42 protein-coding genes are annotated in these 45,485 nt (G+C 69.3%); 22 read left to right on the plus strand and 20 right to left on the minus strand.

Annotation, left to right across the window (positions count from 1 at the left end):
- Positions 1 to 83: 83 nt before the first annotated feature.
- Together B0F77_RS34500 and B0F77_RS34505 are read right to left on the minus strand one after the other, a co-directional pair.
- Entirely contained in the window at positions 84 to 731 is a 648-nt protein-coding gene (locus tag B0F77_RS34500; protein WP_245849024.1) for a PP2C family protein-serine/threonine phosphatase, read from the minus strand.
- Positions 732 to 800: 69 nt separating this feature from the next.
- Positions 801 to 1,739 carry a helix-turn-helix transcriptional regulator gene (locus B0F77_RS34505; protein WP_086667228.1) on the minus strand — a complete coding sequence of 313 codons (939 nt, stop codon included), beginning with the start codon at positions 1,737 to 1,739 and terminating at the stop codon, positions 801 to 803.
- Positions 1,740 to 1,782: 43 nt separating this feature from the next.
- Here B0F77_RS34505 and B0F77_RS34510 point away from each other — a divergent pair, with 43 nt between their 5' ends.
- Entirely contained in the window at positions 1,783 to 2,862 is a 1,080-nt protein-coding gene (locus B0F77_RS34510) for an epoxide hydrolase family protein (protein ID WP_086667229.1), read from the plus strand.
- A 16-nt stretch (positions 2,863 to 2,878) separates the two neighbouring features.
- Positions 2,879 to 5,485: an AfsR/SARP family transcriptional regulator gene (locus tag B0F77_RS34515; RefSeq protein WP_143467039.1), complete on the plus strand. Its 2,607-nt coding sequence runs from the start codon at positions 2,879 to 2,881 to the stop codon at positions 5,483 to 5,485.
- On the opposite strand, the gene B0F77_RS34520 is transcribed toward B0F77_RS34515, so the two are convergent.
- The 4 genes from B0F77_RS34520 to B0F77_RS34535 all read right to left on the minus strand — a co-directional run bounded on the left by B0F77_RS34520 (position 5,465) and on the right by B0F77_RS34535 (position 9,371).
- Positions 5,465 to 7,012 carry an outer membrane protein assembly factor BamB family protein gene (locus B0F77_RS34520; protein WP_086667231.1) on the minus strand — a complete coding sequence of 516 codons (1,548 nt, stop codon included), beginning with the start codon at positions 7,010 to 7,012 and terminating at the stop codon, positions 5,465 to 5,467. The two genes, B0F77_RS34515 and B0F77_RS34520, sit on opposite strands and share 21 nt — an antisense overlap.
- Positions 7,013 to 7,087: 75 nt before the next feature.
- Positions 7,088 to 8,134 carry an alpha/beta hydrolase family protein gene (locus tag B0F77_RS34525; RefSeq protein ID WP_086667232.1) on the minus strand — a complete coding sequence of 349 codons (1,047 nt, stop codon included), beginning with the start codon at positions 8,132 to 8,134 and terminating at the stop codon, positions 7,088 to 7,090.
- Positions 8,135 to 8,179: 45 nt separating this feature from the next.
- A complete protein-coding gene (locus B0F77_RS34530) occupies positions 8,180 to 8,551 on the minus strand; it encodes a hypothetical protein (RefSeq protein ID WP_143467040.1) in 372 nt (123 codons plus the stop codon).
- A 46-nt stretch (positions 8,552 to 8,597) separates the two neighbouring features.
- Complete coding sequence (locus B0F77_RS34535; protein WP_086667234.1) at positions 8,598 to 9,371, minus strand: TetR/AcrR family transcriptional regulator C-terminal domain-containing protein; 774 nt, start codon at positions 9,369 to 9,371, stop codon at positions 8,598 to 8,600.
- A gap of 79 nt (positions 9,372 to 9,450) precedes the next feature.
- Between B0F77_RS34535 and B0F77_RS34540 the strand changes: the two genes are divergently transcribed.
- Both B0F77_RS34540 and B0F77_RS34545 read left to right on the plus strand, forming a co-directional pair.
- Positions 9,451 to 11,709, plus strand: coding sequence for an ATP-binding cassette domain-containing protein (locus B0F77_RS34540; protein ID WP_086667235.1), 2,259 nt, complete (start codon positions 9,451 to 9,453; stop codon positions 11,707 to 11,709).
- The gene (locus B0F77_RS34545; protein WP_086667236.1) at positions 11,706 to 12,500 is read left to right on the plus strand and encodes a siderophore-interacting protein; all 795 of its coding nucleotides are present in this window, start codon (positions 11,706 to 11,708) and stop codon (positions 12,498 to 12,500) included. The genes B0F77_RS34540 and B0F77_RS34545 overlap by 4 nt, the downstream gene beginning before the upstream one ends.
- On the opposite strand, the gene B0F77_RS34550 is transcribed toward B0F77_RS34545, so the two are convergent.
- From B0F77_RS34550 to B0F77_RS34560, 3 genes are read right to left on the minus strand one after another with little or no spacing between them, the layout of a single operon-like run.
- Positions 12,490 to 12,849 (minus strand): glycosyl hydrolase family protein, encoded by a 360-nt coding sequence (locus B0F77_RS34550; protein ID WP_086667237.1) that lies wholly within the window; start codon positions 12,847 to 12,849, stop codon positions 12,490 to 12,492. The genes B0F77_RS34545 and B0F77_RS34550 overlap by 11 nt on opposite strands.
- Complete coding sequence (locus B0F77_RS34555; RefSeq protein WP_086667238.1) at positions 12,827 to 13,825, minus strand: hypothetical protein; 999 nt, start codon at positions 13,823 to 13,825, stop codon at positions 12,827 to 12,829. The genes B0F77_RS34550 and B0F77_RS34555 overlap by 23 nt, the downstream gene beginning before the upstream one ends.
- Positions 13,826 to 13,861: 36 nt before the next feature.
- Positions 13,862 to 14,848 carry a methyltransferase gene (locus B0F77_RS34560; RefSeq protein WP_086667239.1) on the minus strand — a complete coding sequence of 329 codons (987 nt, stop codon included), beginning with the start codon at positions 14,846 to 14,848 and terminating at the stop codon, positions 13,862 to 13,864.
- Between the two features lie 96 nt (positions 14,849 to 14,944).
- Here B0F77_RS34560 and B0F77_RS34565 point away from each other — a divergent pair, with 96 nt between their 5' ends.
- Positions 14,945 to 16,147 (plus strand): FAD-binding protein, encoded by a 1,203-nt coding sequence (locus B0F77_RS34565; RefSeq protein ID WP_086667240.1) that lies wholly within the window; start codon positions 14,945 to 14,947, stop codon positions 16,145 to 16,147.
- Here B0F77_RS34565 and B0F77_RS34570 read toward each other — a convergent pair.
- Genes B0F77_RS34570 through B0F77_RS34585 form a run of 4 tightly spaced genes read right to left on the minus strand, consistent with a single transcriptional unit; the run spans position 16,120 to position 20,123 of the window.
- Positions 16,120 to 18,429, minus strand: coding sequence for a KGGVGR-motif variant AAA ATPase (locus B0F77_RS34570; protein ID WP_143467041.1), 2,310 nt, complete (start codon positions 18,427 to 18,429; stop codon positions 16,120 to 16,122). The genes B0F77_RS34565 and B0F77_RS34570 overlap by 28 nt on opposite strands.
- 7 nt (positions 18,430 to 18,436) lie before the next feature.
- Positions 18,437 to 19,033: a toll/interleukin-1 receptor domain-containing protein gene (locus B0F77_RS34575; RefSeq protein WP_086667242.1), complete on the minus strand. Its 597-nt coding sequence runs from the start codon at positions 19,031 to 19,033 to the stop codon at positions 18,437 to 18,439.
- Positions 19,034 to 19,063: 30 nt separating this feature from the next.
- Positions 19,064 to 19,633 (minus strand): SRPBCC family protein, encoded by a 570-nt coding sequence (locus B0F77_RS34580; RefSeq protein ID WP_086667243.1) that lies wholly within the window; start codon positions 19,631 to 19,633, stop codon positions 19,064 to 19,066.
- Positions 19,626 to 20,123: an ArsR/SmtB family transcription factor gene (locus B0F77_RS34585; RefSeq protein ID WP_211294193.1), complete on the minus strand. Its 498-nt coding sequence runs from the start codon at positions 20,121 to 20,123 to the stop codon at positions 19,626 to 19,628. The genes B0F77_RS34580 and B0F77_RS34585 overlap by 8 nt, the downstream gene beginning before the upstream one ends.
- Positions 20,124 to 20,229: 106 nt before the next feature.
- On the opposite strand from B0F77_RS34585, the gene B0F77_RS34590 reads away from it, so the two are divergent.
- Together B0F77_RS34590 and B0F77_RS34595 are read left to right on the plus strand one after the other, a co-directional pair.
- Positions 20,230 to 22,362 (plus strand): RICIN domain-containing protein, encoded by a 2,133-nt coding sequence (locus tag B0F77_RS34590; RefSeq protein WP_425435762.1) that lies wholly within the window; start codon positions 20,230 to 20,232, stop codon positions 22,360 to 22,362.
- Positions 22,363 to 22,446: 84 nt separating this feature from the next.
- Entirely contained in the window at positions 22,447 to 23,691 is a 1,245-nt protein-coding gene (locus B0F77_RS34595; RefSeq protein WP_245849026.1) for an amidase family protein, read from the plus strand.
- Here B0F77_RS34595 and B0F77_RS34600 read toward each other — a convergent pair.
- Complete coding sequence (locus B0F77_RS34600) at positions 23,666 to 23,992, minus strand: DUF6204 family protein (protein ID WP_086667247.1); 327 nt, start codon at positions 23,990 to 23,992, stop codon at positions 23,666 to 23,668. The genes B0F77_RS34595 and B0F77_RS34600 overlap by 26 nt on opposite strands.
- A gap of 70 nt (positions 23,993 to 24,062) precedes the next feature.
- Here B0F77_RS34600 and B0F77_RS34605 point away from each other — a divergent pair, with 70 nt between their 5' ends.
- Positions 24,063 to 24,704, plus strand: coding sequence for a thiaminase II/PqqC family protein (locus B0F77_RS34605; protein WP_086667248.1), 642 nt, complete (start codon positions 24,063 to 24,065; stop codon positions 24,702 to 24,704).
- 68 nt (positions 24,705 to 24,772) lie between these two features.
- On the opposite strand, the gene B0F77_RS50620 is transcribed toward B0F77_RS34605, so the two are convergent.
- Positions 24,773 to 24,907, minus strand: a complete 135-nt coding sequence (locus B0F77_RS50620; protein ID WP_281252574.1) for a hypothetical protein — start codon at positions 24,905 to 24,907, stop codon at positions 24,773 to 24,775.
- A gap of 94 nt (positions 24,908 to 25,001) precedes the next feature.
- On the opposite strand from B0F77_RS50620, the gene B0F77_RS34610 reads away from it, so the two are divergent.
- Positions 25,002 to 25,766 carry an alpha/beta fold hydrolase gene (locus tag B0F77_RS34610; protein WP_086667249.1) on the plus strand — a complete coding sequence of 255 codons (765 nt, stop codon included), beginning with the start codon at positions 25,002 to 25,004 and terminating at the stop codon, positions 25,764 to 25,766.
- Positions 25,767 to 25,785: 19 nt separating this feature from the next.
- Positions 25,786 to 26,838, plus strand: coding sequence for a hypothetical protein (locus tag B0F77_RS34615; RefSeq protein WP_086667250.1), 1,053 nt, complete (start codon positions 25,786 to 25,788; stop codon positions 26,836 to 26,838).
- 3 nt (positions 26,839 to 26,841) lie between these two features.
- On the opposite strand, the gene B0F77_RS34620 is transcribed toward B0F77_RS34615, so the two are convergent.
- The 4 genes from B0F77_RS34620 to B0F77_RS34635 form a co-directional block, all read right to left on the minus strand.
- The gene (locus B0F77_RS34620) at positions 26,842 to 27,672 is read right to left on the minus strand and encodes an oxygenase MpaB family protein (protein WP_086667251.1); all 831 of its coding nucleotides are present in this window, start codon (positions 27,670 to 27,672) and stop codon (positions 26,842 to 26,844) included.
- Positions 27,673 to 27,742: 70 nt separating this feature from the next.
- Entirely contained in the window at positions 27,743 to 30,625 is a 2,883-nt protein-coding gene (locus B0F77_RS34625) for an alpha-L-fucosidase (protein WP_086667252.1), read from the minus strand.
- A 108-nt stretch (positions 30,626 to 30,733) separates the two neighbouring features.
- A complete protein-coding gene (locus B0F77_RS34630) occupies positions 30,734 to 31,387 on the minus strand; it encodes a hypothetical protein (RefSeq protein ID WP_143467042.1) in 654 nt (217 codons plus the stop codon).
- Between the two features lie 11 nt (positions 31,388 to 31,398).
- A complete protein-coding gene (locus B0F77_RS34635; RefSeq protein WP_086667254.1) occupies positions 31,399 to 34,068 on the minus strand; it encodes a TIR domain-containing protein in 2,670 nt (889 codons plus the stop codon).
- A 135-nt stretch (positions 34,069 to 34,203) separates the two neighbouring features.
- On the opposite strand from B0F77_RS34635, the gene B0F77_RS34640 reads away from it, so the two are divergent.
- On the plus strand, positions 34,204 to 35,070 hold the full coding sequence (locus tag B0F77_RS34640; protein ID WP_158102900.1) for a DUF4231 domain-containing protein: 867 nt from the start codon (positions 34,204 to 34,206) through the stop codon (positions 35,068 to 35,070).
- 75 nt (positions 35,071 to 35,145) lie between these two features.
- Here B0F77_RS34640 and B0F77_RS34645 read toward each other — a convergent pair whose 3' ends face one another.
- Positions 35,146 to 35,532 (minus strand): hypothetical protein, encoded by a 387-nt coding sequence (locus B0F77_RS34645; protein WP_086667256.1) that lies wholly within the window; start codon positions 35,530 to 35,532, stop codon positions 35,146 to 35,148.
- Positions 35,533 to 35,562: 30 nt separating this feature from the next.
- Here B0F77_RS34645 and B0F77_RS34650 point away from each other — a divergent pair, with 30 nt between their 5' ends.
- The 11 genes from B0F77_RS34650 to B0F77_RS34700 form a co-directional block, all read left to right on the plus strand.
- Positions 35,563 to 36,108, plus strand: coding sequence for a helix-turn-helix domain-containing protein (locus B0F77_RS34650; RefSeq protein WP_086667257.1), 546 nt, complete (start codon positions 35,563 to 35,565; stop codon positions 36,106 to 36,108).
- Positions 36,109 to 36,135: 27 nt separating this feature from the next.
- Positions 36,136 to 37,233 carry an NAD(P)/FAD-dependent oxidoreductase gene (locus B0F77_RS34655; RefSeq protein ID WP_086667265.1) on the plus strand — a complete coding sequence of 366 codons (1,098 nt, stop codon included), beginning with the start codon at positions 36,136 to 36,138 and terminating at the stop codon, positions 37,231 to 37,233.
- Entirely contained in the window at positions 37,230 to 37,412 is a 183-nt protein-coding gene (locus tag B0F77_RS50740; protein ID WP_342746867.1) for a 2Fe-2S iron-sulfur cluster-binding protein, read from the plus strand. Before B0F77_RS34655 ends, B0F77_RS50740 begins: the two co-directional genes overlap by 4 nt.
- Positions 37,409 to 38,626 carry an FAD-dependent oxidoreductase gene (locus B0F77_RS34665; protein ID WP_086667258.1) on the plus strand — a complete coding sequence of 406 codons (1,218 nt, stop codon included), beginning with the start codon at positions 37,409 to 37,411 and terminating at the stop codon, positions 38,624 to 38,626. The genes B0F77_RS50740 and B0F77_RS34665 overlap by 4 nt, the downstream gene beginning before the upstream one ends.
- The gene (locus tag B0F77_RS34670) at positions 38,623 to 39,531 is read left to right on the plus strand and encodes a dihydrodipicolinate synthase family protein (RefSeq protein ID WP_086667259.1); all 909 of its coding nucleotides are present in this window, start codon (positions 38,623 to 38,625) and stop codon (positions 39,529 to 39,531) included. Before B0F77_RS34665 ends, B0F77_RS34670 begins: the two co-directional genes overlap by 4 nt.
- Positions 39,528 to 40,520, plus strand: coding sequence for a proline racemase family protein (locus B0F77_RS34675; protein ID WP_086667260.1), 993 nt, complete (start codon positions 39,528 to 39,530; stop codon positions 40,518 to 40,520). Before B0F77_RS34670 ends, B0F77_RS34675 begins: the two co-directional genes overlap by 4 nt.
- A gap of 17 nt (positions 40,521 to 40,537) precedes the next feature.
- On the plus strand, positions 40,538 to 41,401 hold the full coding sequence (locus B0F77_RS34680; protein WP_086667261.1) for a hypothetical protein: 864 nt from the start codon (positions 40,538 to 40,540) through the stop codon (positions 41,399 to 41,401).
- 104 nt (positions 41,402 to 41,505) lie between these two features.
- Complete coding sequence (locus B0F77_RS34685) at positions 41,506 to 42,048, plus strand: VOC family protein (protein WP_211294194.1); 543 nt, start codon at positions 41,506 to 41,508, stop codon at positions 42,046 to 42,048.
- Positions 42,049 to 42,087: 39 nt separating this feature from the next.
- Positions 42,088 to 44,532 (plus strand): ABC transporter permease, encoded by a 2,445-nt coding sequence (locus B0F77_RS34690; RefSeq protein ID WP_143467043.1) that lies wholly within the window; start codon positions 42,088 to 42,090, stop codon positions 44,530 to 44,532.
- Positions 44,529 to 45,128, plus strand: a complete 600-nt coding sequence (locus tag B0F77_RS34695; protein WP_086667263.1) for an ABC transporter ATP-binding protein — start codon at positions 44,529 to 44,531, stop codon at positions 45,126 to 45,128. Before B0F77_RS34690 ends, B0F77_RS34695 begins: the two co-directional genes overlap by 4 nt.
- Positions 45,125 to 45,485: ATP-binding cassette domain-containing protein (locus B0F77_RS34700; RefSeq protein ID WP_143467044.1), on the plus strand; the 361-nt coding region annotated here is incomplete at its 3' end. The genes B0F77_RS34695 and B0F77_RS34700, both read left to right, overlap by 4 nt.

A 45,485-nucleotide genomic window follows, 5' to 3' on the forward strand; every position in this document is an offset into this window, starting at 1 on the left:
GAAGGGACCCTTCATCCACCTCTGGTCGATGAAGGGTCCCTTCATCGACTGGGCAAGCGGCTGAACTGAGCCGCGACGCGCCACTAGCTGACGACGAGCGCCGTGGCGTTGTCCGTCCCACCCGCGTAGAGAGCCGCTCTCACCAATCGCTCCGCCGACGCGCGCCCAGCCAGGATCGCCTCGATGCCGTTGTGCCCCAACGGTCCGTACACCCCGTCGGACGCGAGCACGAGCCGGGACGCCTGCGTCGCCGCCCGCCCGATGTTCTCCGGCGTGGCGTGCCGGACCGTGTTCGTCACGATGTGCTCCAACCGCGGTTGTGGCACGACACCGCGTTCGCGGAAGTACTCGGCCACGGTGTGGTCGGTCGTGAGCTGCACGAGTTCCACACCGTTGGATGCGTACGCACGGGCGTCGCCGGCCCACGCCACGTCGAAGCCCCCATCCGGACGGGCGACGGCGACCACGATCACCGCGTCGCCCGAGTGCACCTGGACGGCGTCACGGGCGGCGAGAACGGCGGCGACCGGGTCGGTGAGCAGAGCGGCGGCCTGCGCGGCGGCGTGCGCGGCTTCGACGGCCGAAGCGGAGTCACCCACGCCGTCGGCGATGACGAACGTGCGGCGGCCGTTGGTGGCGTACGCGTCGGCATTGTGCGTGCGCGGTCCACGGTCCGACGCGTAGGTCACGGTTAACGCGGTGCCCAGTGGCATGGTGCGATCGATCAGCATGGCGGACCTCCCTGACTCCACTAAGCCGCGCGTGCCTAGGAGTCTGCTGTCAGCACCCTGAGAAAACCTCTAGAGTTTCGCCGCCCGACGAAACCGGTCCGCCGCCCGGATCAGCGCATCGGACAATTCCGGCGGCGAGACGACCTCGAAGTCGACGGTGATGCTCGCGAGCATGAACACCACGTCGTCCATCGTCTCGCCACCGACCCGAACGTGGCACGAGGTTTCGTCCACAGCCAAAACCTCGCCGTAGCTGTGCCACTCCACGGCCTCCTCCGCAGGCACGCTCAGTCGCACGACGCCCTGCACCGGCCACCGATCGGCGACCCGCGCGGCCACGAACGCCCCCGCATCACCGCCGGGAATCTCACGAGGCGTGAACCGCGCACCGAACGGGGTCCGCACGCTCATCCGATCGAGCCGAAATGTCCGCCAGTCGTCCCGCAACACGTCCCACGCGACCAAATACCACCGCCTGCCCCACGTGACCAACCGGTGCGGCTCGGCCTCGCGCTGAGATTCCTCCCCCGAGTGGCCGGTGTAGGCGAACCGGATCCGTTGCCGGTCGCGGCAGGCCGTGCCGACCAGGGTCAGCAACGACGCGTCCACCAGCGCGGCCGGCCCGGTGTGCGGCACGGTCGCGATCTCCAAGGCGGCCACCTGGTGCCGCAACGCCGACGGCAGCACCTGCTCGACCTTCAGCAACGCGCGCACGGCCGTCTCGCCGATGTTCTCGATGCCGCTCGCGGTCCGCAGCCCGACCGCCACGGCCACCGCCTCGTCGTCGTCCAGCAGCAACGGTGGCAACCGCGCGCCCGAACCGAGCCGGTAGCCGCCGCCGGACGTGCCCATCGACGCGTGCACCGGGTAGTCGAGCGCCCGGAGCTTGTCGATGTCCCGCCGGACGGTGCGCGTGGTGACGCCCAGCCGGTCCGCGAGCTCGCTTCCCGACCACTCGCGCCGCGACTGCAACAACCCGAGCAACTTCAGCAATCGAGCAGAAGGCACTGTAGGACCATATCTGTCCTACAGTACTCCTAGCGTCACGATCATGAAGCCGTTCGAGATCAACATCCCCCAGTCCGACGTCGACGACCTGCACCGCCGCCTCGACCAGACCCGCTGGCCGGACTCGCCCGCCGGAGCGTCCTGGGCACAGGGCACGCCACTGGCACACCTGCGAGAGCTGGCGAGCCAGTGGCGAAACTTCGACTGGCGTGAGCAGGAGCGGCGGCTCAACAAGATCCCGCAGTTCCTCACCGAGATCGACGGGACGCCACTGCACTTCATCCACGTCCGCAGTGCCAAGGAAAACGCTGAACCGCTGTTGCTCACGCACGGCTGGCCGACGACGTGCTTCGCGTTCGCGGAGATGATCGAGCCGCTGAGCCGCGACTTCCACCTGGTGATCCCGTCAGTGCCCGGCTTCGGGTTCTCCGGTCCGACGCGCGAACTCGGCTGGACCATCCCCCGCGTCGCCGGCGTGGTCGCCGAGCTGATGCGGCGCCTCGGCTACGACCGGTACGTCGCGCACGGCTTCGACTTCGGCGCCAAGCTCACCCGCGAACTCGGGATGCGCGAGGAGGTCCGGGCGATCCACGTCAACCAGATCTTCTCCGCCGGTGTCACCCAGGAGACGGCGGACCTGACCGTCGAGGCCGAGCGGAGGTCGGTGGAGAAGGCGTACAAGTACGAGTTCGAACAGTTCGGGTACGCGTCGATGCAGGGCACCCGGCCGCAGTCGGTCGCCTACGCGCTCACCGACTCAGCCGTCGCGCAGCTCGAGTGGATCGAATGGACGTTCCGCACGTGGAGCGACCCGGAGATCGGGGTACCCCTCGACGCGGTGCTGACGAACGCGTCGATCTTCTGGTTCACCCGGACCGCGGGCTCGTCGGCGCGCTACTACCAGGAGGGGGACGAGACGTGGGGTGAGCTCGAGCCCGATTCGCCGACGCCGACGTCGGTGGCGGTGTTCCCGTACGACGTGGGTGTGCCGATCCGGCGGATGGCCGAGCGCAACCACAACGTCGTGCGGTGGACCGACATGCAACGGGGTGGGCACTTCGCGGCATTGGAGGTGCCGGAGCTGATGGTGAGCGAACTGCGAAAGGTTTTTCTTTTTGAATGACGCTACGGTGATCACCGTGCGGTTCAGGGTGTTCGGCGGGGTGACGGCTCAAGTGGACGGCCGCACGACCGAGTTCGGTCCGACGCGGCTCGGAACACTGCTGGGCGTGCTGCTCGTCGACGCCGGGCGGGTGGTCGGCGCCGACGAGCTGGTCGAGCGCGTGCTGGGGGACGCGCCGCCGCCCCGTGCCCGCGCGATGATGCAGACCTGGCTGGCCCGGTTGCGGCAGACGTTGCCGGGCCTGATCCAGCGCGAGGGCAACGGATACGCGGTGCGGGTCGATCCACTGGAGATCGATCTGCACCTGTTCCGGCACCTCGTGCGCACCGGGCGAACCGCGCAGGCGCTGGAGCTCGCCGAGGCCGAACTGTTGTCCACACTGGACACCCCGTGGGCCAGGCACGTCCGCGCGGAGTTCGCGGACGAGCTGCTCGCCGCCCGGCTCGACCACATCGGCGCGCGGCTGCACTCCGGTGAGCACACCGAGCTGGTGCCGGAGCTGCAGGCGCTGGCCGCGGACCGGCCGTTGGACGAGCGGATCGCCGCCCAGCTGATCGAGGCGTTGCACGGCAGCGGGCGCGCGGCGGAAGCGTTGCGGCACTTCGAGATCGTGCGGGCCCGGCTGGCCGACGAGCTGGGCGCCGAACCGTCGCGGCCCCTGCTGACGTTGCACCGGCGTCTGCAGGCCGCCTCCGCGCCTCGGCAGCTGCCCGCGCCGCCCAAGTCGTTCACGGGCCGGGCGCTGGAGCTGGCGGAACTGGACCAGGCGCCGAACGGCGTCGTGGTGATCACCGGCACGGGCGGGGTCGGCAAGACCTCGCTCGCCGTGCACTGGGCGCACCGGGCGGCGGAACGGTTCCCGGACGGGCAGCTCTACGTGAACCTGCACGGGTTCGGGCCGAGCGGCGCGGCGGTGAGTCCCGGCGACGCCCTGCTGCGGTTCCTCTCGGCGCTCGACGTGCCGCGCACGCAGGTGCCGCACGACCTGGCCGGGCAGGCCGCGTTGCTGCGGGACGCGCTCGCCGGCAAGCGGGTGCTCATGGTGCTGGACAACGCGACCGACGCGGACCAGGTCGAACCGTTGCTGCCGCGCACGCCGGACACGCACGTGGTGATCACCAGCCGGACCGCGTTGAAGCCCGCGCACGCGCATTCGTTGCCGCTGGGTCTGCTGCCACCCGACGACGCCCGCGAACTGCTGGCCGCCCGGATCGGCCACGACCGCGCGCACGCCGAGCCGGACGCGGTCGACACCGTAATCCGCCGCTGCGCCCGGCTTCCGCTGGCGCTCGCGGTGGCCGGGGCGCGGGCGGCCACGCAGCCGCAGTTCCCGCTGGCCACGCTCGCGGACGAACTGGCCGACCTGGACGCGTTCGCCGACGACGATGACGTGACCGCGGACCTGCGTTCGGTGTTCTCCCACTCCTGCAAGGCGTTGAGCCCGGCGGGGCTGCGGTTGTTCCGGCTGCTGGGGCTCATGCCGGGCCCGGACATCAGCCTGGCGGGCGCGGCGTCGCTGGCGGGGCTTTCGATGCCGGAGACCTCGACGTTGCTGGAGGAACTGGCCAGGGCGAACCTGATCGACGAGCCGGAACCGGGCCGGTTCACGTGCCACGACCTGCTGCGCGACTACGCGGCCGAGCTGGCGCTGCCCACTGAACGCGACGAAGCGCTGCACCGGTTGCTCGACCACCTCGCGCTGACCGGCGTCGAGGCGGGCGCCGTGTTCACCCCCAGCCGCCACCGCCCGGCCGTCCCAGCACCGGCGGCCGGCGTGGTCGTCACGTCGTTCCACACGCTCGAAGAAGCCTTCACCTGGCTGCTGGCAGAGCATCCGACGTTGATGGCGGCCATGCCGCACGGCACCCCGACGCAGACGTGGCTCATGGGCTGGTCGCTCTCCGACGTGCTCTCGCGCCAGGCCCACTACCGCGATCTGCTGACCTCCCAGCAGCTCGCGGTCGCCGCGCTGGAACAGCTCGACGACCCCGCCGGCCTGGGCGCCATGCTGATCAACCTCGGCCGCGGGTTCGGCAGGCTGAAACGGCTCGACGAGGCCACGGTGGCGCTGGAGCGGGCGTTCGACGTCTACGAGGGCAACCCGGCGGGCCAGGCCGCGGTGCTGTTGAACATCGCGATGCTGTGCCCGGACGACAAGATGGCCGAGGCGATGGAGTACACACGGCGCGGGCTCGCGTTGTTCGAGGAGTGCGGCGACCAGTACGGGCAGGCCAACGCGCTGACCGGCCTCGCGTGGGGGCACAGCAAGCTCGGCGAACATGCCAGCGCCGTCGAGTACTCGGAGCGCGTCATGCCGATGTGGCAGGCGATGAACCACATCATCGGCCAGGCCGAGACGTGGGACAACCTGGGCGTGGCACACCTCGGTCTGGGCGATCACCAACGCGCGGCGCACGCCTTCACGCGGTCCGCCGAGTACTTCCGGCTCGGTGGCGACCGTCCGAACGAAGCGACGGCCTGCGACCGGCTCGGCGACACCCACGCGGTGGCGGGTGACGCCGAGCAGGCTCGCCTTGCCTGGCAACGATCTCTCGAACTGCGCGCGGAAGCCGGCCTGCCGACGGACGGCGTCCGCGCCAAACTACAGGCCGAACGCGAGTAGCACGGAACCGTTGGGGTTCACCCAGTCCGAGTAGTAGCCGGACTGGACGTAGACCATGCCGTCCGACACCACCGCACCCGTGCCCGGCCCGGCCATGACACCGCCGCGCCCGGTGAGTCCGTTGACCCCGCGCACGTCCTGCACGGTGTCGTAGGACCACAGGATCTTGCCGGTCTTGGCGTTGTACGCGCGGAACTTGCCGTCCTGCGCACCCAGCCACACCACCCCGGGCGAGCTGGACACCGGAACGCCGTGTGCCGGCCCGCACCCGGGCTGGCCGGCCGCGCCACCCGTGGAGCAACCGTCCTCAGGTGCCGGGGTCTCCCACAAAACGTTGCCGGTGGCGGGATCCACCGCGAACAGCTTGCCGGGATCGGCGGCGTAGGTGGCGATGTAGAGCCGCTTGCCGTCGTAGCTCGAACCCCACTGGATGCCGCCGATGCCGGCGCTGGGCCACGGTGAACCGAGCTGCCGGCGCCACACGACCTGCCCCGTCGCGGCGTCGAACACGTGGTAGACACCGGACTTCTGGCCTACGCCGACGAGTTGCCTGCCGCCCACCTCGAACAGGTTCGGTGTGGCACCGATGTCGTAGTCGAGGTTGGTGTTGTCCTTCAGGCCAGGGCAGTAGCCCTCGGGATCGGGCTCGTTGCAGGCCCCGCGCCACGTGTCGGCGTCGGTGACCTGGTTGGTCCACTTCACCGCGCCGGTGCGGGCGTTCAGAGCGAGCAGCGAGTCGAACTCGCCGCCCTTGCCGGTGTAGTTCTGACCGGTGCCGACGTAGAGCGTGCCGGTCCTGCGGTCGATCACCGGCGAGCTCCACACCCCGACGCCGGACGGCTCGAAGCGCTTGGCGCCGTTGGGCCACGTGCCGACCTCGACCGGTTCCGGCACCGTGTAGTGGCGCCAGACCAGCGCGCCGGTGTCGATGTCGTAGGCGTCGATGTGGCCGCGGAAGGTGCAGCACGCGTAGTCGCGCGGCAGCACGTTCTCGCTGCTGGACGTGCCGACGTACACCAGTCCGTTGTGGACGATCGGCGAGCTGGTCGTCATCGAGGCGATGGTGGCGTCCATCTGCGCCTGCCAGCGCTTCTGGCCGGTCCGCTGGTCGAGCGCGAACAACCGGCCCGCGCTGTCACCGAAGAACACCTTGCCGTTGCTGACGGTCGGCCCGTCGGAGTTGTACGCGTACCGGGCGGCGGGCGGGAGCGTGAACTCCCACCTGGCGGTGCCGGTGTGCTTGTCGCGGGCGTGGAACCTGCCGTCGGGGCCACCGAAGTAGATGGTGTCGCCGACGACGGCCGGCTGGCTGCGGACGGCGTTGAACTCGCCCTTGGGATGGGCGAACGCCCACTTCAGCTTGAGCTTGCCCGCGTTGTTCTGGTTGAGGCGCCACTCCGCGGAGTTGTGCCGGGAACCGTTGGGATCCTTCTGCCAACCGGCCCAGTCACCGCCGGAATGTGCCGTGGCGGGTGAAGCGGTCAGCACTACTAGCGCTGCCGTGAGCAGCGCTGTGGTTCTGAGCATGGAATTTCCCCCTTCCACCGCTCACCCTGGCAGCAGCGGAAGGGGGAACGCGTCCCCACAAAGTCTCGTTGAGGCCTAACCGATCGGTTGATGTGTCACAACGTCGACGCCTGGATAACCCCGGCTGACGATCGGGTTCTGCCCGCCGTACAGGTACTGGCGGAAGAACGCGGGGATGTAGGTGGTGGCCACCTTTCGTTGCTGCTCGGGGCTCAGGCCGGTGCCCTGGCAGGAACCGTCGTTGTCGTAGGACCACTCGGTGTTGAAGAAGTTGTGGTTCGCGCGCTTCGGCGTGACGCGGTGGATCGGGACCAGGTTGCGGCCCTGCGCGTTGGTGACGTAGCCGGCTGACTGTTGCAGCACCGCGTCGCACTCTCCGGTCATGACCGCGAACGGGATCTTCGTGATGCGGTAGTCGAGGTTCTCCGGCGCCTCCGGATCCGGCGCGTAGTACCCGGCCGGGGCCAGCGGGAGCACCGCCCTGATCCGCACGCCGGCCGGCAGTTCGGTGACGTGCTGGTCCGAGGCCTGGTAGACCGCGCCACGGCCGCCGCGCGAGTGGCCGAGCGTGCCGACGTTCGTGAGGTCGACGTGACCGCGGAACCCGTGCAGCTGCTGGACGAGCGGCCCCTTGCCGTCGTTGAGGTCACGCCACAGTTCGAGATGCTTGCTCATCAGTCGCGCGCGGGCGATGTCCGCCGGTTGGCCGAGCTCTCCCGCGTTGACGCCGTTCGCGCTCAGCGACACGACCACGAAACCCTGGCGTGCCAGCTCTTCTGCCAGGTAGTCGTAGCCCCGGTAGCTCGGGAAGGAGTCGTTCTTCGGGCACGGCCAGAGCCACTCCTCCTCGCTTCTGCACGTTTTCCAGTAACCGTGCGCGAGCAGCACCAACGGCCGTTTGCCGACGAGCGTGCGCGGGGCGTGCACGACCGCGGTGAGTTCGAGATCCGCGACGGGGCCGTCCGGTCCGGTGTGAAACTCGGGCACCTGAAATGCCCGATCACCGAGCGAGTACTCGACCGTTCTGACTCCGGAGCCGTACCCGTCGGGTGCGGCGGAGGTGGTCGGGGCGGTCAGCGCCATCGCCAGCACGACGGCGGCCGCGGCTTTTCCGATTGCCATGCGGTGATCTCATCGATTACTTGTGGGCGTCCTGTGAGCGGTCTGTCACGGTTCTGCCACAGCGAAGTGGCCGGCGAACCCGGCGAACCTCTCCACCAGCGGACCGGTGCGCTCGTGCAGGTCGCGCCACAGCTCCAGATGCCTGGTCAGGACGGCGGGGTCGCGCACCAGCACCACGATGAACCCCCGCCGCGCCAGCGTCTGCGCGTGGTTGTCGTCCGCCCGGTAGTCGAACACGATCGGCCGCTCGCCGACGAGGGTGCGCGGCGCGTGCACCACTGCGGTCAACGCGCCGACGGTGTACTCCATCCGCATGATCGCGGGCCGGTAGACCTGCGACGACGTCGAGGCTGCCGTGCTCGGCGCGGTCAGGACCAGCGCGCACGCGACAGCCAACATGAGTCTGCCGATTGCCATGAGCACGATCTCATCGATCTCATGTGCGCCGAAGGTCCGGGAATTGTCACGGTTTTGCCACAGCGCCCTCGACGCCGTCCAGCAACACCCTCAGTCCGCTGCGGAAGTTCTCCACGGCGTCGTTCTCCAGATAAGGCAGTTCCGGATCGATCGGCTCTCGATCGTTCTCGAGAACGTGCAGCATCGGGAACCTCTTTTCGAGGTCAGGCTCCATCTCCAGCAGCACGGCGGACCGCGCGTACCACCACTCCTCGTCCGCCTCGCCGGTCGCGCCACCCGCGGCGCGCGCCTCGGCGACGGTCTGGGCGGCGCCACGGACGAAGTAGTTGATGGCACCGACGATGCCGCGCAGTTCGCGTCCGGGCAGACCGGTGGACACCAGGATCGCGGCCAGCGCCTCGATCACCGCGAACTCGTGCGGGCCGAGCACCGGACGTGCCTGCGACACCTGCAGCACCCACGGATGACGGCTGTAGCACTCCCACATGTCGTGCGCCCACTGCGTGACGGCGGGCCGCCAGCCGTCCTCAAGTGAGTAACTGGTCGGCAGCTCGGCCATCGTGCGGTCGTACATGAGGTCGACGAGCTCGTTCTTGCCCGGCACGTACGTGTAGAGGGCCATCGCCGTGCGGCCGAGGCGCTCCCCCACCGCGCGCATCGAGAAGGCCATGCCCTGCTCGTCGGCGACCGCGATGCCGGCGTCGACGATCGAATCCACGCTCAGTCCGGGCTTCGGGCCCGGCCGGTTCTCCGCGACCGTCCCGCGCCAGAGCAGTTCGATGGACCGGCGCGGATCGCCCTGACCTGCGTAGACGACCACGGTTGCAACTCCTTACGACGTAAAGTAACCTCGTTGGTCGATACTTTACGGCATAAAGAATCATTTTGGGGGAACCAGGGTGAACGCTGTCGCCGACAGCCATGACGTGATCCAGGTCCGCGGGGCCAGGGAGAACAACCTCGCGAACGTGTCGCTCGACGTCCCGAAGCGCCGCCTCACCGTCTTCACCGGCGTGTCCGGCTCCGGCAAGTCCTCGCTGGTCTTCGGCACGATCGCGGCCGAGTCGCAGCGCATGATCAACGAGACCTACACCGCGTTCCTGCAGTCCTTCATGCCGTCGATCGGGCGCCCGGACGTCGACGCGCTGCACAACCTGAGCGCGGCGATCATCGTCGACCAGGAGCGAATGGGGGCGAACTCCCGTTCCACCGTCGGCACGGCCACCGACGCGCACACGATGCTCCGGATCGTGTTCAGCCGGCTCGGCAAGCCGCACGTCGGCACGTCCGGCGCGTTCAGCTTCAACCTGCCTGAGGGCATGTGCCCGGCCTGCGAGGGCCTGGGCAAGGTCACCACCATCGACGTCGACGCGATCGTGGACCGCTCGAAGTCGTTGAACGAGGGCGCGATCGACGCCCCGAACTACGGCGTCGGCACCTGGTACTGGCAGGTGCTCGCCAACTCCGGGCTCTACTCCCCCGACAAGCCCATCGCCGAGTTCACCGAGCAGGAACTGCACGACTTCCTGTACAAGCCGACGACGAAGCTCAACATCGGCGGCACCAACGTCACCTACGAGGGCCTGATCCCGAAGCTGCAGAAGTCCATCCTGTCCAAGGACCGCGAGTCGATGCAGCCGCACGTCCGGGCGTTCGTCGACCGCGCCGTCACGTTCACGACCTGCGGTGACTGCCGCGGCGCCCGGCTCAACGAGGCGGCGCTCGGCTCGAAGATCCGCGGCGTGAACATCGCCGACTGCTGCGCGATGCAGATCAGCGACCTCGCCCGGTTCGTGCACTCGATCGACGACCCGTCGGTCGCGCCGCTGCTGGCGACGTTGCGCGACACGCTGGACTCGCTGGTGGAGATCGGCCTCGGCTACCTGTCGCTCGACCGCGAGTCCGCGACGCTGTCCGGCGGCGAGTCCCAGCGCGTGAAGATGGTGCGGCACCTCGGATCGTCGCTCACCGACATCACCTACGTGTTCGACGAACCGACCGTCGGCCTGCACCCGCACGACATCCAGCGGATGAACAACCTGCTGCTCCGGTTGCGCGACAAGGGCAACACCGTGCTCGTCGTCGAGCACAAGCCGGAGACCATCGAGATCGCCGACCACGTCGTCGACCTCGGCCCCGGCGCGGGCGCGGGTGGCGGGCACGTCTGCTACTCCGGTGACGTGGCCGGGCTGCGGACGTCCGGCACGCTGACCGGGCGGCACCTCGGCCACCGGGCCAAGCTGCGGCCGGAGTTCCGTTCCCCGCAAGGCTTTCTGACGATCAGCGACGCGCGGACGAACAACCTGAAGGACGTCTCGGTCGACCTCCCGCTCGGGGTGCTGACCGTCGTCACCGGCGTGGCCGGCTCGGGCAAGTCGTCGCTGATCCACGGCTCCTTGCGCAAGCGGCCGGACGTGGTGACGGTCGACCAGTCACCGATCCGCGGGTCACGCCGGTCCAACCCCGCCACCTACACCGGCCTGCTCGACTCGATCAGGACCGCCTTCGCCAAGGCCAACGGTGTGAAGGCGGCCTTGTTCAGCGCGAACTCCGAGGGAGCCTGCGAGAACTGCAAGGGCATCGGGCTCGTCTACACCGACCTGGCGATGATGGCCGGTGTCGCGACGGTGTGCGAGAAGTGCGAGGGCAAGCGGTTCACCCCCGAGGTGCTGCGCTACACGTTGCGGGGCAAGAACATCAGCGAGGTGCTCGGCATGTCCGTGGCCGAGGCGCACGAGTTCTTCCCGTCCGGCCAGGCGCACGCGGTGCTCGGGCGCCTGAACGACGTCGGCCTGGCGTACCTGTCGCTGGGCCAGCCGCTGACCACGCTGTCCGGCGGCGAGCGCCAGCGGTTGAAGCTCGCGATCCACATGGCGGAGAAGGCCTCGACCTACGTGCTCGACGAACCGACGTCCGGCCTGCACCTCGCGGACGTCGACCAACTGCTCGGGCTGCTCGACCAGCTGATCGACGCCGGCAACACGGTGATCGTGATCGAGCACCACCTCGCCGTCATGGCCCACGCGGACTGGATCGTCGACATGGGTCCCGGCGCCGGTCACGACGGCGGGCAGGTCGTCTTCACCGGCACGCCCGGCGACCTCGTGGCCGGCTCGGACACGCTGACCGCCCAGCACCTGAAGGAGTACCTGACATGAGCCTGCTGACGGTCACCTCGGTCCGATCGATCACCCCGCGCATGGCGCGGATGACCTTCACGGGTGACGGCCTCGCCGACATCGGCACCTGGCCGGACCAGCAGCTGAAGTTGTTGTTCCCCAAGCCTGGCGGCTCCGCGCTCGTGTCGGAGTCACCCGACGTGAGTGTCTGGTATCAGGCATATCTGGCCATGCCCGAGTCCGAACGGCCGTGGATGCGCAGCTTCACCGTGCGTTCGTTGGCCGACGGCGTGCTGACCGTGGACTTCGTGCTGCACGGCGACAACGGCCCCGCGTCGGCGTGGGCCGCGGTGGCCAAGCCGGGTGACGTCATCGGACGGTTCGGTCCGTCCGCCGACTACGCCCGGCCGCTCGGCACCGCGGACCTGCTGGTGTTCGCCGGCGACGAGACGGCGTTGCCCGCGATCGGCTCGCTGCTGGAACTGCTGCCCTCGGCGCGGCGGTTCCTCGCGTTCGTCGAGGTCGCGGATCCGTTGGAGCAGCAGGACATCCCCGGCGTGCGGTGGGTGCACCGCAGCGCCGGGGAGGACCTGGTCTCGGTGGTGCCAAGAGTGGTATCGGCGGTGGAGGTGCCGTCGTCGGTGTGGGTGTGGCTCGGCGGTGAGGCCTCTGCGGTTCGCGCGTTGCGCAGGCACTTCGTCGGCCTCGGTGTGTCCAAGAAGGACATCGAGTTCGGCGGCTACTGGCGGCGCGCCCTCACCCAGGACGACGCCCCGACCATCGAGGACCTCGCCGAGGCGCAGGAACGGCTCGCCGCGCTCAGCGAGTGACCACCAGCACGGCGCTGTTGGCCGGTACGTCGACCGCGGTCGTCGTACCGGTCACCTTCACCCGCTTGGGTTTCGGCGTGAACTTCGCGTTCTTCCCGACCTTCGACCCCGCGATCGTGATCTCCTTGGAGTCCAGCTCCGGTGCGGTCAACACGTAGACGCTGGCGTTGCGTGCCTTGGCGGGCAACGTGATCGTCGCTGTCACCGCGGTCGTCTTCTTGTTGTTGACGAACGCGTTGTTGCCGATGCCCCACGCCGTGACCTCGTCGGCGCCGCTGACGGTCGCGGCGTGGTACGCGCCGGGCCCGGCCAGCTTCCACAGCAGCTCACCGTAGTAAACCGCCTGCACGCCAACGGGATTGAGCCCGTCGAAGCGGATGGGCGAGTAGTGCAGCGGGAACTGCGTCGACGTGCCGCCGTGGAAGTTGATGCCCGAGCCTTGCCGCGCAGCGACGCCCGACATGTAGTCGAGCGACCACAGGCGTCGCCGCCTGCACGTTGCTGACGCCGTCCGCGCCGCCGTGGAAGTAGTTGTTCGCCTCGGTGACGCGCCACTGCGGGATCCCGTGGTTCTGCCACGCCTTCTGCATGGCGGCCGAGATGTTCGGCAGCCTGCCGGAGGAGTTGGACGCCAGCATCTTCGCGATGTCGGCCTCGGTGTTCTTCGCGATGTACACGTGGGTGGACAGGATGTGCACGCCCCTGTCCTTCTGCGTGCGGGCGAAGTCCTCCGCCCAGGAACTGCTGTTCGCCTGGCCGGGCCCGTCGAACCTCGCCCCGGGCACCTTCGCCCTGATCGCGTCGGCGAACTTCGTGAAGAGCGCCTCGTACTCCGGCCACGTCTTGACGTAGACGTTCGGTTCGTTGCCGACCTCGAACGCCACCAGGTCTGTGCCGAGCTGTTTCGCCGCTTCTGCGGCTTCGTCGGCGGCGTTCTCCGGCGTGTTGGTCTTGAGGTTGATGCCGTAGACGACCTTCCACCCGGTGGCCTTGGCGAAGATCGCGAGCTCACGGATGTCCGCCGGGGTGACCTCCTCGGCCTTGCCGCCCGCGCCCGCCGGGTTCCAGGTGGTCATGTCCACGAGGTTGCCGCCGATGCGCAGCAGGCTCGGCCCGAGCAGCCGGAAGAGCCGGACCAGGTCGGCGTTGCGGGCGTTGAACATCCGCGCGCCGACCCGGTCCTTCTCGTAGCTGAAGCCGGCGAAGTCCCGCCCGACCTGGCTCGTGCTCGCCGGATCCACCCGTACCGCGACCGCCGGCGCGGCCTGCACCGGTGGTGCGCTCGCCACGATCAACAGGGTCGCTATGACCGCTGCACGACGCATCAGGAGTCCCTTCGTCCGTGCGGCGGCCCTTCGACCTTAGATCGGATGTTTCCGGAATTCGAGCACGCAGCGCGTCTCCGTTACCTCAGTTACCGCATCGAGCGTCAAACCGTGTGGCTCCGCCAGGTTCGCGTACTCCTCGACGCTGCGCTCACGCCCGCCGAAGTGCACCAGCATGACCAGGTCCATCTCGGTACTGACCCCCATACCTCGGATGGATTCGACGACGATCAGCCTGCTGTGCGCCGGCATGGCCTCGACGACGCGGGCCAGGACGCGGTGCGCCTGCTCGTCGTCCCAGTTGTGCAGGACGTCGAACAACACGTACGCGTCGCCACCGGTGGGCAACGGGTCGAAGAAGCTGCCCTCCGTCGCCTGCGCCCGGCCTTCGAGGCTGGCGAAGTTCCGCCTGGCCGGACCGACCTCCAGGTCGACGAGATGACCGCGCACCTCGGGATGCGCGGTGAGAACGGCCGTGAGCAGGTCACCGGGCCCGCCGCCGACGTCGACGATCGTGGCGAACCGGGACCAGTCGACGGCGGCCACGAACCGCGGGGTCGACTGCTCGATCCGCCAGGTCATCTGCCGGTCGAACGCCGCGCGGAGGTGCGGCTGCTCGTCCAGGTCGGTCCAGAAGTCCCGGCCGTGGCGCAGCGGGTAGGCGGCCTCGCCGGTGCGGACGCTGTGGATCAGGTCGACGAACGCCAGGTCGGCGCGACCGGCGGCGGTGTCGTGGTGCAGGAGGTTGTGCAGGCCGTTGCCGGCGTCTTCACCGAGGAGCGCGCCGAACTCGGTGGTCCGGTAGCCGTTGCCGGTGCGTTCGACGACGCCGAGCGTGGTGAGGTGGCCGAGGAGCAGTTCGAGTGCTGTCGGGTTGACGTCGAGTTCGGTGGCCAGGAGTGCGACGGGAGCTTCGGCCCGCAGCCGGTCCGGCAGGCCGAGTGTCACCGCGACCCGCAGCGCCATCGGCGTGACCAGGCCGGACATCCGTCGGAGCGTCTGTACGTCGTCGTCGTTTCCCATGTGGATCCACCCTGCCACCACGGGCAACTACATTTCTGTCGACACTGAAGCGACAGGGAGAATGACGCCGAACCCCCGGACGCTTACCGTGTGCATATGAAGACCAACTGGGCGGGCAACGTCACGTTCACCGCGGCCCAAGCCGTGGCGCCGACCTCGGCCGACGACCTGCGCGCGATCGTCCGCGGTTCCTCCGCGGTGCACGTCGTCGGGTCCGGGCACTCGTTCAGCCCCGTCGCCGACACCACGGGCACCCTGGTGTCGCTGACAGCCATGCCGGAGGTCTTCGAGGTGTCGGGCCGCAGCGTGCGGGTCGGTGCCGGCCTGACCCTCGCCCAGCTGGCACCGAGGCTCTTCGATGCGGGACTGGCCCTGCACACGCTGCCGTCGTTGCCGCACATCACCATCGCCGGCGCGGTCGCCACCGCCACCCACGGCTCCGGCAGCCGCTCGCTGGCCGGCGCGGTCACCGCGGTCGAGGTCATGCGGGCCGACGGCTCCACAGTCGACCTGACCTCCGCTGGCGCCCCGGTGTCGCTCGGCGGCCTGGGCGTGATCACGACCGTGACCCTGGACGTGGTGCCGTCGTTCGAGGTGGCCCAGACCGTCTACGAGGACGTCGCCTGGACCACGCTGCTCGTCCAGGCGGAACAGATCTTCGACGGCGCCTACAGCGTGAGCGCGTTCATCGACTGGCAGGGCGGCGCGACGCTGTTCGTCAAGCACCGCGTGGGCGACGAGCCCTTCGACTTCCCCGGCCGCCCCGCCGACGGCCCGCGGCACCCGGTCGTCGGCCAGCCTCCCGCGCACTGCACGCTGCAGGGCGGCGTGCCCGGCCCGTGGCACGAGCGACTACCCCACTTCCGCGCCGAGTTCACCCCGTCGGTGGGGCAGGAACTGCAGACCGAGTACTTCGTCCCGCGCACCCGTGCCGTCACGGCCCTGCGGGCGCTGGCCGAGATGTCCACCGTCATCTCGCCGTTGGTGCAGGCCTGCGAGATCCGGACGGTGTCGGCCGAACCGCAGTGGCTCAGCCCCGCGTACGACCGCGACAGCCTCGCGATCCACTTCACCTGGGTGCCGAACACTCCCGCCGTGCTGGCTCTCCTTCCCCGGTTGGAAGAAGCCATCGCGCCGCGACCGCACTGGGGCAAGCTGTTCACGGTGCCGCCGATGCTGCTGGCGGCCCGGTACCCGCAGTGGGACGCCTTCCGCGCGCTGATCAACGAACACGACCCGAAGGGCGTGTTCCGCAACGACTTCCTGTCCCGCTACTTCGGCTCGACCGCGTCCAGCTGACGCCGCAACAGGTCCGCCTCGGGCCCGCGCAACCGCGTGAGCAACCGCCGCGCCTCATCCCAGGTTTGACGAGCGACCTCGATGTCGCTGAAGCGCAGCGCCATGGTCAGGCCGATCAACGCACGCACCTGCCCCGCTCGATCGTCGAGGCGACGGAACGCCTCGTAGGCATCACTGAACGCTTCCCTGGCGGGCTCTGACTGAGCCGTGTCGAGATAGTGGTTGCCCAACGCTTCCAGCAGCCTCGCCCTCGCGACGAGTTCATTGGAGTCGAGCGACTGGAGGGCGGTCGCGATCTCGTGGATCGCGTCGAGACCGCCCCGCAGCCGCGCGAGTTCGATGACGATGTCGGCCTTGTCCTCCGACTGCACCGCCACATCACGTGCGCGCCGCAGGTACTCCTCGGCCCCGCGCTGCCTCCCGGCGACGGTCTCCAGGTACGCGAGCTGACGCAACGCGGTGACCTGGTCGTCGAGCGGCAACGAGTTCCACTCGACCGCGTCGACCAACTGCCGGCCTGCCGCCTCGACGTGACCCCGATCGACCAGCATCGACCCCAGCTCGAAGGCCACCTGTGCCTCCAGGACGACGTCACCCGCACTGCGCTCACGAGCAGTGCCGAGATGACTCAGTGCCGAGTCGGTCCGCCCCGCCCGCAGCTCCATGCGGGCGAGCTCCCGATGCACCAGCGCCTGCTCACGATCACTGCCGCCGGCCTCCAGAGCCGCCTGGAAGTGGTCGACGGCGGACGCGAGATCGCCCCGGTCGCGGTAGATCTCGCCGAGCAACCGGTGAGCACGTTGCGCCTCGAACGAGTTCGACGTCGAAAGATCGAGCACACGACTCAGGTCGATCTCGGCGTCCCCGAGTCGGCCGAGCCCCCAAGCCAGCTCACCACGCAGCAGCAATGCCCGGATCGGCGACTCCGCGACCTCCAGCGCCCGACCGGCCAGCGCGTGGGCGGCGGCCAGTTCGCCCCTGTACATGAGGCGTCTGGCGGCCGAGACGAGCACCTCTTCCCAATGCGGTCCCATGTCCTCGGCGGGCACCGCGCTCACCACGTCCACCGCCGACCCGCTGATCGGGTGCGCCGAGGAGAGCTGTTTCGGCGCCTCCCCCACCACCATCACCAGGCGGCCGGGGTCGAGCTGCACCTGGTCGAGGATCTCCTGGATGCCGGCCGACGCTCGTTCGGGCGGGTCGACGACGACGAAGTGCCGCACCATCGGCAGCTCCGCGAGCCGTCCCCGCACGCTCCGCACACCGAACTCGAGCAGATCTTCGTGCAGCTCCGCGGCCCGTTCAGACGTGCCGTGCACCAGGAAGTCGTAGCGGAAACCTTGACCGCTCTCGCGGCGGCCTCGTTCGCGAGCGGCCGAGACATAGGTGTCACGACTGCTCACCAGCACATCCGCGTCGGCAAGGCGGTGTGCGAGCAACGCCGCGATGTTGTCCATGTAGTACGAGACCGTGTCAGGACTGCCGCTGCGTTCGTCAACAACAGCGATCTCTTCGCCAAAGCTCCAGTACGGCAAGTACGGCACGGTGGTGCGCTCCACCAACCCCAACTCGGCCTGCTCGTCACCCTGATCAGCCGGCAACCAGCTCGCGTACAACGGCGCGAACTGCTCGGCCATCGTCGCCCGCCACTTCCGCGCCCGCTCGTACTCCTCCTTGCCGTCGAACCGCGACACGACCGGCAGGTACAGCAACCCGGCCCGGTCGTACGGCAGCTTGTCGCGCGCTTCCGCCGCCCGCCGGGCCACCTCCAGCGTGCCGGTCAGGTTCTGCCGGTTCGGTACAGCGCACAACACGAGAACGTCCGGCAGCTGGGCGGTGCAGATGCCGCCGATGTCGGTGATGCCGGTGCGGCTGTCGATCAGGACGTAGTCGAACTGCTCTTCCCACTCCGCGCGGATCTTCTCGAACCGCCAGCCCAGGTCGTGGTCGGCGAAGAGATCCGGCCACGACAACGCTTGCGCGCGGTCGGGGTACGAGGAGTCCATCGCACCCGCCGCGAGCAGCGACAGGCGTTCGGCGTCGGGCACGAACACGGGCTCGACGACATCGGTCCAGTCGGCGTCCCCGGCCACCACCTCGACCAGCCCGCCGTCGTGCAGAGTCGACAGGTACGGCTTGAAGTACTCGTGCAGGCCCGGCGCGTCCAGGTCGAAGTCCACGCACAGGACGCGGTTGCCCCAGCGGGCGAGCTGCACGGCGACGTTGGCCAGGCAGAAGGAGCGTCCGACGCCGCCCTTGTACGAGTAGAACGTGACGATCACGGCAGCCTCACAGCCTCGGCAACGGACCGGGCGGCACCGTCCTCGGATCCAGCGCGGGCCGCACCACCCGCCACGCCGGATCCCACGGTGGCGCGACCTCGATCCGCTCCGCCACCTCTTTCGCCAGCTCCTGCACCGCGGTCAGGAAGTGTTCGTAGTTGGCCGAGCGGCTGTATACCTCGTAGGCCAGCGGCTTGTTCCACGACGTGAAGTCCCGTTGCTGGGTGGCGTGCGCCTCGGGCGGGTAGTACTTGCCGTCGGCGTACCGGACGGGCAGCACCAGCTGCCGCGGCTGGTCGGTGGTGCCGTAGCCGAGCATCCGGTGGCGTTCGAGCATGCTCTCCCACTCGGCCCGGCACCACGGCGACCGGAAGTACGGCGGCGAGAAGACCGCGACCATCACCTTGGAGCGCAGAAGCGACCGTTCCAGGTTCTCGGGCCACGCGACCCCGGTCTCCTGGCCCCAGTCCACGAAGATGCGGGGGTCGTCGGCCATCTCGTTGCCGAGCCACTCCTTGAGAGCACGGTGGAAATGCTCCCGCACCCACACGTCACCGCCGCCGCGGCGGGTGTAGCTCAGGAAGACGTCGTACTCGTAGCCCACGCCATCACATCGTGATCATCGCCGAGGCCATTACGAGGCGTCACCCTTCTGGCGTAACGCCTCCAACTCGTCGTCGGAGAACCCGTAGGTCGTCACGACGGTCATCTTCTGACAGGTGATCAACAACCCAGGCCCCCACTCCTCGATCACCTGACCGCTCTGGTTCGGCGAGGAGAAGAACGGCTTGCCCGACACACCCAGTGAGACCTCGCGAGGCCAGAACAACGTGCGGCGGGCGGCGCCGGGGTGGAACTCGTGCGCGAACTTGAGCTGGTGCAGGAAGGTGATCCAGCCCTCGGTGATGTCGTCGTAGTAGTCGTCCCACTCGGGCGAGGTGCCCTTGGGCGCGCGGGTCAGCACGACGCGCGTGCCCTCGGGGATCGGTGTGAGGGTGAAGGTGTCGTGGCCGCCCTGCACGAGCAGGGTGTGCCCGTCGCCTTCCTCGGCGTGCTGGAAGTAGATCTCGTCGATCTCGGCGTCCAGCTCGGGGATGTCCCAGCCGTGCCAGTGCCGGATCTTCTGCTTGTCGCGGAACGACTGCCACACCTCGTCGACCGGTGCGGCCACGGTGATCTCGATCCGCACGCCCTCGTCACTCATCCGCAACTCCTGGGTGGCCCATGGCGACCACCCGGTACGGGCGGCCTGACTCGGTGTCGTACTTCAACGCGATCTGCCGCACCGCTTCGGCCAGGTCGCTGGTGAACTCGTGGACGTCGCCGGGCGCGCCGAAGCGGACCGTCGTCTCCACGGTGAACGTGAGCAAACGCTTTCCCGCGTCCGCCGCGGCGCCCGACATCCGCGCGACGGACCGAGCCGTGTCCTCGGCGACGGACACCAGGTGCGTCGCGGCGAACTGGTCCTGGACGTCGGCGGCGATCTCGCGGCCGGGCCGGGCGCGCAGGACGCGTTCGACGCAGCCGCGGCGCTGGCGTTCCTCGACCAGCTCGACGAGGCCTGCCTGTTCCAGGGCGCGCACGTGGTAGTTGACCCGTTGCCGCGGCAGGTCGAGGACCGCCGCGAGCTGGGTCGCCGACGCGGGCGACTTCAGCAGCTCCAGCAAGGATCTGCGCAACGGGGACAGCTCCACGCATAGCACGGTCTCATTTGACAAAATCATTTGTCAATACCGGAACTCGACCGGAAACGGTTAGGTTCGTTGACGGTTGCAACAAACCGCCCCCACCCTGGCTCCCGTGAGAATCCCCCTGCTGGTGGCAGCGTTGGCGGCAGCAGCGATCGTTCCGGTGTGGACGGTCGCGGCGCAGGCCGACGTGGTGCCAGGAACCGCTTATCAAGTGACGAACGTCGGCAGCGGAAAGTGCGTGGAGTCGCAGGGATCGGCGAACGGCGCACAACTCCGCCAACAGAGCTGCACTGGACAGACCTGGAAGTTCACGCCCACGAGCGACGGCTACTTCACCGTCGGCGAGGGTTCGGTCTGGGACGTCTCGAACGTCTCCACCGCGGACAACGCGGCGATCCACCTGTGGCAGAACTTCAGTGCCAACAACCAGCAATGGCGCCCCGAGCAGGTCGGCACGGACACCTACCGGTTCGTCAGCCGGCACAGTGGGAAGTGCCTCGACGTGCCCGGCGCCTCCACCGGTGACGTGCAGCTGGTCCAGTACACCTGCAACGGCACGAACGCCCAGGCGTTCCGGCTCGGCACCCCTGCGCCGCCGGACCCCGAGGCGCCCGACTTCGGCCCGAACGTGCTGATCTTCGACCCGTCGATGTCCGCCAGCACCATCCAGGCGCGGCTGAACGACGTCTTCCGGCAGCAGGAAGAGGGTCAGTACGACGCGCGCCGGTTCGCGATCTTCTTCAAGCCCGGCACCTACAACGTCGACGTCAACATCGGCTTCTTCACCCAGGTGCTCGGGCTCGGCCTGAACCCGGACCAGGTGACCGTCAACGGCCAGGTGCACGTCGAGGCCGACTGGTTCGAGGGCAACGCGACGCACAACTTCTGGCGTGGCGCGGAGAACCTCGCGATCCGCCCGCCGGGCGGCACCAACACGTGGGCCGTCTCGCAGGCGTCCGCGATGCGCCGCACGCACGTCTACGGCAACATGCAGCTCGACGACAACGGCTGGTCCAGCGGTGGTTTCCTGGCCGACTCGGTCGTCACCGGCCAGGTCCGCTCGGGCAGCCAGCAGCAGTGGCTGTCGCGCAACACCGAGTGGGGCTCGTGGACCGGCGAGAACTGGAACATGGTGTTCGTCGGCGCTCGCAACGCGCCGCAGAACACGTTCCCCGAGCCGCCGTACACGACGGTCGCGCAAACCCCTGTCGTGCGTGAGAAGCCGTTCCTGAACATCGACGGCGCCGGTAAGTACAACGTCTTCGTCCCCGCGCTGCGCACCAACACCAGCGGCACCACGTGGGCGAGCGGCAACCAGCAGGGCACCAACATCCCGATCTCGCAGTTCTACGTGGTCAAGCCCGGCACGCCGGCGGCGACGATCAACCAGCAGCTCGCGGCGGGCAAGAACCTGCTGTTCCAGCCCGGCATCCACCAGGTCAGCGAGCCGATCCGGGTCACCCGCCCGGACACCGTCGTGATGGGCCTCGGCCTCGCGACCATCATGCCCACCAACGGGAACATGGCACTCGACGTGGCCGATGTGGACGGTGTGAAGGTCGCCGGCCTGCTCATCGACGCGGCACCGACCAACTCGCCTTTGTTGATGCAGATCGGCGCGCCCGGCAGCAACGCCAACCACTCGGCCAACCCGACGTCGGTGCACGACCTGTACGTGCGCATCGGCGGTTCGGCCATCGGGCGGGCCACGACCTCGTTGGTGGTCAACAGCCACAACGTCATCGGCGACCACCTGTGGCTGTGGCGCGGTGACCACTCCATCGGTGTCGGCTGGGACGTCAACCGGGCGGACACCGGCCTGATCGTCAACGGCAACAACGTGACGATGTACGGCCTGTTCGTCGAGCACTACCAGAAGTACCAGACCATCTGGAACGGCCAGGGCGGCCGGACGTACTTCTACCAGAACGAAATGCCGTACGAGGCACCCAACCAGGCGGCGTGGATGAACGGCTCGACGCGCGGTTACGCGGCGTACAAGGTCGCCAACAACGTCACCACGCACGAGGCGTGGGGCCTTGGCAGTTACATCTTCGCCAACGCCAACCCGAGCGTGGTGGCCGACCGGGCGTTCGAGGTGCCGAACACGCCGGGCGTCAAGTTCCACAGCATGGTGACGATCTCGTTGGGCGGCAAGGGCACCATCGAGCACATCATCAACAACACCGGCAACCGGGTCACGGCCGGCTCCACCGAGGCCTACCTGGCGAACTACCCGTGATGTTTCCCCGAAGATCAATGTTCCGCTGAGTGGTTTCGAACTGCGCATCCCCATGCTCCGGTCCGCATAGACTGGAGCATGGGGATGTTCACTGAGCAGTTGCAGCTAATCGAAGCCCTGAACCCGGTGTACAACGCGTTGACCGCCGTGTTCGACGTGCCGGCCGAGGCAGTCGGCCCGCTCGCGGGCGTCGTGTTCTCGGTCAAGGCCAACATCGACGTCGCGGGCGCCGCCACCACGCACGGCATGAAGTCGTTGGTCGGCAACGTGAAGACGTCCGACGCGCCGATCGTCGCGAGACTACGAGCAGCGGGAGCGACGCCGATCGGGCACGCGAACATGCCGACGTTGAACGCCCGTGGCATGCACACGTACAGCGAACTGGCCGGGCACACCATCAACCCGTGGGACGCCTCGAAGTCCCCAGGTGGCAGCTCCGGCGGTGACGCGGTCGCGGTGGCGACGGGCATGGTGCGCTTCGGAATCGGCAACGACAGCGGCGGTTCGCTGCGGCTGCCGGCGTTCCTGAACGGTGTCTGCGCGCTGAAGCCGAGCTATGGCCGCTATCCGCAGGGTGCGGCCTTCGGCCAGGCCGACCCGTCGTTCCCCACCCAGGTCATGACGGTCGAGGGCCCGCTCGCCCGCACCGTCGCCGACCTGCGGCTGGTGCACTCGCTCGGGTGCGGCTCCGATCCGGCGGATCCCCGCGCGGTGCCGGTGCCGTCAGCGGGTTCGCCGGTGCCGAAGATCGCTGGTTTCGTGCCGGGCGATCCGGTGGTCGAGGAGGCAGCGCACCGGCTCGCCGAAGCGGGCTACGAGGTCGAACCCGTCGAGGTGCCACGCCTGGAGGAGGCCGCCACGCTGTCGTTGCGGATGATCGCCACGCCGATCGCGCTCGGCTACGAGCAGTTCGCCGCGTTCGCCGGTGAGGAGGTCGCCCTGTTCGCCCGCCACCTGCTGGAGGTGCGGCCGGGGCTCGACCTGGCCGAGTTCCTCGCGGTCACCGCCACCCGGCTGGCCGTCCAGCGCGAGTGGGCCCGGCTGCTCGACCGTTACCCGGTGCTGGTCGGGCCGGTGTCGACCATCCCGTCCTACGAACCGGACCAGGACCGGCACGACCCCGAGGCGCTCGCCGCGTACTTCGACGCCACGAAGCTGTGCGAGGCGAGCAGTTTCGTCGGCGTGCCCGCGGTGGCGGTGCCGACCGGGCTGCGCGACGGGCTGCCGACCGGCGTCCAGGTGATCTCGCGGATGTACCGCGAAGACCTGGCCCTGGACGCGGCCGAAACCCTCGAAGTCCCGCTCAGCCCAGCCGTTTCGGCCGGTTGATCTTCATCTCGTCCATGTCGGTGACGGTGGCGCGCAACCCCTTGAAGTCGACGCCCAGCGCGTCGAGGGCAGTGGTCGCGCGCCGCAGTCCCGCGTCGTCCGGCTTCTCCGCCGCCGTCAGGATCACGCGGTAGCTGAAGAAGTCGAGCTTCTCGTCGAAGGTGAGCGCGCCTTCCTCGCTGAACCCGCCGCTGCGCAGGAAGTCGAAGCCCTCGAGGCGCTCCCGCAACGAGGAGCGCTGGTCGTCGGTGAGATCGGCGAAGCGGCCGCGGACGGTCACTCGGTACGTGTGTTCAGCCACGAGCGAAGATGGTCCCCGAACGCCCGCCGTCCTGGCGAACGATTTCTCCGGTGCGGAAGAATCGTGCTCCATGAACGCAAAAGAGCTGGTCACGCGTATCCGGACGGAGCTGCACCCCGGTGAGCACGACAACTTCGTGGTCAAGCTGATCGAAACGGGCGAAGCGCCGCGGGCCGTGATCGCGACGTTCGCCGCGGAAGAGAACCACATCGTGTCGTCGGACTGGCGAACATTCCTCGCGCTGGCGTCGAAGGCGGAGGAGCCGAACGCGCGGGCGTTCTTCACGTTGCTGGCGGGCGGCGAGGAGCTGGTGCTGCCGATGCTGGAGCCGCTGGCGAACGCGGCCGGCATGTCCTCGAAGGACTTCCACGGCTACGAGCCGTTCCCCGGCTGCCAGTCCTACCCGGCCTACCAGGCGTGGATGGCGATGAACGGCGAGCCGACCGACGTGATCCTCGCGATCCTGGCGAACTTCACCGCGTGGGGCGGTTACTGCGCCCGCATGGCGAAGGGGCTGCGCGAGCACTACGGGTTCGGCGACGACGCGTGCGCGTTCGTCGACTTCTTCGCCACCCCCGCGCCACAGCTCGAAGACCGTGCGATCGCCGCGATCCAGGCCGCCCTGGACGGCGGCTGGCAGCCGAAGCACGCGTGGCGCTACGGCCGCCTGCTGCAGGCCTACGAACTGCAGTTCTGGTCCACCCTCGCCTGAGCGCGCCCGAGCGCGCCTGAGTTCGATGAAGGGACCCTTCATCCACCTGACGTGGATGAAGGGTCCCTTCATCGACTAACGGGGGCCCAGGACTGCTTGGCGAACGTCGCCGCGACACCGGCGGCGTTGGCAGGGGCGAGACTCACGATCGCGGTGCCGAGCACCAGTGCGGCCACCGCGGATGTTCGGGCGAACAACAGCATGGGCTGCTCCGTTCCTGACGTGGCGGCCGGCAGGGTTCTTGGGGAATTGGACTAGACCACCTACCCGCACGTCAAAGTTCTAGACTGTTCGGCCGTGCCTCTTGCTCATGCCGCCGACGGAACCAGGCTCTTCTACTCGGTCGAGGGCTCGGGGCCTCCCCTGCTGCTCGTCGCGGGCCAGGCCAACTCCTCCCGCTGGTGGTCACAGGTGCGCGCGGGCTTCTCCGCGGCGTTCACGACGATCGTCACGGACCACCGCGGCACCGGTTCCAGCGACAAGCCCGACACCCCCTACAGCACCCGGCAGTTCGCATCGGACTGCGTCGCGATCCTCGACGACGCCGGCATCGACACCGCCCACGTCTACGGCACCTCGATGGGCGGCCGGATCGCGCAGTGGATCGCGGCCGCGCACGGCTCGCGGGTCGACCGGCTGGTGCTCGGCTGCACCTCCCCCGGCGGCCCGCACGCGATCGAGCGCAGCGCCGAGGTGCGCAAGTCGCTGGCGCAGATCGACCCGATGAAGGCGCGCCGGGCGTTGGAAGAGCTCATGTACACGCCGGCCTACCGCGGACCGTTCAGCACGCTCGGCGACCCGGCCATGCCGCCGTACGCGCGCAAGCGGCACCTGTTCGCGAGCGCCGAGCACGACGCGTGGGACGCGCTGCCGTCGATCACCGCGCCGACGCTCGTGGTGCACGGCACCGAGGACGTCTTCAACCCCACGGCCAACGCTCCGCTGATCACGGAGCGCATCCCCGGCGCGCGGATGCACCTGATCGAGGGAGCGCGGCACGGCTATTTCGAGGAGTTCGCTGGCGAGACGACGCCGCTCGTGGTCGACTTCCTGCAGGGGTAGCTCACCGCTGGGGGGATCCGTGCGCAAGACGCCTGTCGTTCTGCTCGTCCTGTCCCTGTTCGCCTTCCTGCCCGCTCCGGCGTCGGCCGCCGACCTGCCCGGCGGCAAGGCGAACTTCGTGGTCTCGCTCGGCTCGTTCAAGGCAGGTACCGCGAGGGACAACTGGGTGCGGCTCGGGAACTACCAGTTCACCACCGACGGAAACGTGCGAGCGCGAACCTACCTCTGGTGGCAGCGGCAACCGGCCGCCCGTCAGGGCACCGGAACGACGCCTGACTCATCGTGCTCGACCAGGGCACTGGCGGTCGGCCAGACCCTGGTACGCGCGTGCGAGGTGCTGACCGCCGGGGGCTTCATGGGCTCCCCGCCCGAGACGAGGACGGGCAGGTACTCGGTCGAGGGCGACAAGCTGCAGATCGACTGGGCCGACGCCGGCCAGGCCTGGTCGGAGCAGTGGAAGGTCACCACGAGCCAGGACGGCAAGCTCACCCGGCTCGACCAGCTGTTCAACACCCTGGCGACGGTCGGCTACGCCTACGGCAGCAACGCCTCCCTGACCACCAGCCGTCCGGCAGCGACCGTGCGGGCCTTTGCCGGCACGCTCCGCCAGGACTACCAGGGCTGGACGCACGACAAGCTCAACGCCAGCCCGGCGGCAGGAGGCGCGTTCAACATCGGGCTGTTCCGCACCTGCGCCACCACGACGTGGTGCCTGACCTACCTCCAGCCCTCCTCGGAGAACGCCTGCCAGGAGGACCCCAGCTGTCCCGGCACGGGTGGCGGCAGCGCGATCAACGACAGCTCGCTGCAGAACTACATCCAGCGGGTGTCGAGCAGCGACCGCCGGGACACGCACTGGCACTGGTGCACCTGTCTGACCAGGAAGTCCAATGGCAGCGACATCGAACCCTGCTACACCGGCAACTCGCACGTGAAGCCGATGATGCAGATCATCGACGACGACGGGGGCTTCCGCGGCTGGGTGGGGGTCGAGGCGTCGTTCTACCCGCACGACAACAACCCGCGCTACCAGGACATGCTGTCGGCCTTCCGGGTCAGCGACTTCCGCTGACCCTCACCCGGTGACCCAGCGCAGGCCGCGCATCAACGCGTGGCCCGCGAACCGCACCCCGGTGGCCTCGGCGATCGGCAGGTACGGCAGCCGCAACGGAATCCGTGCCCACAGCGGCAGGCTGGCGACGGCCGTGGCGGCGAGGATCGCGTACGGCCCCCGCGCGAGCACCGGCAAAGGAGCTTTGAACAGCAGGAACCGGGCAGCCTCACGGGCGTCGTGGGTGCTCTTCAGTTCGGCCCGATAGGAGTTGAGCCGCGCGTCGAGCTCGGCGGTCGTGCGCGGCGGGTCCACCACGCCCAACGCCTCGCCGATGACGGCCATGTCCGCGACGTACTCGTCGTAGTCGTCAAGGGGCTTCTCGCCGTATTTCTGGTGGCAGCGCAGGAAACTGTCGACCTCGGCCACGTGCACCCAGGCCAGCAGGTGCGGGTCGTCGGCACGGTACTGCCGGCCGTCCGGCGCGGTGCCGTGGATGTGCTGGTGCACGCGCCCGAGCCGGTCGACCGCCTGGCGCGCGTCCTCGGCCGTGCCGTAGGTGGTGACGCCGATGAACAGGCTCGTGCGCTGCAACCGTCCCCACGGATCGGTGCGGTAGTCGGAGTGCTGGGCGACCGCGGCCATCGCCAGCGGGTGCAACGACTGCAGCAGCAACGCCCGCAGCCCGCCGATGAACATGGCGTGATCGGCGTGGACGTGCCGGATCGGACGGTCGTCGGCGAACATGCGCGGGCCGGGCGTCTCGTGGATCCGCCGCGCGTGCTTCTCGCGCTCGGGACCCGCGACCCGCTCGAACAACGACTCGCTCAGCTGACGCCGCAGTGCCTCCAGCATGCACCCATCATGCGACGGAACAGCTGAGAACGGCACCCCGCTCGCACAGGGTGCCGTTCAGCTTCCCCGATCAGCCGATCGCGATCTGGTCCAGATCAGGAGCACCGGCGTTGTCGTTGCCGAACTTGATGGTGTTCGCACCCGCGTTGAGCGTCACCGGCGACTCGGCCACGTACGGGGTGTTGTTGCCGACCCCGTCGAGCTTCACCTCGACCGGTGCACCGCCGTTGACGGACACGAAGTACGAGCGCGGCCCGTTCACGGTGAACTGGATGAACATCCGGTACGCCCCGGCGGCGGGCACGACCACGTTCGGGAAGGTCACCGAGGCGTCCGGACTGCCACCGATGTTGCGCACCTTCTCCCCGCCCGAGCACGTCCCGCAGCTGGTCAGGCCGGTGCTGCCGAACACGTTCGCCGAGTCCTCCGCCTCGCGCACGAACACGCGGTCCGCGGGCCTGGTGCGCACCGGCACCGTTCCCGACACGTTGCGGGCGGAGCTCAGCAGCTGGAACGAGGCGTTCACCGGGATGCTGACCGATCCCACGTCCTGTCCAGGCGCAGAGGTCGCGGTCCACACCCCCTCCAGCACACCCGCGAGGCGCATCGACGGACGCGTCGCCGGTGCGCCGGTCAGCGTCCAGCCCGCGGGCAGGACAGGGGCCAGCGAGACGTTGTCGATCTGGTCGTCGGCGTCGAGCCGCAGCCGTGCGGTGATCTTCACGGACTGCTGGCCCGGCGCGACCCATTGCACGCCATGGGGTACGACGGTCAGCGTCGTCTTCGGCGTGTAGGTCGACGGCGGCAGCCCGCCGACCGAGATGCGGTCCAGGCCGAGCGGCTTACCCGTGCTGAACACTCGAAGCGTGTTGCGGCCCGCGTTCAACGGCACCGCGAGCGACGTCGGGGCGGGCACGTCGGCGCGGTCCGCCGGCACCGCGGCGGAAAGCGGTGCGCCGCCGTTCACCGACACGGAGACAGCAGAAGCCGCGGCCGACGTCAGGTCCAGCTGCAGGCGGTAAGTACCGGCCGTGGCAACGGAAACATCGCGATAGGTCACGGCGTTGCGCTCACCACCGCCGAGCCCGGTCACCTGCCGCGTGCCGGAACAGGCCGCGCAGAACTCGCCGCGCGCCGTACCCGACCGCGTCGCGTCCTCGGCCTCCAGCGCGGCGTCGCGGAACCCGCGCGGATAGCTGTGGCCGACCCGGATCTCGTCGATCCTCAGTTCCTTGAAGTAGACCGGTGCCTGCGGGCCACCCCAGGTGTTGAGCACGGTCAGCTTCAGGTACCGGGCCTGCTGCGCCCCGATGTCGATGAACTGCGTGCCGCGCGCGGACGGCAGTGCGCCGGTCCGCACGTGCCACCAGTCGCGTCCGTCGACAGACGCCGTCAGCTGGTAGTCCTTGATACGACTCGAATCCTCGGGGCGGCCGAACGACACGCGGGCGTGCGTGGGCGACGACTCGCGTTGGTTGATCGCGAGGAACGCGGCCTCCTTGCGCCGGCCGAGGTCCAGCGAGATCGAGACGGGCTGGGCGGCGTTGGCGTCCCAGTACTTCTCGTAGTTGCCGTCGGTCAGGTTCGACGCCGGGAAACCGTCCTCCGAGGACGTCGCCGACGCCTTGACATCGGTGTAGAAGCCTTGCTGCCCAGCGGTTTCCACCGCGAACACGGTGTCGTACTCGTCCCACTTCGTGATGCCCTGGATCGTCAGGTGGCCCGCGGACTGAGAGAACCGCATCCGCTCGCCGGTCCGCAGGTCGGTCACGCCGGTGACGCGATAGCCGTTGTCCCGCAGGCGAACGAAGTCAGCGCGGGGCTTGGTCACGACGTGCACGTACTGCTTGCCCGTCGACGGGTTGATGGTGATCACGCCGTGCGCGCCGTCGTTCCAGAACCCAGGCTGCATGCCGCCGTACAGGTACCCGGCGCCCTCGACGCCCTGGATAGACTCCTGGATCGGCGGCACCCAGGTGGACATGAAGTTGTTGTACGCCTCCTGCTGCGCGGGCATGCGACCGTTGACCATCGGCGTTTCGGCCATCAGCGACTTGATCGAGGAACCCGCGTTGGTGATGTAACGGCCGGTGTTCAGCCGCGTGTCGACGGCGTGGTTTCCGCCGTCGTACCACCAGTCGCCGGTGTTCGGGAGCTTGTAGCAGGCCTCGGACAGCCGTGGCATCGGTGTGAACGTCGCCGCCGGGTAGTCGTAGGACGGGAACATGCCGGTCTTCTGCTCGTTCGAGACCGTGTCCATGATCGGCGTGTCCTCGTTGTTGTTGCTCAACAACCAGGTGGGCTGCAGCTGCCGGATCTGTTCGTAGAGCTTGTTGCGCTCCCAGTACTCGTTGTCGTTGTCGATCCAGAACCCGGCGAGGTCGTTGTAGTTCTTCATGACCTCGAAGAAGAGGTCGTAGCTGTACTTGCCGAAGCCCTCACGCGTGGTGAGGTCGACCTGCTCACCCTTGTAGGCCGAGTAGGCGGCCGAGTCGAGCATCTGCACGCCCTGCTCGCTGTGCCACTGCGGGTCGTCGGTCATGTAGAGGATGACCTTGACGCCCTTGGCCTTGCCCGCCTTGGTGAGTTCGCCGAGCAGGTCGCGTTGCGTCGCGCAGCTGCCGGGGATCTTCGACGGCCACGGCCGCGCGTAGCCCAGCCGCGAGTGGAACGTCGCCAGCACGACGTAGGAGGCGCCGAGCTTGCGCGCCTCGTCGATCCAGTAGTCGGGGGTCCACCCCCCGCCGGTGACGTCACGTTCCCACTCGGCGCAGTTCAGGTGCTTCGGGGCGGTGAACATGCCCCAGTGCAGGAAAAGGCCCGCGGTGGACTTGCGCAGCCATTCCTGCCTCGGGTGCCGCACCTCGGCCTGCGCCGGTGCCGACGCGGCCACGGTGATGAGGCCGGCGAGCAACGCGGCCACGACGGCCGCGCACAATCGTCGTAAAGCCATGATCCACGCATTCTCGTCGGGGCGGCGGCGAGAGGTCCGATGATTACAACCGGAAGAACGCCGGTCAAGCCCCTGTTACGCGTGCGTTGATCAGACCCATCCGATCTGTCAGGACACCTGAACGGCCCGATCGGGCTTGAGCGTGCCGTCGCGCAGCCACCACCTCGTCAGCGAGGCGCCGGTCGGGCAGCAGTTCGCGTCGCTCGGCCGGTACCAGAGCTCCTTGACGGTGATCACGCCCTTCTCGAACCGCGGATCGGACAGCAACGGCACGTGAAACGCGTCGTCGCGCATCGTCGTCGCGCTGATCTCGCCGACCAGCTCCAGGTTGCCGTTGTTCGCTCGCACCACGATCAACCCGAACGCGAGCTGGCTCGCCGCGGTGCCACCGCCGTTGTCGCAGCCGAGGTTGACCGCGGCCTCGTCGCGGCCGTCCGCGTCGACGTCACCGAACCAGACGGGCCTTTCCGAGTGGATCCAGAGGTCCACCCCGCCCCACGTCGTGGAGGTGGCCTTCGCCGCGCCTTCCCGGAACCGCACGGGCTTCTCGACGCCGCAGAACTCCGCCGGGAGCGTCGCCTGCTGCCAGTCCACGCTGTGCAGGTCGTCAGGTGCCTTGCCGAGCGAGGGTTTCGTCCCCGCGGACGGTTCGGTCGTCACGACGGTCGTGTTGCCCGGTTCCGGTGCGCCCGTGACCTTCGGTCCGACCGTTGGGTCCCCACATGCGGCCAGCAGCAACAAGAGTGGCAGAACGCGTCTCATGAAAACTCCCTTCACGCGCACGGCGGGTCGTAAGGGATGTCCGGAAGGTACTGCCGCCACTCGGTTTCCGGAATGCGCGACGAGTCGACGCACAGCCGTGCGAGCAACTGCGGCACGTCGATGCTCCAGATGGTCGTGCGCACGCCGTCCGCACCGCCGAGCATCGTGCCGTCCGGGCTGAACGCGATGGCAGCGGCGGTGTAGCGGCCGCCCGCCCGCAGGGTCGACACCTCGACCGGACGGGTCGGATCGGTGACGTCCCACAGCACGACCTCGCCGGACTCGCCCGCGCTGGCCAGCCGCTTCCCGTCCGGATGCAGGGCGAGATGACGAACGCTGCCCACGTGCCGGAGCGCGGTCGCGATCCGGGCGCCGTCAGCCACGTCCCACATGGTGATCAGCCCGGTGCGGCTGCCGGTGATCACGACGTCGCCGATGGGGTGGAACAGCACGGACTCGATCGGATCGGACTTCGTGTCGAACGTGCGGAGCAACCCCGGTGCGTCGGGTTCGCGGACGTCCCACAGCTGCAGGGTTTCGCCCTTGTCCCCCACGGTGACGGCACGGTCGCCGGAGCCGAACGAGATGCCGTGCGGGGTGCCGTTGGATCCCGGCAGCTCGGCGGCGGCCCGCACCTGATCGCCGTCGGGCACCCAGAGCCGGAAGCCTCCAGGCAGCGGTGCCGCGCCGATCAGCCTGCCGTCCCGGCGGAACACGAGGCTTTCCGCGCGCTCGGTGTGCACCGGCGGGTCGCCGGTCGCGGGATCGGTGAGCGCGACCGGGAGCCCGCTGGCGATCCGCGTGCCGTCCGGACTGAACGCGAGCTGCGGGCTGCCGCCGATGTTGAACGTCCTGAGCGCGCGGATCTCGCGGGGGCGCGTGACGTTCGTCAGGTCGTAGAGCTTCGTCGGGAATCCCGTGGCCAGCTGGTGGTTCGCCCCGAACGCCAGCGTGTTGCTGCTACCCGGCAGCACCATGACGGCGCCGGAGCGGGAAGCGTTGAGCACGTTCCACAGCCGCACGTTCTCGCCGGCCGTGGCGAGGGTGCGTGAGTCGGCGCTGAAGGACAGCCCGTTGATCCCCTCGACGTGGCCGAGCAACGGCTGGGCGGTACGCGGCCGGATCGGATCGCTCACGTCCCACAGGTGGACCACACCGTTGCCGTCGCCGAACGCGAGCGACTGCCCGTCCTGGGCGAAGGCCAGCGACGTCACGAACTGGCTCGCGCCGGACAGCACGCTGTACTGACCGGGGCTCGTGGTGTTCCACAACCGGACCGTGTCGTCCTGGGCGCCGCTGGCGAGCAGGCCGCCGACCGGAGCGAACCGCAGCGTCCTGATGTCGTTGGTGTGCCCGGACAGAACGGCTTTCCTGATGGGCTGCCCGGTGATGTCCCACAGCTCGATGATGCCCTCCGAGCCGGGCAACGCGATGGTCGTCCCGTCGGCGCTGACCGCGCTCGTCCAGCCGATCGAATCACTGGCCTGCTGGAACTCGGTGGCCAACCTGGGCGCCAGCGGATCGGTGACGTCGAGCAACCACGTGTGCGCGCCCATCCCCGAGACGGTCAGGACGGGCCTGCCCGGTACGAACGCGAGCGAGCTCAGTCCGGTGGTGCCAGCGTTCCAGGTGACACTCCGCTTCGGGTCCGCGGTGTCGGCGATCAGCACGGCACCGCCGGACGTAGTCGCCGCGACGAACGCGCCGTCCGGGCTGAACCGCACCGCGGTCGCGTTGGTCATCGGGATCCTCGCGCGTTCGGACCTGCCCTCGTACAGTGCGATCCCGTCCTTCGTGGCCACCGCGATCACGTTCTCCCGCGGGCTGAACGCCACGTCCACAGCCGATTTCGGGGTCGGCACCACCCGCGGGATCGACGGGCTTTCCATCAGCGCCCCCACGACCTCCGCCGTCGGTGACATCCGGTAGGCCTGGGCGAGCAGCTGACGGGCGGTGTTCGGGCGGGAGTCGCGCATGGCCGCGGCCTGCGCGACGAGTTGCCGTGACGTGGCCACGAGCGTCTGCCGCTGGGCCCGGTCGCTCTGCTGCTCCGAACGGACTGCGAAGATCACGGCGGCGACCAGCAGCACGACCAGGACGGAGATCGCGGCGATGACGGTCCGTTTGGTGCGGCGGCGTTCGGCGATGTGGTGACCGATCAGCTCGGTCTTCTCGACGCCGTCCAGCGGCGCCACCACGTCCGCCAGCACCGCCTCCCACTGCGGGTTGCGCGGGTCGAGCTCGACGTCGCGGACCGCGCGCAGGTCGACGCAGCGCGGTTCGGGGATGTCGTGCAACGCCTCGGGCAGCGCGGTGGTGCGCTCGCGGTCGAGAACTCCGTTGTCCCACACCGCCTCGCCGTCGGTGAGCAGCACGAACAGGGTGCGGCGCTCGCGGTTCTCCAGCCACCAGGCCACTTCCTTGCCGACCCAGCGCGACCCGGCGGACGCGGGCGAGGCGAGCAGCAGGAAGTTCTCCGCGTTCGCCAAGCCGTCGAGAATGGCCTGCGTGAGGTCGGATTCGGCGGCCAGCACGGAGTTGTCGAGGAACACCCGCCGCTGGCGAGGGCGGTACCAGGGCTTCGCGAACTTCTCGACGCCCTCCTGCAGCGACGGGCCGAGTGCGTGGTCCGTCGCGTGGCTGTACGAAATGAACGCGGCATACGTCCTGTCGCCGGGCATCCCCGCATCCCCCTCGGCTGTACGGGTGAACACCCCTACATCGCCTCGGAAGGGGTCACCGTTATGGCCCCGGCGTGGTACCACACGTTTGGTGGCTCACGACCAGCGCAGTCGGAAGAGGAGAGAAGGAACCGGATGAACGACGAGCACCTGCCCGGCTTCTACCACGACGCGGAGGCGGCATCCCGCAACGGCCAGCGCGGCACGCTGCTGCTCAGCCGCATCCGCCTCCTCGGCGCGGTGGCCGCCGCGGTGGGGGGTGCGTTCAAGTGGCAGATCGGCGGGGGCGTCGACATCTGGGCCTGGGTGGCCCTGGTCGGGTTCCTCGTCGCGCTGTTCGCCGAGTTCCTGCTGTGGGTGATGCATCCCGAGCTGAAGTGGAACGCGGGCCGCGCCGTGGCCGAACGCGTGAAGTCGCTGGCGTGGCGCTACGCCGTCGCGGGCGACCCGTTCCCCGACACCGCGCAGAACGCCCGCAAGGACCTCGAGGCGAGCATCTCCGAAGCCGTCGCCGAGCACCGCAGGACGTTGCTGCTCACCAGCACCAACCCCACCGGCGACCAGAAGATGGCCGAACTGCGCGCCAAGCCGTTCACCGACCGCCTCACCGCCTACCGCGACGACCGCGTGCTCAGCCAGCTGAACTGGTACCGCGACAAGGCCGCCGGCAACGAGACCCGCGCGAACATCGCCCGCACCCTGCTGTTCGCGGGCGAGTTCGTCGCGATCCTGTTCGCCATCCTGCGCATCAACGGCGCGTGGGACGTCGACCTGTCCGGTGTGATGGCCGCGGCGGTGGCGGGCGGCGCGGCCTGGATAGGGCTGCGCCAGTTCGAGAACCTCAAGGTCGCCTACACCGCGGCGGCCGGCGAACTCGCCGACATCTACCAGCGCCTGCCCTCCACGCCCGAGGGCGACTGGCCGAACGTGGTCGCCGACGCCGAGGCCGTGATCAGCAAGGAACACACCGCGTGGCTAGCGTCGCGCCCAAGCACCGCCTGATCCTGCAGCCCCCGGCCGTCAACCATGAACGGCGCTTTCGTGGACCTGAGGTGGACAAAAGCGCCGTTCATGGTTCTAAGCAAGAGCTTCGACGACTCGGGTCACCATCTCCCTCTCCGTCGCGGCCACCTCGCCGTCCGCGCCCGCCACCGAGCGGCACATCTCCGTCACGGCGGCGCGGAAGATCGACACGTCGCGCGGTTCGTGGGCGTTGATGATCTCGACCGAGGAGCGCAGCGCGGCCAGCACGCCTGCCTCCACATCGGACGCCGACCCCGTGGGCAGCGCGGGTGGCGCGGCGGCGACGATCGCGCGCAGGTCGTCCGAGAGCAGGGACATGGCCCTGATGCCGGCGTAGCTCTCCTCGTCCACCGAGCCGGGATCCGCCGTGGACACCAGCACCATCGCACCGAAAACGGCCGTGCGGAGGGTCTGCCCCTCCGCCTCCGTGTACGCAGTCATGGGCGCAAGCCTATGCAACGATCAGTGGCTATGAGTGCGGGTCAGGTGCTTGGCGCCAACATCAGGGCGGTCCGGGAGCAACGCGGGCTGTCCCTTTCGGAGCTCGCGCGGCGGTCGTCCATCGCCAAGGGCACGCTGTCCCAGCTGGAGAGCGGGTCGGGAAACCCGACGATCGAGACAGTGTTCAGTTTGTCGAACGCTCTGGACGTGCCGGTGTCCGAGTTGGTGACCGAGCGGACGGCGCCGGACGTGGTGCTGGTGCGGGCCCGTGACGTCGAGGTGCTCAGCAGCAACGCGGTCGACCTGCGGCTGATGCGCCGGATGGACATCGGGGACACCGTGCTGGAGATCTACGACCAGCGAGTGCGGCCAGGAGCCACCCAGACCAGCGAAGGTCATCCCGGCAGGGAGCACGTGCTGGTCACCGGAGGCCGGCTCCGGGTGGGGCCGGCCGAGCAGCCCTACGAGCTCGGGCCGGGTGACTACGTGTGCTTCCCCGGCTCGGTTCCGCACCTGTACGAGACTCTCGAAGGTGAGGTCAGCTCGGTACTGGTGCTGGAGTACCCGAAGCACTAACGTTCATTCTATTGAACGGAGGTGACGATGAACCCGGACGTCGTGGTCATGGGCGCTGGCATCATCGGGGCCGCGTGCGCCCAGGCGCTGAAGGCACGCGGGCTCGACGTTCTCGTCATCGACCGCCACGGACCGGCCTCGGGCACCAGCGCGGCCGGTGAGGGCAACGTCCTGGTCAGCGACAAGGAGCCGGGTCCGGAGCTGGAGCTCGCCAAGGCCAGCCGGGAGCTGTGGCCGGAGCTGGCCGAGCTCGCCGCACCGGCCGGAGACTTCGAGTGGGAGGAAAAGGGCGGACTGGTCGTCGCCACGACACCGGACGCGGCCGAGCCCCTCAAAGCCTTCGCCGCCAAGCAGCGGGCGGCGGGCGTCGACGCCTGCGAGCTGACCACCGCGGAAGCCCTCGACCAGGAGCCGCACCTCAACCCGGAGATCACCGCCGCCGTCCACTACCTGCAGGACGCGCAGCTCAACCCGGTGAAGGCCACGAGAACCCTGCTGCGCGGCATCAGGTTCACCCACGCCGAGGTGTCCACAACGGACGGCCGTTCGGTCACCACGAACACCGGCGTGATCAGCTGCGGCGCGGTCGTCAACGCCACCGGGCCGTGGGCCGGGAACTTCGGTGTCAACGTGCTGCCGCGGCGCGGTGTGGTGCTGGTGACCACGCCGATCCCCGGCACGATCCGGCACAAGGTCTACGACGCGGACTACGTCGGCGCGGTCGCGAGCGGCGACGCGGACCTGCAGACGTCCGGCGTCGTCGAGTCGACCCAGGCCGGCACCGTGCTGATCGGGTCGAGCCGCCAGCGCAAGGGCTTCGACGACACGATCGAGAGCAAGGTGCTGAAAGCATTGGCACGCAAAGCGATCGCGCTCTTCCCCATGCTCGGCGGCGTCCCGGTCATGCGCGCGTACGGCGGCTTCCGCCCGTACGCGCCGGATCACCTGCCGATCATCGGCGAGGACCCGCGTACACCCGGTCTGTGGCACGCCACCGGGCACGAGGGCGCGGGCGTCGGCCTCGCCCCGGCGACCGGACGCCTGCTCGCCGACCTGCTCACCGGCGCCGGACCCTGGATCGATCCCCACCCGTTCCGCGTCGACCGCCCCGAGGTGATGGTGTGAAGGTGACCTTCAACGGCCTCCAGCGCGATGCCGCCCACGTCGCGGAACTGTTGCCCGGCAGGTTCTTCTGCGGCATCGGCGTGTGCTTCGGCTGCGTCGCCGAGATCAACGGCGTGCCCGAGGTCCGCGCGTGCCGCCACCAGCTGCGCGACGGCGACGTGATCAGGACCCAAAAATGAACACAGCCACGAGGATCGTCGTCGTGGGCGCGGGACCGGCCGGGATGGCCGCCGCCAGAACCGCCGCCGACGCGGGCGCCGAGGTCACGATGGTCGACTCGGAACCGGAGGCGGGCGGCCAGTACCTGCGCGGCCGCGCCAGGTTCGAACACAGCGGGGTGACCCACCTCAAGAACACCGAGGCCTGGCTCGTCGAGGACGGCACCCTGCACCTGCGCGGTCCGAAACAGCTGCGCTTCGACGCGCTGATCATCGCCACCGGCGCCTACGACCGGCCGCTGCCCTTCCCCGGCTGGGACGGCCCCGGCGTGATCACCGCAGGCGCCGCCCAGGCGTTGGCCAAGCAGGGCGTCACCCTCGCCGAACGCGTGATCGTCACCGGCACGGGCCCGTTCCTGTTGCCGGTCGCGACCGCGCTGCGGGACCTCGGCGCCACGCTCGTCGGCGTCTACGAGGCGTCCTCCCCCACCAGGTGGCTGCGCGAGGCCAGAGCGATCACCGCCAACCGGCACAAGATCGGTGAGCTCGCGAGCTACCGCAAAGTGCTGACACATCTGGAAACCCGCACAGCGGTCATCGCCAAGCACGGCGACCGGGTCACCGTCGCCAAGCTCGACCGGCACTGGCGCCCGGTCAGCCACCGCACTGAGCACGCCGACCTGGTCTGCGTCGGCTACGGCTTCCTCCCCCGCACCGACCTGGTGCCGAACGCCAAGCGCACCAACGACTTCCTCGACGTGGACGAACTCCAGCGGACGTCGGTCGAGAACGTCTACGCGGCCGGCGAGGTGACCGGCATCGGCGGCGCGGACCTGGCCGAGGCAGAGGGCGTCGTCGCCGGAGCCGCCGCTGCACGTCAGGATCCGCCCCGCGAGGCCGTCGAGGCCGTGCGCAGGGGCCGGTTGTTCGCCGGGGCGCTGGCCAGGGCGCACGAGGTCCAGCCCGGCTGGCAGACGTGGCTCAGCCCGGACACCACGGTGTGCCGGTGCGAGAAGGTCACCCTCGACGACCTCACCCTCGGAACCGACGGCGGCGCGACCAGCATGCGCGAGCTGAAACTCACCAGCCGGGTCGCGCTGGGCCGCTGCCAGGGCCGCATCTGCGCCCGCAACGCCGCCGAGCTGACCGGCGTCCCGTTCGACGGCCAACGCCGCGTGATCGCGGTCCCGATCCCCCTTGGCGAACTCGCCGAACTCCCGGAGGACAAGCAATGACCGAACGTCTCGACGGCGTCATCGTCGCCACCGCACTCCCCTACGCCGCGGACGCCAGTGCACCCGCGGGGCTCAGGCCCGACCTGGAGAAGTTCGCCGAGCACTGCCGGTGGGTCGTCGAGAACGGCTGCCGCGGCGTCGGCCCCAACGGTTCGCTGGGCGAGTACTCGTCGCTGACCGACGCGGAACGCCGTGAGGTCGCCCAGACCGCCATCGCGGCCGTCAAGGGCAGTGACGTCAAGAACAGGGGCATCGCAGTGATCGGCGTGCACGGCGTCGGCGCCCACCAGGCCCGGCACTGGGCCGAGCTCGCGGCCGAGGACGGCGCGGACGGCGTGCTGTGCCTGCCGCCGACCATGTACCGGGCCAACCGGACCGAGGTCGTGCACCACTTCCGCGAGGTCGCGAAGGCCGGGCTGCCGATCATGGTCTACAACAACCCGATCGACACCAAGGTCGACCTCACGCCGGACCTGCTCGCCGAGCTCGGCCAGATCGAGAACGTCGTGGCCGTGAAGGAGTTCTCCGGCGACGTCCGGCGCGTCCTGGAGATCAAGGCCGCCGCCCCGCACCTCACCGTCGTGGCCGGCGCGGACGACGTCGTGCTGGAGAGCCTGCTGATGGGCGCGACGGGCTGGTTCGCGGGCTACCCCAACGTGTTCCCCGCCGAGTGCACCGAGCTGTTCAACCTGGCGCTGGCGGGCAAGCTGGAGGAAGCGCGGTCGCTGTACGAACGGCTCGTGCCCGCTTTCCGCTGGGACTCGCGCACCGAGTTCGTGCAGGCGATCAAGCTCTCGATGGACTTCGTCGGCCGCTACGGCGGTCCGTGCCGTCCCCCGCGCGGCCCGTTGTCGCAGGCCCAGATCGACCAGGTGAACGCCGACATGAAGCTGGCCACCTCATGAGGTTCGCCAAGTACTTCAGCGCGGTCGACTCGCACACCGAGGGCATGCCGACGCGCGTGATCACGGGCGGCGTCGGCGTGATCCCCGGCGAGACCATGGCCGAGAAGCGCCTGAACTTCATCAAGAACCACGACCACATCCGCAGGTTCCTGGTGAACGAACCGCGCGGGCACGCGGCGATGAGCGGTGCGATCCTGCAGCCGCCGACCCGCCAGGACGCCGACTGGGGCGTGCTCTACATCGAGGTGTCCGGTTGCCTGCCGATGTGCGGGCACGGCACGATCGGCGTCGCGACCGTGCTGGTGGAGACCGGCATGGTCGAGGTGACCGAACCCGTCACGACGGTGCGCCTCGACACCCCGGCCGGGCTGGTGCTCGCCGACTACGACACCCGCACGAAGCTCGTGACGATCCGCAACGTCCCGTCGTACGCGCACGAGCTGGACGCCGTCATGGACGTGCCGGGGCTGGGCGAGGTGCGCTACGACATGGCGTACGGCGGCAACTTCTACGCGATCCTGCCGCTCGCGGATCTCGGCATTCCGTTCGATCGAACGGAAAAGGATCGAATCCTGGCCGCCGGACTGTCCATCATGGACCGGATCAACGCGGTGAACCGCCCGGTGCACCCGGTGGACCCGGCGATCGGCGGCTGCAAGCACGTGCAGTTCACCGCGCCCGGCGAGGACGGCGCTCATTCGCGCAACGCGATGGCGATCCACCCCGGCTGGTTCGACCGTTCCCCGTGCGGCACGGGCACTTCCGCCCGGATGGCCCAGCTGCACGCCCGCGGCGAACTCGGCATCGGTGCGGACTTCGTCAACGAGTCGTTCATCGGCACCAGGTTCGTCGGCCGGTTGCTGGAAGAGGTCCCGCTCGGTGACCGGACCGCCGTCGTGCCCACAGTGGCCGGTCGCGCGTGGATCACCGGGATGGGCCAGTACCTCCTCGACGCCACCGATCCGTTCCCGGAAGGTTTCTCGCTGTAGTCGATACCCTCTGCGGCGTGACTACGCCCAGCCTGGAAGCGTTGCTGCAAGTCGGACCGTTCCACTCGGCTCTGCGCGCGGCCATCCGCCGCCGCGGGCTGACGCTGGAACGGCTCCGGCTACGCCTGGCGCAGCAGGACGTGGCGGTGGCGCTGTCGACGTTGAGCGACTGGCAGCAGGGCCGGGTGCGGCCGGTGTCGCCGAAGTCGCTCAAGGCGGTGTCGGTGCTGGAGGAACTGCTGGAGGTGCCGTCCCGCTCGCTGCTCAGCCTGCTGGAGCACACGGGCCCGAGCGGCTGGCCGGACGTCGTCCCCGGCATGATGCCCGGCTTCAACACCTACGACCTGGAGATCGTCTCCCGGCACGACAGGGTGTTCGTGGACGCCGAACGGCACGCGTCACGCGTCCACGTGCGGATGGTCGTCCGCGCACGCCAGGACGGTGTCGACCGCTTCTACGCGCACTACTTCCGCGACGACTCGGTGGAGGCGTCGGAGGTGTGGCACGAACCCGTCCGCAACTGCCGTATCGGCCGGTCCGCGCGTAACGAGGCCGAACGCCTGACGGTCGACGAGCTGTTGTTCGACAAGCCGTTGGTGTCCGGTGAGACGTGGGTGTTCGAGTTCGTGGTCCATGACCCCACACGGCTGGACAGCCTCGAATACGCACACGGCGTGCGGTGCTTCATCGCGCAGAGCCTGATCGAGGTGCACTTCGACCCGGCGGCACTGCCCACCGACCCGCACGTCTACCTCCAGGACTGGCAGGAATCCGAGCCGCACCGGACGATCGACCTCACGCTCGACCACACGAACTCGGTGCACCACTTCGAGGCGAACGTGTCCGTGAACTGGGTCGGCATCCGCTGGAAGTGGTCCTGAGGAGGCTTGCGTGCTCACCACCGACTTCGTCCCGGGAGCTCCGAACTGGATCGACCTGGGCAGCCCGGAGCGGGACCGCTGTCCGAGCCGGGCGCGGCGTCGGCGTGGACGATCTACTTCGCCTCACCGGACGCCGAGGCCACGACCCGCGCGGTGACCGCGGCCGGCGGTGCGGTGCGGCGGAGCCGTTCGACGTCTTCATCAGCGGGCGGATGGCCCAGCTGACCGACCCTCGCGGCGCGGAGTTCGCCGTGTGGCAGGCCGGTGATCTGCTCGGGGTCGACGCGGTGTCGTCGGTGGGAGCGCTGACGTGGACCGAGTTGCACTCCCCCGACACCGAGGTGTCGTCGTTCTACCGCACCGTGTTCGGGTGGGGCGTCGTCACGATCGAGGGCGCTCCCGGCTCGTTCTACCGGCCGGCGGGCACGGGTGCGGGACGGTTGTGCGGCGCGGTGGTCCCCGACGCGGCAACCTCGTATTCGTCCGCCTACTGGCTGCCGTACTTCGAGGTGGCCGATCCGGATCAGGCCGCTGCGGGGGCCGACGTGGTGGTCGAACCCTATGAGCTGGACGGAATCGGCCGGATCGCGGTGCTCGCTGATCCGTTCGGAGCCCGGTTCGGCGTCATGCGTTCCGTTACCTCCTGAAGCCTCCCCAAATCGGGAATCGCCAGCTAGCGTGCGCTGGTGCAGTTGCCGTGGAGAGCCGCGCCCAGGGCAGCGCTGTCGAGCCCGCTCACGTTGCTGGTGAGCATCGCGACGACGTTGCTGCTGGGCTTCGTGGTGGCCGCGGCCGTGCTGCACTCGTCCGCCGCCGGCAGCGCCGCTCTTGCCTATCAGCAGAGCCGGATCTGCCCGGATTCCGTGCACCCGTCGCTGGACGGCGACAAGCTACCGCTGGCCACCGCCGCCACGATGTCCGCACGCAGCCCGGTGGGCGCGGTCTACACGCGCATCGGGCGCCCCGACTTCAACGGCCTCGCGACCTACGGCCGGTTCGGATACCGCCCGCAGGCCCTGTCGCACCTGACCGTGGTCGACGGCGGCGGCACCGGGCTGTGGGTGCCGCAGACGATCGCCACGGCCGCACGGGTGCGCGTGGGTGACCGGCTGACCGGGTCGCCGCTGACGGTCACCGCGATCTACGCCGATCTCGCGTACCCCGTGTCCGGGTTCTGGTGTTCCGAGGCGAAGACGGTCGTGCCGAACCCGCTGGGCGGTGACGGCGCCAGCACGTCGGTGATCTGGGTGCCGCAGATGTCCGACCTCTCGTCGCTGCCGCCGGAGTTCTCGTCCGACGCCTCGGTGTCGCTGCGGTTCCCGACGCCGCCGCTGTCGACCCTCGACGAAGCGGAGGCGTTGCGGGACAAGGGGAACGCCTCCATCTCGGCGCTCGCTCCGCCGCTGACCCGGAGCGACGTGCTGTCGTCCGCGATCACCGCCGCCCGCACGTCCGAACGCAACGTGTCGTCCGCACTGCTGCCGTTGGTGATCATCAGCGTGCTGGTCGGGCTCGCCGGGGTCGGCACGGTGACCGTGCAGTGGGCTCAGCGCCGGCATTCCGAGCTGCGGCTGCTGTGGGTGCGCGGGGCGAGCCCGCTCGCGCTCGGGCTCCGCGGTGTTCTCGAACTGGGGCTGCCGCTGATGCTGGGCGGCCTGCTGGGGTTGGTGACCGCTCGGCTGCTGTTGCCGCTGTACGCGCCGGACGTTGCGTTGGCCCCTGGGACGCTCTGGGTGGCGTTGGGCTTCGTCCTGGCTGTGGTGGTCGCGTCGTTGGCCGTGACCGTCCTGATGGCTTCGTGGCGGACGCACCGGACGTTCCAGCGGCGCGCACGGTCGTGGCGGCTCTCTCTCGTGCCGTGGGAGCTGGTCGTCGCTGTTTTGGCCGTGCTGGCACGGGTTCGCCTGTCCCGCAACGGGTTGGGCACCGTCGTGAAGTCCAGTGAACTGCCGACGATCGACGTCGCCGCGCTGACCTTCCCGCTGCTCGTGGTGCTGGCCACCGCACTGTTCGCGACCCGGCTGCTGCGGTGGTCCCTCGGCTGGTCGCACCGGGTGCAGTGGTGGCAGGTGCCCGCCGCCCAGCTGGCGTTGCGCCGGCTGGCGGCCGCGGTGGGGCCCGCGACCGGCGTGCTGCTGGTGGGCGTGCTGGCGGTCGGCACCATCGCGGTGGGCAGCGCCGTGGCGGGTGCCCAGCGGTCGGCGCTGGACTCGAAGTCGGGCGTGTTCGTCGGCGCCAACAGCACGGTGCAGGTGTCGCAGGACATCGCGCTGGGCCGGGTGGCGTTGCCGTCGTCGTTGCAGGGCAACACAACTCTCGTCGGCGTGAGCACCGGTGCGCTGGTGGTGGATCCGGCGACGTTCACCGACGCGGCCGTGGTTGACGACGCCGCTTCGGTGCGCTCTCTGCTCTCCTCGCTGCGCCGGACCGGTGAGATCGCTCCCGCGCTGCGCATCGGCCGGTCGGCGAACCAGGAGATCCAGATCGCCGGGCTGCCGTTGTTGAAGCCGGTGGCGTCGCTGCCCTCGTTCCCGAAGCTGGGCACGCGCGGCTACGTGGTGCCGAGGGACTCCGTGCCGGCCGTCGAGCAGGTGGGGTCGTGGCACCTCTGGTCGTCGTTGCCGTTGTCCGCGCTGACTTCTTCGTTGCAGGCCGCGGGCATCCACTACACGAACGTCGCTGACCGCGGCCGGGTGCTCGACGGCCTGCCGTTCCTGACCGTGGAGTGGACGTTCGCCTTCGTGACCGCGATCGGCATCGTGCTCGCCGTGGTCGCCGCGGTCGCCCTGCTGCTGGCCGTCGAGGTGCGACGCCGCCAGAACGCCGTCTCCGGCGCGTTGTCGACCCGGATGGGCCTGCGACCGTCCGTGCTGTGGTCCAGCCACCTGATGGAGGTCGGCGCGCTGGCACTGCTGGCTCTCACGGCCGGTGTGCCGGCGTCGTTCGTGAGCGCCGGTTTCGCCGTGCCGCGCCTGGATCCCGCGCCGTGGCTGAACCCGGCGCCGATCCTGCCGGACCTCACCGGCCTGCTGGGGTCACTGGTGCTGGGCGGCCTCGCGGTGGTCGTCGTGGCGGCTTGGCTGGCGTTGCGCGGTGCCCGCACCGCGCGGATGGGAGAGCTGCTCCGGTGATCCGTGCTTGTGGCGTCGGGGTGTCCTACGGTTCCGTGCGCGCCGTCTCGGACGTGTCACTGACCCTCGCCCCCGGCCTCACCGTGCTGTCCGGGCCGTCCGGCTCGGGCAAGTCGACGCTGCTGCGAGTGCTGTCGCTGGTCGAACGGCCCTCCGCGGGCGAGGTGTTCGTGCGGGACGTGGCGACGTCGTCGATGTCCTGGGCGGCCCTGCGTTCCTTGCGGCGCAAGGAGATCGCGGTGGTGTTCCAGAACCCGGCGGACAACCTGATCGGGCACCTGACCGTGGGTGAGAACCTGCGCGCGGCCGGGGCTCGCGACCTGACGCTGCTGGACCGGCTGGGCTTGGCCGGGTCCGGCACGTGGCGGATCGGCGCGTTGTCCGGCGGGCAACAACAGCGGCTGGCGTTCGCGTGTGCGCTGGCACGCGGGGCTTCCGTCGTCGTGGCCGACGAACCGACTTCTCAGCTCGACGTCCGGTCAGCCGACCTGGTGCTGGAGACCCTGTCGTCCTTGCCGGTGCCGGCGCTGGTGGCGTCGCACGATCCGCGGCTGGTCGCGTTGGCGGACGTGTGCATCCCACTGGCCGCGTCATGATCCAGGCTTGTGGGGTCCACCGGGCGTTCGGTGGGATCTCCGTGCTGCGGGGCGTCGATCTGGCGGTGTCCGCCGGGGAGCTCGTGACGCTGAGCGGGCCGTCCGGGTCGGGCAAGACCGCGTTGCTGTCCTTGTTGTGCGGCTTCGACTTCCCGGACAGCGGGTCGGTGCTGCCCGGGCCGGCTTCGTGGTCCGCGTGCGCGGTGTTGCCGCAGTCTCTCGGGCTGGCGTCCGAGCTGACGCTGGAGGAGAACGTCGCGTTGCCGTTGCGGCTGGCGGGGCGGGAGGTCTCCGGGGTCGGCGCGTTGCTGGCGGAGCTGGGGATCGGGGAGCTGGGGGCGCGGTATCCGGGGCAGG

It is taken from the genome of Lentzea kentuckyensis (assembly GCF_002150765.1).
In the GTDB taxonomy this organism is placed as follows: Bacteria; Actinomycetota; Actinomycetes; order Mycobacteriales; family Pseudonocardiaceae; genus Lentzea; species Lentzea kentuckyensis.

Coding starts and splice junctions, on each gene's coding strand:
- B0F77_RS34670 (WP_086667259.1), top strand. CDS start 38,623: ATGACCGAACGTCTCGACGGCGTCATCGTCGCCACCGCACTCCCCTAC.
- B0F77_RS34555 (WP_086667238.1), bottom strand. CDS start 13,825: ATGCGTCGTGCAGCGGTCATAGCGACCCTGTTGATCGTGGCGAGCGCA.
- B0F77_RS34520 (WP_086667231.1), bottom strand. CDS start 7,012: ATGCTCAGAACCACAGCGCTGCTCACGGCAGCGCTAGTAGTGCTGACC.
- B0F77_RS34510 (WP_086667229.1), top strand. CDS start 1,783: ATGAAGCCGTTCGAGATCAACATCCCCCAGTCCGACGTCGACGACCTG.
- B0F77_RS34630 (WP_143467042.1), bottom strand. CDS start 31,387: ATGAGACGCGTTCTGCCACTCTTGTTGCTGCTGGCCGCATGTGGGGAC.
- B0F77_RS50620 (WP_281252574.1), bottom strand. CDS start 24,907: ATGCTGTTGTTCGCCCGAACATCCGCGGTGGCCGCACTGGTGCTCGGC.
- B0F77_RS34560 (WP_086667239.1), bottom strand. CDS start 14,848: ATGGGAAACGACGACGACGTACAGACGCTCCGACGGATGTCCGGCCTG.
- B0F77_RS34650 (WP_086667257.1), top strand. CDS start 35,563: ATGAGTGCGGGTCAGGTGCTTGGCGCCAACATCAGGGCGGTCCGGGAG.
- B0F77_RS34645 (WP_086667256.1), bottom strand. CDS start 35,532: ATGACTGCGTACACGGAGGCGGAGGGGCAGACCCTCCGCACGGCCGTT.
- B0F77_RS34525 (WP_086667232.1), bottom strand. CDS start 8,134: ATGGCAATCGGAAAAGCCGCGGCCGCCGTCGTGCTGGCGATGGCGCTG.
- B0F77_RS34530 (WP_143467040.1), bottom strand. CDS start 8,551: ATGGCAATCGGCAGACTCATGTTGGCTGTCGCGTGCGCGCTGGTCCTG.
- B0F77_RS34675 (WP_086667260.1), top strand. CDS start 39,528: ATGAGGTTCGCCAAGTACTTCAGCGCGGTCGACTCGCACACCGAGGGC.
- B0F77_RS34580 (WP_086667243.1), bottom strand. CDS start 19,633: ATGAGTGACGAGGGCGTGCGGATCGAGATCACCGTGGCCGCACCGGTC.
- B0F77_RS34605 (WP_086667248.1), top strand. CDS start 24,063: ATGAACGCAAAAGAGCTGGTCACGCGTATCCGGACGGAGCTGCACCCC.
- B0F77_RS34620 (WP_086667251.1), bottom strand. CDS start 27,672: ATGCTGGAGGCACTGCGGCGTCAGCTGAGCGAGTCGTTGTTCGAGCGG.
- B0F77_RS34655 (WP_086667265.1), top strand. CDS start 36,136: ATGAACCCGGACGTCGTGGTCATGGGCGCTGGCATCATCGGGGCCGCG.
- B0F77_RS34595 (WP_245849026.1), top strand. CDS start 22,447: ATGTTCACTGAGCAGTTGCAGCTAATCGAAGCCCTGAACCCGGTGTAC.
- B0F77_RS34635 (WP_086667254.1), bottom strand. CDS start 34,068: ATGCCCGGCGACAGGACGTATGCCGCGTTCATTTCGTACAGCCACGCG.
- B0F77_RS34625 (WP_086667252.1), bottom strand. CDS start 30,625: ATGGCTTTACGACGATTGTGCGCGGCCGTCGTGGCCGCGTTGCTCGCC.
- B0F77_RS34500 (WP_245849024.1), bottom strand. CDS start 731: ATGCTGATCGATCGCACCATGCCACTGGGCACCGCGTTAACCGTGACC.
- B0F77_RS34640 (WP_158102900.1), top strand. CDS start 34,204: ATGAACGACGAGCACCTGCCCGGCTTCTACCACGACGCGGAGGCGGCA.
- B0F77_RS34565 (WP_086667240.1), top strand. CDS start 14,945: ATGAAGACCAACTGGGCGGGCAACGTCACGTTCACCGCGGCCCAAGCC.
- B0F77_RS34665 (WP_086667258.1), top strand. CDS start 37,409: ATGAACACAGCCACGAGGATCGTCGTCGTGGGCGCGGGACCGGCCGGG.
- B0F77_RS34545 (WP_086667236.1), top strand. CDS start 11,706: ATGAGCCTGCTGACGGTCACCTCGGTCCGATCGATCACCCCGCGCATG.